This is a genomic window from Mesomycoplasma ovipneumoniae (genome assembly GCF_038095995.1).
Lineage (GTDB): Bacteria > Bacillota_I > Bacilli_A > Mycoplasmatales > Metamycoplasmataceae > Mesomycoplasma > Mesomycoplasma ovipneumoniae_F.
Window position 1 is genome coordinate 1,038,086 of sequence record NZ_CP146005.1, and the last position, 57,671, is coordinate 1,095,756.

At 28.3% G+C, this 57,671-nt stretch carries 38 protein-coding genes and 1 tRNA gene (2 of these 39 running past the window's edge); 11 read left to right on the plus strand and 28 right to left on the minus strand.

Annotated features, from left to right (window positions below):
• Together lepA and V3249_RS03910 are read left to right on the plus strand one after the other, a co-directional pair.
• Window positions 1-600, plus strand: the 3' end of a protein-coding gene (gene lepA, locus V3249_RS03905) for a translation elongation factor 4 (protein ID WP_337897000.1). It extends 1,197 nt beyond the left edge of the window; only the last 600 of its 1,797 coding nucleotides appear in the window; its start codon lies off the left edge, out of view; the stop codon is at window positions 598-600.
• Window positions 601-667: 67 nt separating this feature from the next.
• Window positions 668-1,624 carry an MSC_0882 family membrane protein gene (locus tag V3249_RS03910; RefSeq protein ID WP_303438506.1) on the plus strand — a complete coding sequence of 319 codons (957 nt, stop codon included), beginning with the start codon at window positions 668-670 and terminating at the stop codon, window positions 1,622-1,624.
• 150 nt (window positions 1,625-1,774) lie between these two features.
• On the opposite strand, the gene V3249_RS03915 is transcribed toward V3249_RS03910, so the two are convergent.
• From V3249_RS03915 to V3249_RS03930, 4 genes are all read right to left on the minus strand, one after another.
• Window positions 1,775-2,509, minus strand: coding sequence for a DDE-type integrase/transposase/recombinase (locus tag V3249_RS03915; RefSeq protein WP_341517517.1), 735 nt, complete (start codon window positions 2,507-2,509; stop codon window positions 1,775-1,777).
• 221 nt (window positions 2,510-2,730) lie between these two features.
• Window positions 2,731-2,871 (minus strand): hypothetical protein, encoded by a 141-nt coding sequence (locus tag V3249_RS03920; protein ID WP_252263094.1) that lies wholly within the window; start codon window positions 2,869-2,871, stop codon window positions 2,731-2,733.
• A 123-nt stretch (window positions 2,872-2,994) separates the two neighbouring features.
• Window positions 2,995-3,537 (minus strand): hypothetical protein, encoded by a 543-nt coding sequence (locus V3249_RS03925; RefSeq protein ID WP_341517518.1) that lies wholly within the window; start codon window positions 3,535-3,537, stop codon window positions 2,995-2,997.
• A gap of 906 nt (window positions 3,538-4,443) precedes the next feature.
• Window positions 4,444-4,534, minus strand: a tRNA-Ser gene (locus tag V3249_RS03930).
• A 63-nt stretch (window positions 4,535-4,597) separates the two neighbouring features.
• Between V3249_RS03930 and tsaD the strand changes: the two genes are divergently transcribed.
• A complete protein-coding gene (tsaD, locus tag V3249_RS03935; protein ID WP_337897045.1) occupies window positions 4,598-5,584 on the plus strand; it encodes a tRNA (adenosine(37)-N6)-threonylcarbamoyltransferase complex transferase subunit TsaD in 987 nt (328 codons plus the stop codon).
• Here tsaD and V3249_RS03940 read toward each other — a convergent pair.
• From V3249_RS03940 to V3249_RS03955, 4 genes are read right to left on the minus strand one after another with little or no spacing between them, the layout of a single operon-like run.
• A complete protein-coding gene (locus tag V3249_RS03940) occupies window positions 5,550-8,387 on the minus strand; it encodes a lysylphosphatidylglycerol synthase transmembrane domain-containing protein (RefSeq protein ID WP_337897046.1) in 2,838 nt (945 codons plus the stop codon). The two genes, tsaD and V3249_RS03940, sit on opposite strands and share 35 nt — an antisense overlap.
• A gap of 6 nt (window positions 8,388-8,393) precedes the next feature.
• Window positions 8,394-8,978: an SMC-Scp complex subunit ScpB gene (gene scpB / locus V3249_RS03945; protein ID WP_010320964.1), complete on the minus strand. Its 585-nt coding sequence runs from the start codon at window positions 8,976-8,978 to the stop codon at window positions 8,394-8,396.
• Window positions 8,968-9,705 (minus strand): segregation/condensation protein A, encoded by a 738-nt coding sequence (locus tag V3249_RS03950; RefSeq protein WP_337896307.1) that lies wholly within the window; start codon window positions 9,703-9,705, stop codon window positions 8,968-8,970. The genes scpB and V3249_RS03950 overlap by 11 nt, the downstream gene beginning before the upstream one ends.
• Entirely contained in the window at window positions 9,705-10,442 is a 738-nt protein-coding gene (locus V3249_RS03955) for a 1-acyl-sn-glycerol-3-phosphate acyltransferase (RefSeq protein ID WP_157356094.1), read from the minus strand. The genes V3249_RS03950 and V3249_RS03955 overlap by 1 nt, the downstream gene beginning before the upstream one ends.
• A gap of 472 nt (window positions 10,443-10,914) precedes the next feature.
• Between V3249_RS03955 and V3249_RS03960 the strand changes: the two genes are divergently transcribed.
• Complete coding sequence (locus V3249_RS03960) at window positions 10,915-11,619, plus strand: hypothetical protein (protein WP_332976755.1); 705 nt, start codon at window positions 10,915-10,917, stop codon at window positions 11,617-11,619.
• A 601-nt stretch (window positions 11,620-12,220) separates the two neighbouring features.
• Here V3249_RS03960 and V3249_RS03965 read toward each other — a convergent pair.
• The 6 genes from V3249_RS03965 to V3249_RS03990 all read right to left on the minus strand — a co-directional run bounded on the left by V3249_RS03965 (window position 12,221) and on the right by V3249_RS03990 (window position 22,416).
• Window positions 12,221-12,640, minus strand: a complete 420-nt coding sequence (locus tag V3249_RS03965) for a tRNA (adenosine(37)-N6)-threonylcarbamoyltransferase complex ATPase subunit type 1 TsaE (RefSeq protein ID WP_337896801.1) — start codon at window positions 12,638-12,640, stop codon at window positions 12,221-12,223.
• Between the two features lie 6 nt (window positions 12,641-12,646).
• The gene (locus V3249_RS03970; RefSeq protein WP_337896802.1) at window positions 12,647-16,882 is read right to left on the minus strand and encodes a DNA-directed RNA polymerase subunit beta'; all 4,236 of its coding nucleotides are present in this window, start codon (window positions 16,880-16,882) and stop codon (window positions 12,647-12,649) included.
• A 67-nt stretch (window positions 16,883-16,949) separates the two neighbouring features.
• Window positions 16,950-20,609 carry a DNA-directed RNA polymerase subunit beta gene (locus V3249_RS03975; protein ID WP_341517519.1) on the minus strand — a complete coding sequence of 1,220 codons (3,660 nt, stop codon included), beginning with the start codon at window positions 20,607-20,609 and terminating at the stop codon, window positions 16,950-16,952.
• Between the two features lie 195 nt (window positions 20,610-20,804).
• Window positions 20,805-21,170 (minus strand): 50S ribosomal protein L7/L12, encoded by a 366-nt coding sequence (gene rplL, locus V3249_RS03980; RefSeq protein WP_010320971.1) that lies wholly within the window; start codon window positions 21,168-21,170, stop codon window positions 20,805-20,807.
• Window positions 21,171-21,182: 12 nt separating this feature from the next.
• Window positions 21,183-21,680 (minus strand): 50S ribosomal protein L10, encoded by a 498-nt coding sequence (rplJ, locus tag V3249_RS03985; RefSeq protein ID WP_255030966.1) that lies wholly within the window; start codon window positions 21,678-21,680, stop codon window positions 21,183-21,185.
• 289 nt (window positions 21,681-21,969) lie between these two features.
• Complete coding sequence (locus V3249_RS03990) at window positions 21,970-22,416, minus strand: hypothetical protein (protein WP_318050980.1); 447 nt, start codon at window positions 22,414-22,416, stop codon at window positions 21,970-21,972.
• A gap of 287 nt (window positions 22,417-22,703) precedes the next feature.
• Here V3249_RS03990 and V3249_RS03995 point away from each other — a divergent pair, with 287 nt between their 5' ends.
• Entirely contained in the window at window positions 22,704-23,516 is an 813-nt protein-coding gene (locus V3249_RS03995; protein WP_337896805.1) for a hypothetical protein, read from the plus strand.
• A 333-nt stretch (window positions 23,517-23,849) separates the two neighbouring features.
• Here V3249_RS03995 and V3249_RS04000 read toward each other — a convergent pair whose 3' ends face one another.
• The 11 genes from V3249_RS04000 to V3249_RS04050 form a co-directional block, all read right to left on the minus strand.
• On the minus strand, window positions 23,850-25,295 hold the full coding sequence (locus V3249_RS04000) for a hypothetical protein (protein ID WP_341517520.1): 1,446 nt from the start codon (window positions 25,293-25,295) through the stop codon (window positions 23,850-23,852).
• A 1-nt stretch (window position 25,296) separates the two neighbouring features.
• Window positions 25,297-26,766: a hypothetical protein gene (locus V3249_RS04005; protein WP_337896807.1), complete on the minus strand. Its 1,470-nt coding sequence runs from the start codon at window positions 26,764-26,766 to the stop codon at window positions 25,297-25,299.
• Between the two features lie 539 nt (window positions 26,767-27,305).
• Window positions 27,306-28,193, minus strand: coding sequence for a hypothetical protein (locus tag V3249_RS04010; RefSeq protein ID WP_341517521.1), 888 nt, complete (start codon window positions 28,191-28,193; stop codon window positions 27,306-27,308).
• On the minus strand, window positions 28,180-30,066 hold the full coding sequence (locus tag V3249_RS04015) for an AAA family ATPase (protein WP_341517522.1): 1,887 nt from the start codon (window positions 30,064-30,066) through the stop codon (window positions 28,180-28,182). The genes V3249_RS04010 and V3249_RS04015 overlap by 14 nt, the downstream gene beginning before the upstream one ends.
• A gap of 191 nt (window positions 30,067-30,257) precedes the next feature.
• The gene (gene mip, locus V3249_RS04020; RefSeq protein ID WP_341517523.1) at window positions 30,258-32,729 is read right to left on the minus strand and encodes an Ig-specific serine endopeptidase MIP; all 2,472 of its coding nucleotides are present in this window, start codon (window positions 32,727-32,729) and stop codon (window positions 30,258-30,260) included.
• A gap of 23 nt (window positions 32,730-32,752) precedes the next feature.
• The gene (locus V3249_RS04025; RefSeq protein WP_341517524.1) at window positions 32,753-34,921 is read right to left on the minus strand and encodes a putative immunoglobulin-blocking virulence protein; all 2,169 of its coding nucleotides are present in this window, start codon (window positions 34,919-34,921) and stop codon (window positions 32,753-32,755) included.
• A gap of 788 nt (window positions 34,922-35,709) precedes the next feature.
• A complete protein-coding gene (locus V3249_RS04030) occupies window positions 35,710-37,191 on the minus strand; it encodes a hypothetical protein (protein ID WP_341517525.1) in 1,482 nt (493 codons plus the stop codon).
• Between the two features lie 636 nt (window positions 37,192-37,827).
• Window positions 37,828-39,252, minus strand: coding sequence for a hypothetical protein (locus V3249_RS04035; RefSeq protein ID WP_333503644.1), 1,425 nt, complete (start codon window positions 39,250-39,252; stop codon window positions 37,828-37,830).
• Window positions 39,242-41,338: a S8 family serine peptidase gene (locus tag V3249_RS04040; protein ID WP_341517526.1), complete on the minus strand. Its 2,097-nt coding sequence runs from the start codon at window positions 41,336-41,338 to the stop codon at window positions 39,242-39,244. Before V3249_RS04040 ends, V3249_RS04035 begins: the two co-directional genes overlap by 11 nt.
• Before the next feature lie 495 nt (window positions 41,339-41,833).
• On the minus strand, window positions 41,834-43,264 hold the full coding sequence (locus V3249_RS04045; RefSeq protein WP_337896747.1) for a hypothetical protein: 1,431 nt from the start codon (window positions 43,262-43,264) through the stop codon (window positions 41,834-41,836).
• On the minus strand, window positions 43,254-45,236 hold the full coding sequence (locus tag V3249_RS04050; RefSeq protein ID WP_341517527.1) for a S8 family serine peptidase: 1,983 nt from the start codon (window positions 45,234-45,236) through the stop codon (window positions 43,254-43,256). The genes V3249_RS04045 and V3249_RS04050 overlap by 11 nt, the downstream gene beginning before the upstream one ends.
• Window positions 45,237-45,713: 477 nt before the next feature.
• Here V3249_RS04050 and V3249_RS04055 point away from each other — a divergent pair, with 477 nt between their 5' ends.
• Together V3249_RS04055 and V3249_RS04060 are read left to right on the plus strand one after the other, a co-directional pair.
• On the plus strand, window positions 45,714-47,009 hold the full coding sequence (locus tag V3249_RS04055) for an ATP-binding protein (RefSeq protein ID WP_337896749.1): 1,296 nt from the start codon (window positions 45,714-45,716) through the stop codon (window positions 47,007-47,009).
• A 487-nt stretch (window positions 47,010-47,496) separates the two neighbouring features.
• Entirely contained in the window at window positions 47,497-51,918 is a 4,422-nt protein-coding gene (locus tag V3249_RS04060; RefSeq protein ID WP_341517528.1) for an MGA_1079 family surface serine endopeptidase, read from the plus strand.
• 303 nt (window positions 51,919-52,221) lie between these two features.
• On the opposite strand, the gene V3249_RS04065 is transcribed toward V3249_RS04060, so the two are convergent.
• Together V3249_RS04065 and V3249_RS04070 are read right to left on the minus strand one after the other, a co-directional pair.
• On the minus strand, window positions 52,222-52,446 hold the full coding sequence (locus V3249_RS04065; protein WP_341517529.1) for a hypothetical protein: 225 nt from the start codon (window positions 52,444-52,446) through the stop codon (window positions 52,222-52,224).
• 47 nt (window positions 52,447-52,493) lie between these two features.
• Window positions 52,494-53,747 carry an IS256 family transposase gene (locus V3249_RS04070; protein WP_341517461.1) on the minus strand — a complete coding sequence of 418 codons (1,254 nt, stop codon included), beginning with the start codon at window positions 53,745-53,747 and terminating at the stop codon, window positions 52,494-52,496.
• A gap of 345 nt (window positions 53,748-54,092) precedes the next feature.
• Between V3249_RS04070 and V3249_RS04075 the strand changes: the two genes are divergently transcribed.
• Both V3249_RS04075 and V3249_RS04080 read left to right on the plus strand, forming a co-directional pair.
• The gene (locus tag V3249_RS04075) at window positions 54,093-56,549 is read left to right on the plus strand and encodes a type I restriction endonuclease (protein ID WP_341517530.1); all 2,457 of its coding nucleotides are present in this window, start codon (window positions 54,093-54,095) and stop codon (window positions 56,547-56,549) included.
• A 51-nt stretch (window positions 56,550-56,600) separates the two neighbouring features.
• Window positions 56,601-57,011, plus strand: coding sequence for a hypothetical protein (locus V3249_RS04080; RefSeq protein WP_341517531.1), 411 nt, complete (start codon window positions 56,601-56,603; stop codon window positions 57,009-57,011).
• 77 nt (window positions 57,012-57,088) lie between these two features.
• Here the strand turns inward: V3249_RS04080 and V3249_RS04085 are convergent, their stop codons facing one another.
• On the minus strand, window positions 57,089-57,223 hold the full coding sequence (locus tag V3249_RS04085) for a hypothetical protein (RefSeq protein ID WP_286673274.1): 135 nt from the start codon (window positions 57,221-57,223) through the stop codon (window positions 57,089-57,091).
• A 205-nt stretch (window positions 57,224-57,428) separates the two neighbouring features.
• On the opposite strand from V3249_RS04085, the gene V3249_RS04090 reads away from it, so the two are divergent.
• Entirely contained in the window at window positions 57,429-57,623 is a 195-nt protein-coding gene (locus V3249_RS04090) for a hypothetical protein (RefSeq protein WP_341517532.1), read from the plus strand.
• Between the two features lie 23 nt (window positions 57,624-57,646).
• A protein-coding gene (locus tag V3249_RS04095; protein WP_341517533.1) for a class I SAM-dependent DNA methyltransferase crosses the window boundary here: on the plus strand, window positions 57,647-57,671 show its beginning. Its footprint extends 1,613 nt past the window's final position; 25 of the gene's 1,638 nt are visible here — the first part of the coding sequence; the start codon lies at window positions 57,647-57,649; its stop codon lies beyond the right edge, outside the window.

A 57,671-nucleotide genomic window follows, 5' to 3' on the forward strand; every position in this document is an offset into this window, starting at 1 on the left:
CCTTTTATTTTAGCGAAAATTTTTCTACCTGATGAATTTTTAGGGGCAATTATGGGACTTTGTCAAGATCGCCGTGGAATTTACGTTGATCTTGAATATATTGATGATTTTCGTCGCCGTTTAATTTATAAATTACCTTTAGTTGAAGTGATTTTTGACTTTTTTGATCGTTTAAAATCACTTTCAAAAGGATATGCTTCTTTTGAATATGAGCTAATTGGACTGCAACCTTCAAAATTAGTTAAGTTAGATATTTTACTTAATGGTCAAAAAATCGATGCCCTTTCAATGATAGTTCATAAAGATTTTTCTTATCCAAAAGCGCGCGATTTAACGCAAAAATTAAAAGAAATAATTCCAAGACACTCATTTGAGGTGCCAGTTCAGGCCGTTATTGGCTCAAAAGTTATTGCACGTGAGACAATTAAGGCTTATCGTAAAGATGTTACTGCTAAATTATATGGTGGTGATGTCACCAGAAGAAAAAAACTTTTAGAAAAACAAAAAGCTGGAAAAAAACGAATGAAATCATTCGGGGTTGTTGATGTTCCTCAAGAAGCATTTTTAGCAATTTTAAAAACTAACATTAACGAAAAATAGTGTATAATTCTACAAAAGGGGAAAAATTTAGGAAAAATATATTAGTTTTTTCTACTTTTGTGAAATTATGAAAAAAAGACAGAACTTTAATAACAGCAACTACCATAAACGACCTAGTTTTTCAAATTCAGCCTATCGTGAGCCTAGGTACTATAAAAACACACAAAATCGTCCTAATGTTCAAGAAGATTTTGATGATTCAGATGAATATTTTGCCCAAAAAAATCATTACCGACCAGAATATAGAAGTCCGCAAAATTATTCAAACCATTTAATCGAAGAAAATTATTATCAGGGAATGGAACAAAAAACTCTTCAACAAGAGGCAAATGCTTTTATTTCAAAAGAAGTGAGAAAAATTTTTGGACTTGAATTAATTTTTTTACCACTAAAGGCACTTTTTTGACTCTTGGCTTTTTTAGCAATACTAACTGTTTCACTGCTTTGAGTTTATGAGTATATTCCAAGTTGAAATTATGAGCAAAAATATTTACCACTTTTGATAATTCCCGGAATTATCGGTGCAATTATAATATTTTTATTTGTAAAAACCATGTTAGACTATCGGGCAATTAAAAAATCTGTTGAATATTTCCGTTCACAGCTTAGAAATAATTCTCACAGACTTGAAATGCCGCCGATGATTCCTTGATTAGTTAAAAAATTGAATCAAAAAGAGGTAAATGCAATTTGACTTGCTGCTTTTAGTTTGTTTGCAACAGTAATTTTAGGTTTAGTTTATTGAATTACTTTAAAATATTATCCAGAAAAAAATATTCAATTTTCAACCGAATTTATTATAAGTATGGTCTCAACTGGTGGATTTTTTATTTTAATGCTTGTTTATGACTTAACACTTCGTCGCCGTTTATCAAATATTGAAGCAATTTTTGGTCATGTTTACCGTAAAAATATTAATATTGAATCAATCCGTTTTCGTCGTCATATGCTTTGAGCAATTTTCACAATAGTTATTTTCCTAATTTTAAGAAAAATTGCTAAAAGAAAAAAAATAATTACTTAATTAATAAAGCAAAAAAGAAAAAAAACATCCATTTTTAGGATTAAATAAGTAGAAAAATCTCAGACAATTAGTTTTTTTTCTATGATTTTGATTGCTCCACTTTTGTTAATTTTTTCTAGCATGTTCATTTTAAAAATTTGGACAAATAATTTACCTCATATAATAACTTGGAGTTTTATATGATAAGCAACTTTGAGGCCTTTCATAGTTATACCAATCAATAAATGAACTTATTTTTTGATAAGCGGTAGGCACATTTTCAAAATTTTGACCCTCAATATTAATTAATTCGCGTTGAAAAACTGCATAAAAATATTCAATAGGGCGGTTTGCAAGAGCATTTCCTTTTGGTGACATTGATTGTTGGATACCATTTTGCTTCAAAAAATTAGCAAATTTGTAGTTTGCATATTCCACACCATGATCTGAATGGAAAAATTTTGGTTTAATATTATACTTTTTAATTGTTTGTTTCACTAAGTTTATAGTTTCTTCTGAAAATCTTGTTTTAGAAATCGAAAAATTGAGCAAGTAATTGGATTTTGTTTCAATAATTGAGTGTAGGTAAAATCATTCGTTGTTAATTTTGATAAATTTAATATCAGCAAACCATTTTTCACCAAAATTTTCTGAGCTAAATTCACCTTTGATATGATCTTCAGTCCAAATTCGTGTAAACTTTTTCTCTTTTGGCGCCGGTTTTCCTTGCCTTTTATAAGCAATTGATTTTAATCCTAAAAATTCGTAGTGTTTTTGAAACACGTACGTGCTTACATAATTTCCCTGATTTATGTAAATATTATATAGGATGTCTCGGCCTTTTACCTTTCGATTCAAATGGAAATTTTCACGAATTCACTCAAGTAATTTTTCATCATAAATCATTTTCTTTGGTGGTTTTTTTACCCTTATTTTCTCATAAATAGAAGTGCGATTAATGTTAAAAACACTACAAATTCTAGTGGAATTTTCGATTTTGTTTTTATCTTTTTCTTGCTCTTGTTTTCGTTTTTCCCGAGTTTCCCAGTTTCATAAGGTAATTTTAAAAAAGTATCTGGTTTTAGGGACTTTTTTAAGTTTTTTGGTAAAAGTTGGTTACAATTTTATTAGTGATTTATTAAGATATCAAAGTAAAAATCATATCTATTTCAAATGTTTGGATCGCTAGGGACACCATCGTGTTTTTTAAATATAATTTGCTGATCTAAAGTGTTAAATTCAACCCTTTGTCTTAATTTTTGCAACATCGATACTAAACCAACTTAGTTAATTTTTGTTTTTTCATAATTTATAATTATACCATAAAATTACTTAAAATGCTACCAAATGCTACTTATAAAATTAAGGTTTTACATTAAAAAAACACCGATTTACGGGTGTTTCTTCATATTTATATTCACTAAAAAGTGAATTTTTGTCTTAAAACTGGGAAACTCGGGAGAAGTGCGATTAATGTTAAAAACACTACAAATTCTAGTGGAATTTTCGATTTTGTTTTTATCTTTTTCTTGCTCTTGTTTTCGTTTTTTGAGTTCCTCAAGAACAATTGCGGGGTCAATTCCGTATCTTCTAAGAACATTCTCCATTATCTCTTGATAAACTTCACGATCATTTTCAGAAAGGTCGTTAATTGTATATTTCTTCTTTGGTTTGCGTGGAGATTTGATTTTTCCACGAGTACTAATTAAACTTTTCATATCATTATTATAAAACTTTTTTTGCCAATTTCTTATCAAATTATTAGCGTATATATGCAACATTCATTCTTTATCCGCTTTTTTACTTTTAGATTTGTTTTTGTAAATTTCTCTAAATTCTTCTGCAAAATCCAAAATTGCGTTTTTTAAGCCTCTAGATTCGGCAATTTTGATGTATTTAAATTTCTCTTCAATTGTGAATTTGTATTGTTTCATTTTGACACACCTTTTTTCGAATAAGTCTGAAATTGGTGTACTAATTTATTTTAAACCAAACATTTTTTTTTTTTTTGCAAAAGGTTAAATTTAAAATAATAAAAATTAAGATTTAAGGATTAAAAACCCGGATTTGCCGGTATTTTTGCATATTTATATTCACTAAAAAGTGAATTTTTGCCATCAAACCAGGAAGTTCAGGAAAATAGATAATCATTTTATTTCCAATAATTAAAAAAGGCAAATTTTCATTTGCCTTTTTTTATAGAGTTTTATTATAGAAATTTTTTAGAGATTAGAGATTAGAGATTAGAGATTAGAGATTAGAATTTTTTATAGATTTTTTTATTGAGAACGACGAGAGATTATAATGAATTTTGTTATTCACAAAAATAAAATATAACTTATAAATTATAACAACGAAAAGAGATTTTACATATGCATGAACATATACATAATGATTTTGTAATTCACAAAAATAAAAGGAAAAACTAAAAACGAATGTAAACACACATAATAAATTTTGGTTTTACACAAAAATAAAATTTAGCATATAAATAAAAATTTAGAAAGGAGGTTACAAAACATGATTTTAGAAAAAATAAACTTTAACGTATAAAAAAATTTACAAAGGAGTTTACTAAAAATGCTTTTACACAAAACCAAAAAAGAAGAAATTGAAAATATAAATAGAAAGGACGTTCCAAAAATGATTTTACAAAAAAATAAATAAAAATTAAGAAAGGAGTTTACTAAACACTGATGAAAACATAAAAAAATAATTTAATAAATAAATGTTAGACACGCAATTTATAAATAAAAAACAAAAATAAGGAGGCAATAAAGATAAACTATTTTTTAATGTATCATGCTTTAAAAGAAATAGAAAACGAAAACGAAGGGTTTTGGCGGGCCAGACAGGATTTGAACCTGCGCGGGATTTCACTCCCCTAACGCGTTAGCAGTGCGTCCTCTTCAGCCTCTTGAGTACTGGCCCATATTTTTATAATTATATCATAAAATATTATATAATAAAATAAAAAAAATAAAAGGCAGAAAAATGAAAATTTTAGGTATTGAAACCTCTCATGATGATGCATCTGTTGCTCTTTTATGTGATGAAAAAGTTGAAATAATTTTAACAATTAGCCAAATTGAATTCCACCAAAAGTTTGGTGGAACAATTCCAGAACTTGCTGCTCGCGAACATTCGCGAAATTTAGCAATAATTTTAGAGAAATTATTGCAAAAACGTGTTGATTTTTCCACGGTTGATGCTATTGCCTACACAAATAATCCAGGATTATTGGGTGCTTTGAAAATAGGATTTTTATTTGCAAGTGCATTAAGTCTTTATTTTAATAAGCCTTTAATTCCAGTTAACCACCTTTTAGGACATTTTTGGTCGGCAAATATTGAGGATGAAATTGTTTTTCCAGCACTTTCGCTCTTAATTTCCGGAGGTCATAGTCAATGAATTTTGGCTAAAAACGAGAGTGAACTTGAAATTATTGGCTCAACAGCGGATGATGCTCTGGGCGAAATTTATGATAAAATCGGTAGAAATTTAGGCTTAGTGTTGCCTGGTGGACCAAAAATTGACCAAATTTGACAGCAAAATCGGCAAAATATTGGTGAACTAATCAATTTCAGTTTGCCAAAAAGGCTTGCAAATCCTTTGGATTTTTCTTTTAGCGGACTAAAAACTCAAGTCATAAATTTTACTAACCAAATGAAGCAAAAAAATAAACTTGATTTAAAAAATGTCCAAAAAATCGCTGTTTCTTTTCAGGAAACAATAATAAAATATTTAAAAAGACAACTCGATTCTGTTTTAAATGACAATAAAAATATAAAAACCCTGACTTTAGTTGGCGGCGTTGCAGCAAATTCTGGAATTAGAGAATTATTTAAAGAATATGAAAAAAATTATAAAATTGTTATTCCAAAAAGAGAATTTTGCACCGATAATGGCGCTATGATTGCAAAAGCTGCACAAATTGAGCTAAAAATTAAATCGCAAAAACAAAAATTAGAATCCCGGTAGCGACAATTGCTCAAAAAGATAAAGCATAAAAAAAGATATGACTGTCTTGTTTTTTCAGTTTGTAATTCAAAATTAAGTTTTCTTGCATCGTATTTTGAATTTCTTTGTAACGGTCAACTCTTTTTTCGCCTACTCAAACAGTCAAAATTCCGATCGCTGATAATAAATAAGGTAAAAATCAAGTATAAATTCTATTAGTAAAGTTAAAAATATCTAAATTTAAAGAGTTTGCTTCATCAAAAAAGCTTTTAAAAATTAATTTTGTTATTAAATCGGCTGAACCAACCCCGCCTGGAGAAGGCGAGAGGTTGTTAGAAATTTGTAAAAGTGTAAATCCTGATATAAATTTGAGATAATCGTGAAAATTGATGTTACTTAGATCTAAACCTTGTTCTTTTAAAGTGATAATTAAAATTACAAAAGAGAAATTTATGAAAAAAACTGGTAATTTGTAAAGCAAAAGTATTTTTGCCAACAGTTTTTTATTAGACAAAACTTCCATAAAATGGTTTTTAAAATTATCAATTAGAAATTGAAAACGGTATTCTAATCTTTGTCTGTCCTCAATTTTTTTTAAAAAATTGAGATTTAAAAGTGAAACAAATAGTTTAATCAACAAATATTGCAATTTTTTTCAAACAGAAATAATTATAATTATTAATAAAACTAGAACGTTTAAGAAAATATTGACAACAAGTCAAGCAAAGAAAATGATTTTTTCCCAGGAATCTAAAATAAAAAGATCGCGATAGTAAATAAATCCAACCGGAATTAAAATCAAACTGACAAATAAATTAAAAACCTGATGAATTAGGGCATTATATGTCAAGGTTGCGCTGATATTTTTCAGTGGATATTTCTTTTTTTGCAAATATCAATAATAACTTATTTCGCCACCAAATGAAAAAGGTGTAGAAAATTGCATAAAAGTGGCGATAAAAGTGGCGATAAAAAGGTGTCTAAATCTCGTTTTTACCTTCTGATATTTAAAGATCCGCCGTAATTGCAAGGTTGAGGTTAAATTTCAAAATAAAAAATGAGCAATTGCGCCAAGAAGAACTAATCTGTTTACCCGAGATTTGAAAAAAAACTCGTAAAATTTAACAAAAATTTTTGTAGGCGAGCCGTCTGCAAAGCTAGAGTTGTAGAAATTATAAAATAAAATAATTAAAATTACGACAATAGTTGTTATAAAAATCCCAAATTTAAGAAAATCTTTCGTTTTATTGTTTTTTGATGATGCTAGATTTTTATTTGCAAGTTTAACTTTATCAATAAGAAGGTTTTCCAAAAAAACGGCTTCTTTTTCGGTGTGATTTTTTGATAAAAAATTTGTGTAAAGTGTTAATTCTTGTTTTGGTTTAAAGTAAATTAGTGTGTAAAAATCGTTATTTTGTAAATTAATTTTTAATTTTATCGAGTATTTTCCTGAATCTGAATTTGAAATGTTGTATCCCTGTGGTCGAAATTCCGCGTCACTTTCATTTACAAGCAAGTTTACAATTTTATCAAAAGTTGACGGAGTTGCTTTCATGCGGTACTTGTGTTGGAAAACAAAATTCAACTCATTTTTCATCTTTTGGATAATTTCAAATATATTTAAATTATTTTGGGTGTAAAATTCAAAAATTTTCACATACCAAAGAATAGAAAATTTATTGCTAATTCCGTATTTAATTGAATTTTCGGAAACTTTAGGAACAAAATGAACACTTTTCGATGTTATAACAACAACTTCATCGTCAGTTTTTTCTCGAATTTTAAGTAATTCAGTTTCTGAATTCTCATTATATTCACAAAATTTTGTGATTTTAGCGGTAAATTTCTGCTCAATAAACTCAGAAATGTAGTTATTAGCTTGATGACTTATCAAAAAATATTTGCCATTTTTTCAATTTCTTTCAAGATAATCAAGTACTAACAGCTGAAAATCATTATCTTTTATAATATTAAAGTTAAATTTCTTGCGAACTGCGGCTATAATTTTGTTTTTTTTGACTCAGAAGATTACATTTGTCATAAATTTAGCGCTTGTTGTGATCTTTTTTCAAATTATTGAATTATCGCTAACTTGTCTTGTAATTTTTTCAATCGGAAAACTCTTTTTTATTGGTAAAAATTTACTTTTTTCAGTGTCAAAATGATCTCTTAAAAAATTAGTTAAAAAAGTGGACTCTGAATCATAAAACTGGTAAAAATTTGCTAATTTGTAGAAATTTAGGCCAAAATAACTGTAAAATTTCGAAATATGGTCTGAATTAATATGAAATTTTGGCGTTAAATAAATTTGTGAACTTCTATAAAAAAACGGCTTTTGCTCTGTTTTGTTTATTTTTCTTTCTTCTTCAGCCGTTAAAAGTGTTAAGTTTTTTTTATAAAAGGTCAAAACTGTTAGATTTAAATTTTTATTTGACAGATTAACTTCAATATTTATAAAAAAATCAAAGTCATTATTCATAAAATAATGACGTGCTAAACTTTGGGAGTATCCAAATTTTTCCTCAAAAATTAAGATTTCTTTGTTAGGATCAGAGGCCAAAGCATTGTAAAAAATTGATGCAAAAGCTATTCCAAAATTGTTGGAACTGCTATTAATTAAAATTTTCTGATAGTTTTTTTCTTTAACAAGATCAGAAATAGTTGATGCTAAACTAAAAATATAGTTTTCATTTATTGAATTAGGTTGATTACCAACAAAGCCGATAATTTTAGAATTACTTAATTCAAGAGGAGAATCATAATTAAAAAAAATCAACTTTTGGTCTTCTAGGTTAACATCGCGATTAATTGCTAGATATTTCATAAAATTTTATTCAGTTTCTCGTTGAGAAGAAAAAAGATCAAAATTTTCGCTTTGGCCAGGATCTTCAATAATGTCTAATAAATCAAACTCTTTAAATTTAGGTAAATCCTTGGCCGATCTTAGTTTGAAATAGTCAAAAAACCTCGAAGTTACACCATAAAGCGTAGGATTTCCAGGGCTTGGAGCGGTTCCTAATTCCTCAATTATCCCTTTTGCTAACAGCGAACCTACAATATAGTCAGAATTAATTCCACCACGAATTTGGGCAATAACACTTCTTGTTACAGGTTGTTTATAGGCAATTATAGCGGCAACCTCAATTGCTGCATTACTTAGACGGTATTTTTTTTCATTTCCGACAAAGTCAATAATAAAAGGTTTTAAGTCTTTTGCGGTAACAAATTTGAAAATATCGGCAAATTCAACAACAATTATACCTCTTTTTTGACGGTTAAATTCGACTGAAAAATCTTTTAAAAGTTTGCGAGCTTCATTAATTTTTGATAATTTAAGCGCGCTCTGAAGTTGTTGAGAAGAAACTCCTTTTTCACCTTGAAGATACAAAATTGCTTCAATAATTCTAGTTTTCATCATAACCCCCACGGAAAATTGATATTTTTGAGAATTGTTTCTCCTGTTTTAAATGTAGAAGTTGTTTTTTTGCCATTTCGAGCATTGAAATCATGGTGATAACAAAATGTTTCATTGTCGGAAGTGAAAATAAGTATTCAAAATCTATTTCATTTTCCTTTTTTAACAGATTTTTCAATCATAAACTTTGCTCGTCAGCGGTCACCTGGACTTGTTGGGTTTTGATTTTAATAAGATTTTTAGCTTTTGTTCTGTCAAACATTAATTTTAGCACTTTATATAAATTATGGACTGACGAGTGTCCATCAAGCTGACTTGGGTCCGGGGGTCTGCGAAAATCACTGTAATCTGAGGTATTTTTTTCAAAATAATCGTTACGGTGCTCTTGCTGTTCTTTTAACATGTTTGCAATATTTTTGATTTGTTGATAGTCGTATAATAGAGCTAAAAATTCAAGTCGATCTTTTTCATCTTCAGGTTTTAATTTTTCTTCTTTACTTGGTAAAAGCAAAATTTTTGACTTTAAATGAACTAAAGTAGAAGCAATAACTAAATATTCACCGGCAATTTGGATATTTTTTTCTTTTAAAATTTGAATTATTTTGACATATTGAGTTGCTAAATCAACAAGGTCGATATCTAAAATATTAATGTTTTTTGATTTTACTAAATCTAAAAGTAATTCTAAAGGTCCTGAAAAATTAGCTAATTTTATATCGTAATCCATTATTTTTCACCTTTGTAAAAATCAATAATAGTTCTTTTTGTGGCTAAACTCAAGGATTTACTTGTTTGCGAAATAACAGCACCCGGTTTTATTGGTTTATTAATGAAAATTTCGATATTTTTAAATTTTTTAGTCTGGTTTTTGTCTGTATTTTTTTTAACTACTTTGATTGAAACAGGGACAATTGCAAGACCTGATTCTTTTATAGTTTCAAAAATTTCAATTGGAAAATTTAACTCTGTGTCGTGCAGGTTCTCTTTTGCAAAAATAACTCCATAAGCACGTTTTTCACGGATTGATTTTAAAAAATTTTGAAACTTTTTTAAATTTTCTTGCTCGTTTTCAGCTAAAAATTGTGAATCAAGAGAGCCAAAAATTCATTTATTTTTACGGGAATAACGCTTTTTTTCAAGAAAAAAACTAACAATTGGGTTAAAATCTTCTTCAGCTTTTGATGGGTTTTCAAGTGCTGAAAATAATGCAAAGTGGTCAGAAAACTGATTTTGATTAGAAATTAAGATCGATGCATTTTTGGGCAAATTTTCATAACCAAAAACTTTAATTTTTATACCAAATAGTTTTAAAATGAACTTTGAGTAACTTAAAACCAAATCACTTCTATATTGAGGAGAAAGTTCGACTTTTTTTTTATAATATTTTTTCCAAACAGAGCGTATTTTACGTATTTTGAATAGTCAGATTATTGAAAAAATAGCAATTCGCAATTTTATTATCATTTCATTTTTGCTTTTTCTTTTTAAATTTAGTTAATTAAAATTTATAGAAATTTAATTATAATTATATAATTATACCAAAAAATCTAAAATTTTAATTAAAAACAGTTAAAATCTATTTTAATGGAAATTAAAAAATAAAATGTTTTATTTTGATTGAAGAAAAAGTGATTTAGATGCAAATTCATATTTTTTTATAGTGTATATTGGGCTAGTTTTAGGTCTTCTAGGCATTCTTGTGCTGTATTTTTTCCGTAAAAATTTGGAAACATGGTACGTTCACAAGAACCAAATTCAATTTAAGGTTAGTTTATTTTATAGAGTAAAAAATTGGTTTGTTTTCATTGGTGTTTTGATTTGATTTTTTTCATATATTAGTCGAACAATTATACTAGAAATTAATGATTATATCTATAAATGAGAATATCTGCCACTACATTTGTGTCGACTTATTGTTTTAATTTGTGCGTCTTTAATGATTTTTAATAGGACAAATTGGGCAAAATACATAGTAATTCCCGGTTTTTTGGGGTCAATTTTAGCACTATCGTTTCCACAAATTGGCTTTGATGCAGGAATTGTTATGGATGACATTGAATTTCAAGGAATAAAACTTGACCAAAATGTTACTGAATCTGAACTAATAAACTTGGCAAAAACTAAGAATTTAGGTATAAATTGAGCGCCTGATAATTACTTTTTTTGAGAGTTTATTTTTAGTCATCTTTTAAGTTTGGTTTTACCGTTTTTTTTAACATTTATTAATGGTAAAAACTCAAAATTGGATATAAAAAGTTTCTGAAAATCGGTATTATTCACTTTTTTAATGGCATCTTTTACTTTTTTTCTAAGTTGAATAATTGAAAAAATAATTGAAAACCAAGGTGATAATCGACTCAAAATAGCCTGAAACGGAAACTGATTTTACATGGGGAAAGATGGACAACCAACCATTGGCGAACTAGGAAAATGACCCTGAAATTTCCCAGTTTTAACAATTATTTTCCTTTTTGCATTCTTTATTGTCTTTTTCACAAAAATGTTCCTTGAAAAATTAAATTTTTATCTTTTAATTGTTAATTCAAAAATTGAAATTAAGCACAAACCTAAAAGTTGAAAACAAGTTTTAAGCCAGAATAACCTTAGCCAAAAGTGAATTAAATTATTAACAAAAAGCTAAAATCTTAACTAAAAAAGCAAAATTATAAAATGTCTAAACTACCTTTTTTAGTTAAAACACTGGCAAAAATCAATTTATGGATAAAATAACAAAAATCATAAAAAAATACAACTACTATTTAAACTCAATGCAAATAGAAAACTCGTTTTTATTTGCAGCGAGCCTAAAAAAATATATGAAGTTTTGAAAGAACAATAACCAAAAGCCCTAAATTTAAAGATTTCTAAACGGGTAAATTTAAGGCATTCCATTATATTTAAAAACATAATGGATAATTCGCACTATCTAATTTTATTAGACAAAAAACATAACTAATTCCCCCTTAATTCTGATTCTAAATTTATTAATTATTCTTAAGTGATGCTAATTATAACAGAAATTTTTTTTAGACCAAGCATTTTTTTTTTTTTTTACAAAGGGTTAATTTTAAAACAATAAAAATTGAGATTTTAGACCAAAAAACCCGGATTTACCGGTATTTTTGCATATTTAGATTCACTAAAAAATGAATTTTTGCCATCAATCCGGGAAGTTTTGGAAAAGTGAGTTGAATTATTGTCAAAAAACTAAAAAAACCTATGAATTCATAGGCTTTTTTGTTTTAGTTTCAGCAAAATTGAATTTTTCTTGACTCAGGATCAATTATTTCAAAATTAATTAAAATTGAATTTTGAGAAAATTCCTCAAGTTTGTTTGCCCATTCAATTACAATAAAATTTTGGTCAAAATAGTCCTGAAATTCATCCAATTTTGATGAAAAATTATCAAGATCAATATGAACTAAATTCTCGTAGGCAAACATAAAATTAAATGACGGGGAAATAATTTTGTCTTTTATTCCGATTTTTTGTGCAAATTTTTTGGTAAAATCAGTTTTTCCTGAACCATAGTGCCCAACTAAATAAATAAATTGAATTTTTTTACTAATAATTAAATTAAAAATAATCTCCAAATCAGAGCAAGTTTTGGAGATTATTTGTTGGCAAAAACGGTAATTTTTAGCTATATCTTCAAAGTTCATAAACTTTTAGCGTGAAGTTTTCATGAAAAAACTGAATGGATCACGGATGTCAAATTTGGACTTAGGTTCATAATTTGAATTTGTTCCAGCAGGAATTTTGTGGCCGACAATTATGTTTTCTTTAAGTCCTTCTAATTTGTCAGCTTGTGATGAGATAACTGAATGAACAAGGATTTTGGATGTTTCTTGATAACTTGCCGCGGCCAAAAATGAGTTTGAAAGCAGTGGAATTTGTTTAGCACCTTTGACAATTATGTTTCCAAAAGCAGGATTTTTTCCTTCAGAAATTAGTTGGCCATTGACTTCTTGATAGTCGCTAATGTCAACAATTGATCCAATGAAGAAATTAGAATCGCCACTTTCAGTAATTTGAATTTTTGACAACATTTGGCGAATAATAATTTCAATATATTTGTCAGAAATTGTTATTCCTTGCATACGGTAGATTCTTTGAATTTCTTTTAGAAGGTAGTTCTGAAGTGTTCTAGCATCAGAAATTGCCAATAATTCTTTTAGAATAATTGGTCCTTCAACAAGTTTTTGACCTGGAATAACTTTGTCGCCAACTTGAACTCGAAGTTTCTGATTTTGCTCAACACGGACCATATGTTCGGCTTTTTCGCCTTGAGCATTTTTATAGTCAATTGTAATTAAAAGTCCTTTGCTTGTGGCATTTTTTTCGGACAGATCAGAAATTTTAGTGATTGTTCCATAATAAGGTGAAATTTTTGCTGGCCGACCTCAAGGATGTTCGTGAGAGTCAATTAGTTCAATTAGACGGGTAAATCCACCTGTAATATCTTCAACGTTGGCAACCCCTCCGGTGTGGAAAGTTCTCATCGTTAACTGAGTTCCTGGCTCACCGATTGACTGAGCAGCAATAATTCCGACAGCCTCACCAATTGAAACTAAACGGTTTGTTGCCAAATCTTTTCCGTAACATTTTTTGCAGACACTATTTTTGATATGACAGGACAAAATTGAACGAATTTCCACTTTTTTAACACCAGCATTTGCGATTTGTTTTGCAATTTGGAGATTAACAAGTTGTCCGCCGCTAGCAATTTTATTTCCTTTTGAATCATAGACATCTTTATTTAAAAAGCGACCTTCGATTCTTTCAATTAAAGGAACTATTATTGTGTTAGTTTTAGTGTCAATTATGTCTTTAACTACAAAGCCAAAATCTGAAAAACAGTCGTCCGCTGCAACAACAATGTTTTGGGCAACGTCAACCAGTCTTCGAGTTAGATATCCTGATTTTGCAGTGTTAAGGGCTGTATCGGTTAGACCTTTTCTAGCTCCGTGAGTTGAAGAGTAAAATTCAAATGAAGTTAGACCCTCAACAAACGATGACTTAACTGGAACTTCAACAATTGAACGAACAACACGTTCATTTTCAGCATCGACCTTCAAGGCCTTAACGTTGTTGGCCATCAAACCACGCATTCCGGCAAGTTGGACGAAGTTAGAAATATTACCTCTAGCTCCAGATTTCATCATCATTACCAGCGAGTTGTGGGCTTCATTTACGATTGATTCATTAAGGTCGTCTTGAATTTCGTTCTTAATTTGGGTTCATTTTGCAATCGCCAGGACATATCTTTCATCATCAGTGATTAGACCTTGATTGAAAAAGTTATTAAGTTGACTAATATATTTTTCACCTTCGGCGATAAATTCGTGTTTTTTAGGTGCGACTTTAATGTCACTAATTGCAATTGAGGTTCCTGAAATTGTTGAGTAGTGAAATCCAAGATCTTTAATTTTATCAAGAATTGAAGAAACCATGTTGTTGTATTTGAATCAAATTTTTTCGAGGAGGTCAACTTTTTCGTGATCTTCAAAAACACGGTAAATTTCGGCTCTTCCGGCTTGTTGTTGGCGTTTAAATAACTGGTCAAACTCAAAAATTGTAAATTCAGACAGTTTTGCAAGGTGAGAAATTGGTAATTTTTCCCCTTTGTAATCACGAAGTTTTTCGTAAATTAAAATACAGTCTTGATAATTTTCAAAGTCTAACTGGTCAATAACATTGGCAATATCTTCTTTTGCAAGAACTCCGTCATAGGTGTCAAAAATTTGTCTTACAATTTTAGCAATTGCTTTTTTGTTTAAAGGTTCATTAATTCCTAAATTTTGAATGTAATCACGGAAATTTGTACCGTAAGGCAAGACATATTTTTTAATTTGACGGGGATAATTTAGTTCTAATTCATCAACATTGTGGTCAAAAATAAATGGGAAATTTTCAGGGAAAATATTATTTAAAATAAATTTACCAACTGTTGAAATTATGTGTCCACGTGAATTTTTTCCAACCAAAGGTTTGACTGACTCAAAAGGTAAAACAACTCTTGCATGAAGTTCTACAGATCGAAATTCATAGGCTTTTAACATTTCATCATAAGATGAAAAGAATGATCCTTCACCTTTTGCACCAGCTTTTTCTTGGGATAAATAATAAAGTCCAAGCACCATGTCTTGAGAAGGGTTAACGATTGGCTCACCATCTTTTGGCCCTAAAATGTTTTTGTCAGCAAACATTAATTCTCTAGTTTCACGAACAGCTTCAGGTGAAATTGGAATGTGTACGGCCATTTGGTCACCGTCAAAGTCAGCATTAAACCCGGCAGTAACTAGTGGATGAAGTTGAATTGCCTTTGCTCGAACTAAAACTGGTTCAAAAGCTTGAATTGAAAGTCGGTGCAAGGTTGGAGCACGGTTAAGAATTATCGGTCTAGTTTTAATAACTTTTGCAACATGAGGTCAAATAATTGGATTTTCTTCTTCAATCATTTTACGGGCTGACTTAATTGAGCCGACTTTTTTTTCTTGAATTAAATTACGGATAATTCAAGGCTCAAAAAGAACAGCGGCCATTTTCCGCGGCAGTCCGGCTTGGTGCATTTTTAGTTTTGGACCAACGACAATAACTGAACGACCTGAATAGTCAACACGTTTTCCAAGTAAGTTTTGACGAAATCTTCCTTTTTTTCCGGTAAGTGAGTCAGAAATTGACTTCAAAGGACGGTTTTCTTTTGTTGTTACTTGGTTAGTTGTTTTTTTCTGATTGTCAATTAGAGCATCGATTGCTTCTTGAAGCATTCTCATCTCATTTTGGATAATAATTACAGGTGCTTCGGATTCTTTTCATCTTTTTAGACGGTTATTTCGAATTATAATTCGACGATAAAGTTCATTACAATCACTTGTTGAATGACGTGAACCATCAAGTTGAACCAGTGGTCTTAAATCGGCCGGAATTACCGGAAGATTTTTAATAATCATTGATTTAGGATCTTGGCCTGAATTAATAAAAGCGTTAATTACTTGCAATCTTTTATAGAGTTTGTCGCGTTTTTGGTTTTTTATGACAACTTTTTTATTTTGGTGAGATTGTTTTTGTAAAACTGCAAGTTCAGCTTCTACTTGTTTTTTTTCAGCATGTAAGTCTAATTTATCAAGCAAATACTCAATTGCTTCAGTTCCTGTTGCAATTCGGGCATCAGAAAATTCCTGAATTACTTCGTTAAGTTCGTAATAATCTATCCCGTATTCACGGCCTATTTTACTTGAGGCAAGGTCAGTTAATTCTGAAAGAGCTTCAGCAACTGCTTCATATTCATCAGTTTCAGGCTCATAAGTTTCAAGAATTTCGACAAGTGCATTTTTGTAAATTAAACCTGCCTCGGAAATGTCAATTATTTTATTTTTTTGCAGTGATTTTAGACCACCAGTTTCAAGAACAATGTGAGACTTATAATAAATAAGCTGTTCTAAGGCTGTTTTTGAAATGTTGGAAGTTAATTTATCACCCTCAAAAACTTTTAGACCTAAAAGTTTTGCAACAATCGAGTGATCGATTTTGAAAAATCAAAAGTGCAAAATCGGCGTATTAAGTGCAATATGACCCATTGCATAACGACGGGACAATTTTGACATTATTTGTGATTTTGAAATTTGACACTCTTTTGTGGCAATACAGAGTTGATTTTCGTTAGCTTTACGGTATTTTCGTCCACAAATTGAACATTTAAAATCAACAAGTGGACCAAAAATTAACTCATCAAAAAGTCCGCCTCTTTCAGGTTTGAAAGTTTTGTAATTTATTGTCTCAGGGCGGGTTACTTCACCGCGAGATCAGTCAAGGACATCTTGAGGGGTTGCGAGTGCAAGGGAAATTTTTTCGATTGAATTTTCGTAAATTTTTGCATACTGGCGAGAAACCTTTGTGTTCATTTTTTAAATTCTCCTTTAAAAATAGGCATAATTTACTTTTAGTTAAAAAAGTGAATTATTCCCTCAATTAGTCAAAATCGATGTTTTCTTCATCAAAGTCATACTGATCGTCGTTGTAGTCAATTTGACGACGTCCTTCACCGGGAAATTCATCATATTCGTCAATAATTTCAGATGGAATTTCGGCAAATTCAAGATTATTTGGTGCCTCAACTTCTGGCTCATCAAAGAGATGTTTTTTGTGAACTTCCAGTTTAATTAAAAGTCCACGAAGTTCGTAAGCCAAAACATTGAATGACTCAGGTGTTCCTGGCCGCGGAATTTGTCCACCGGAAATTATATTATTATAAAGTAAATTTCGACCTTGAATATTATCAGATTTATAAGTTAAAAGTTCTGATAAAACAGATGCAGCCCCAAAAGACTCGAGCGCTCAAGTTTCCATTTCCCCGAATCTTTGTCCACCGTTTTGTGATTTTCCACCTAAGGGCTGTTGGGTTGTTAAGGAATAAGGACCGATTGATCTTGCATGCATTTTATCGTCGACCATATGTTGCAATTTAAGCATGTACATGTAGCCAACTGAAACTGGATTTTCAAAAGGTTGACCTGTAATTCCGTCAATTAATTTAAATTTTCCTGACTGAGGAATGTTAGCTTCTTTAAATAAATCTTGAATGGTGTCAATTTTGATACCATCAAAAACAGGGGTAACAAATTTTGTATCAAGTTTTTTTGCCGCCATACCAAGGTGAAGTTCTAAAACTTGACCGATATTCATACGTGATGGCACACCTTGGGGATTTAAGACAATGTCAATAGGTGTTCCGTCTTCTAAAAATGGCATGTCTTCAACTGGGAGAACAACAGAAACAACACCTTTATTTCCGTGGCGTCCAGCCATTTTGTCGCCCACTTTGATTTTTCTTTTTTGGGCGATCAAAATTTTGACAAGCATTCCAACACCTTCTTCGAGATTATCACCTTGATCTCGAGAAAGAATTTGGACATCAATTACAGTTCCACCTTCACCGTTTTTTACCCGGAGTGAGGTATCTTTTTGTGCTAAGGCTTTTTTACCTCAAATTGCGGCCATTAATTTTTCTTCGGCTGTTGGGTTGTCTTCTCCTTTTGGCGAAGTTCTTCCGACTAAAATATCACCAGTATCAACTTCTGAACCAACAATTACAATCCCGTTTGCATCAAGATGAGCACGTGATCTGGCCGAAGCATTTGGCACTTCAGCGGTTAGAATGTCATTTCCTGCCTTAGATGAACGGAATTTTATTGTCTGTTCTTGAATGTGAATTGAGGTAAAAACGTCGTCTTTTACGAGCTTTTCACTAATGATGATCGCATCTTCGTAGTTGTAGCCATATCAAGTACTAAAAGCAACAAGCACATTTTTACCAAGGGCGAGTTCACCATTTTCGGTTGATGGACCATCACAAATTAGTTGACCTTTTTTAACAAAGTCGCCGACTTTTACAGTTGGTTTTTGTAAAATTAATGTTTCTTGGTTTGATTTTTCAAAAGCCCGTAAAAAATAAGTTTTTGTTGAATTTTCGGAATTAACAACGATTTTTTTTGCATCAACAAAAATAACTTTTCCATCTTCAACGGCACGAATATTTGTTGCTGAAAAACGGGCAATATCTGCTTCAATTCCTGTTGCAACTAGTGGTGCCTCTGGTTTAATTAACGGAACGGCTTGACGTTGCATGTTTGAACCCATAAGTGCACGGTTAGCGTCATTGTTTTCCAAGAAAGGAATTGCTGAAGCCGAAATTGATGTCATTTGCATTGAAGAAACGTCGATATAATCGACTTGATTTGCATCAAGAACCAAATATGTCTGATTTTTACGAACGGTTAATTTGTCGGCAATAATTTTGTTGTTTTCATCAATTTCGATTGAAGACTGAGCAAAACTAAGTCCAAATTCTTCGGCTGCAGTTAGTCAGTGAACTTTGCTAAAATCAACAACACGATTTGTGACTTTATAATAAGGAGTCATTATAAAACCATATTTATTTGTGCGTGAAAAAACTGAAAAGTTAAGAATTAGACCGATATTTTGCCCTTCAGGAGTCTCAACAGGACAAATACGACCATAATGAGTTGCATGAACGTCCCGAACCTCAAATTGAGCAGTATCACGATTTAAACCACCTGGACCAAGTGAAGTCACCCGTCTTTTATTAGCTGTTTCTCCTAATGGATTGATTTGATCCATAAATTGTGATAATTTTGAGGAGTTAAAGAAATTTTTAAACTGATTATAAATTGGCTTATTATTAATAATTGATTTTACAGTTAGCTGTGATAAATCAGATTTTGAAGAAATTCTCTCCTTACTGTTTTTTTCAATTTTAGTAAGGGCAATTAAAAACTGATTTTGTAAAAGTTCACCAACACTAACGATTCTTTTATTAATTAATGAATCAGGATCGTCATTTTTCCCTAAATTGTGCAGTAAATTAAAGTAATATGAAACAATCGCAATTATATCTGATAAAACCAAAGTAGTTTCGGTCAAACTTGGATCTGTTGCAATTACGCTTACAGGTTCAGTTTCTTGAATCATCGCTTTTTTGTTTGGTCAAACTTTTACAATTGCAACATAAATTCTTTCACCAAGACGTTCATTACGGCTAATTTGTAACTGACGAGCATAAATAGTTGAATCTACACCTTCAATTGTGGACAATTCAAACTCAGAGTTATTGAATTTTTCCTGAATTTCAATAGCAATTGAGCGACTTATGTAAAGTCCTTTTTGGTATAAAATTTCGCCTTCTTTATTTACTAAATCTTCAGCAAGATAAGTCTGGGAAATTCGGTCAATTAAATTCAACTTTGAATTTAACATGTAACGACCTGTTACTGACAGATTATAACGTCTTTCATTGAAAATAATTGACGGAATTAGGTTTTTTAGACCATCTTCAGTAACACGGTCATCTTTACGAATTATGCGATAAATTGACTCAAGATTTTCGTCAATTGAGTCAATTTTGTGACGGCGAATTGATTCTTGTAATTCTGGTGAATTTCCAAAATACTTACGAATTGTTTCGTTTGTAAAACCAAGACTTTTTAAAAACGCCATTAAAGGGATGTTTTTATGTTTGTCAACACGAAACTTAACTGTGTCAACTTGGTTTCCAGTAACTTTGTGGAAAATTTCCATTCATGAACCAAGTTGCGGGATAATTTCGACCTTATTAAAAAGGTCATCAGCTTGACGATTTCGAACATTTTCACGAAAACAAACACCTGGAGAGCGAATTAATTGTGAAACAATAACTTTTTCAAAGCCATTTATAATAAAAGTTCCGCCTTGGGTCATAAATGGAAATTCAGAAAGTAGAATTTCTTGTTCTTCCATTTCACCATCTTCAACTTGAATTTTAACTAAAGTAACATAAACTCTAGCAGCATAAGTTTTACCTTTAATTTTAGCTTCACGGATTGCTAAATATTCATTTTCAGGTTTTTCAACTCTAATTGAATCAGGACGAAATTTAATTTCCAATTTACCGTTTGAAGAAACAATTGGAAAAATTTTATCAAATGCTTGTGCAATTCCAGTGCTTAAAAACCAGTCAAAAGATTCACGCAAGGAATCTAAGAAATCTGGCGTTTCTAGTGTATTATTTGTCTTTCCGTAAAAACGGCGCTGGGTTCCTATGCCATAAGATTTTAGCTTAAATAATTGGTTCATGACTCACCCCTTTTTCCCCTTTTTTGTTTAGGTTATATATTATATTTAAAAAGCAAAAAAATCAAAGCGTTTTTATACAAAATTTCAAAAAAATTAATAAAATATTAAAAAAATATTTTATTTTAGTAAAGTAAAAATAACAAAAAAGGCGTTTAGAACACCATTTTTGCTTTTTAAAATTAATTTTTTGAAATATTAATCAATAGAAACTTCAGCTCCGGCTTCTACTAATTTAGCTTTGTATTCCTCAGCTTCTTCAGGTTTTATTGCTTCTTTTATGACAGAAGGTGCTGCATCAACAAGTTTTTTAGCATCCATCAAACTTAATCCAAGCATATCTTTAATAACTTTTATAACAGCAACTTTTTGTTGTCCGGCTGCTTTTAGAGTTAATTTAACTTCAGATTTTACTTCAGCGGCAGCTTCTGGAGCAGCTGCAACAGCAACAGCAGAAGGATCTACCCCAAATTCTTCTTTAAGAGCATCAACAAATTCCATTACTTCTTTAATTGTCATTTCTTTCAATGACTCGATAAATTGTTCTTTAGTAATTTTAGCCATTTTTTTCCTTTTTTATGCAGTTATTTTTTGTTCATCTATTAATAATTTAAGTCCAAAAGCCAATTGTTTCAGTGGACTTTGAAGAGAAGAAGCAAGCATTGTAATTGCTTCAGTGTAATTTGGAAGTGAAGCAATAGCGGTATTTTCTTGCGGTGTAACAACACTTTTTTCATAAATCCCACCTTTTAATATTAATAAAGGCTGATCTTTTGCGACTTTTGTAATAATTTTAGCGGGTGCAATTGGGTCTTCAAGACCAAAAGCAAATAAATTTGGACCCACTAATTCTGATTTTAGATTAGAAAAACCGAGTTCATCTGCTGCAATTTTGAAAAGTCGATTTTTATAAATTCTAGTAAAAACACCTGATTTCTTTAGTTCCTGACGCAAACTTTCTAGTTCAGCGACTGAAAGTCCACGATATTCAGCAATTGCTAAAGAAGAAGATTTCTCGAGCAAATCTCTAATTTCAGTAATTATTTCTGCCTTTTTTTGGCGAAAAGCGTTCAAATCTAGACTCCTTTCTGTTTTAGGAGCAATACTTTGAAAATACATTCAAACAACAAATTAAGTCATTCTGACAGTTATTATCTCTATGTATTGCCTTAAAAATTATATCAGAAAGAAAAAAATTTCCAAGCAAATTAGTAAAAAAAATTAATAATGCGATTTTTGACTTTAAAACAGCTCTATTTTAAACTAATACCAAACACTAAAGCCGCCATAAAAACGTTTTAATGTTTGGTATTGATTTCTTAACGAAGTGTAATTTCTAATTTTTTAAAACTTTTAATTTGACTTATGCTATTTTTGGAGTGGCATTGTCTAGTGATTCTTTTTTGTCGTTGTGGGCAAAAACTAAAAACATTATCATTGAAAATACATCGAATAATGGTATGAAAAAGCCAACAATTGCAGTAACTTTAATTACTGAAAGTTTTTGTAATTTTGCTGAATTTTGCTCTATATCTATAAAAATTTTGTTAGGGAAACTTATTTTTACAATATAAGTAATCGTTAAAACTCGGTTTACAAGAGTAACAAAAATTCAAACAATCATAGTTGCTAAAAATTCAGAACCAACAATAATTGATTCGCGATTTGAAAATACTTTTCTAAGGGCAGGAATGGCAAATAAGAAAAATAAAGTAACGCCTAATATAAATTTAATAAGACGTGTTGCTAGTGACAAAAAAACTAAATTTTTCAAATTGTCCACAGGTTTTCTTGTTTTACTAATTGTCATAATATAATAAATTATAGTCTATTCTTGTTTAAAACCTACAAATTTATTTTTAAATTTTAAGTTCCTGGTGTTCTGTAATTTAGACTTTAAAAACATTGTAAATTTTGAGTCGGAAATATTTGATGCTCCAAATAAAGCATAAAATAAAAATTTAAAAAGTGCAATTTTTTAAATTTTTTGATATAAAACTACATTTTTTTTGTAAATTTGACTTTATTTTATAAGTAATGTTATAATTAATTATGTAATTCACAAAATAAAAACAATTTCCTGAGGTGGTATAGCTTATGTCAAAAAATAGTAAAAGAAATTTTTGAACTTTTTTCTCCCTTGGAACCTGGTTTTGAATTCAAAGCTCAATTTTAGTTGCCGTCGGTGGGTACTTGATTTATATTTATGATGTTCAAAATCAACAACAGTTGGCAAAAATAAGTGAATATCAATTTTGAAATGATAAAAAGAATGTCTTAACATTTGAAGGTGACTATCCTCGTTTTTTTATAGATAACATCAATAAATTAACTGATGAAGAATTAAAAACAAAAATGGACTCTAAAAACTCATTGAGTTTCAATGATTTTAGAGATGAGTATGTATTTATTGATGAAAATGATCTTAATAAAAAAGAGTTTTTGTTTAAAAATAAAAGCCAGAAAAGTGAAAATAATAAGCAATTAGATAACAGTTATTTAATTAAAAATACGCAAGATCTTATTGACTTAATTATACCTAATAAGCAAAAATTATTCTCAACAAGTGATAAACCTGTTATTGGATTTCTTGATGAAAAAGAGATTAATGATTTAAGTAAAACAATTGATTTATCAAATAAAGATGCAATCATTTTAAATAATTATGTTAGTGAACTTTCTGGTTCTTGAGGCGACCGGAGAGCAAAAGGGCTAAATCTTGTTGATTTTAATTTTAATGAAAATACAAAAACAATAGAACTAAAATGGAAATTCCAAGACTACCGTAAAAGATCTGCGATTGTTCAAGCAATAGGCTACGATGATTGGTTTAAAAGTTATGTTCTTGTAATTGACAAAAATAAAATTGATAGTCTTGATAATATAAAATTTACATCTACCTTTTCTTAAAATTTTAGATAAGTTTTTTAAATCTTTATCTTTTTAACTTGGAAATGTTGAACAAAAAGTCTCTAATATTTGCAACTTTGCTTCATTAGATTTAACTTTTGGTGTTGCTTAGTTGAGATATTTTGCTGCTTTGTGCTTAAATCCTATAGCCCCAATTTATTCCAGGAATTTATAATTATAACTAGTAATTTGGCCAACAAAATATCTATTTATTTAATCAAAATATCTAAATTTTATTCTTGTTTTCCAGTTCATAGAATCTGTCTTAATAAAAAAACCGCCATAATATGATAAAATATTGGCGGTTTTTTAATGATTTTGTCAAAACTAAAATTAAGCTGCTGTTATTTGATTATGCAATGAGTTAAATTCCTCTAATGTTTTGATTTTTATGTACTCTATCTTTTTAATATCAGTATTTCCAATATCTATTTTTTCAAATTTTTGGAGATCATTTATTGTAAAATTATCTGGTTCAACTGCAAAATTAGGAAATAAATCTTTATAATTGAAGGTATAAATTTTAATTATATCTTTGTCTATCTTTCAATATAAAATCTGATCGTCAAAAATAATTTTTGGATTTTGTTTTTTCAGTATGAATTTATTAAATTCTTCAGAGTTGTTATCTTTGCTAATGAACAAATTTGAAGGGTGAAAAGCCTCGCCCCAATGCCAGTTTTTTAATTGCGTATGATCACTAATGAATTTTTTTGTTTGCTCTAATGTAGAAAAAATTTGGTCTTCTTCAGTGCCTTTGTTTGATGGATTTAACTCCTGCATAGCATATAAACGAGTGAGTTGAAAAGGGTTTTTCCTAAAAATTTCTTGCTTTTTTAAAAGAAATTTTTTAAACTCATTTGATTCTTTATGGCGAATAATTTTATTGTAAAGTACAAGATCTTCGATATTTTTAATATGAATATCTAAATTACGGTCAAAAACATGTTTGCTTGACTTATCGATAATTTTGTAAAAAATATCGAAATCTGTAGTTGTTGTATTTGGACGCAGAGAGACTCTAGGAACAATTACTCTTGGTTTCTTTACTCCTGGCATCCTTGGTTGCCTTACTCTTGGCGAACCGGTATATCTGTACTCTATTCCTGAGTGAAAAAAACGTTCGAATTTTGAGTCAAAAGAAATAATACTTGTTTTTCCATCATTTTGGTTATTTTGGAAAATATGATTAGGATTTAATGATGATATTTTTGATTTTGAATTAAACGATGAACCATCAGCAATATCTCGAGGACGTATATAAATAATAACTGATTTTTTCTCAAAAAAATCAGGTGTTGACAAAATTCTTTTACTTAGTTTTTCAATTTTTAACTTAGAAATAAAGGATAAGAAATCATTTTTATTATCTAAGACAACGAAATTGTCTGCAATTTTCTTGTCTTTTAGTTGGCCTTGATCCCAAATAACATTAAATTCCATTGTGTCTTTGTTTTTAGCGCTCTCAGAATAAAAGAAGCCTGACAATCTTCTTAAAGCGATATTTTCACGTAAATCATCAAATCAATAGTCTTCAAATAGGGAGTATTTTTGAATTAATAAATCTAATTTTTGAGGTTGTTTTTTCAAAATGTTATGTCAATATGGGTTGTTTAGTCATAAAAGTTTATTAAGATCAGTTATTTTTTTAGTGTCTGAGATACTAATAAAATTATTATTATTATTAAGAGCCAAAGCAACCGAAACCGCGGTAGCGGCACCTAGGTTAGTTAATATAAATCCTAATAGAAAAATTTTTTTATATTTTTTTAAATCCATGCTAGCCTTGTGTTTTTTTATATATATTATTAAATTCTTCGAGTGAATTTACTGTTTTTAACTCAACATTTTTAATATTTATATCGCCAAAATCAATTTTTTCAAACATTAGTAAATTTTTATAATTTAATTTTTCAATATTTTTCAAGGTTTTTGGAAAAATTGATTTGTAGTTTAAAGAATAGAGCGTAATTTTGCCTGAGTTTTTGTCAACTTCTGAATAAAAAACTTCATCAAGAAAAATTTCATCTACATTTTGAGACTTGAGAATGAATTTATTAAATTTTTCAGGTTCATGAATATTTTTGCTAGGAATAAATAAATTGGCGAGGTGAAATGCTTCTTCTCATTCAAGGTTTTTAGATAAATTTTTATTATAAATAAGTTGTTTTGCATCGTCAAAATCTGAAAAAATTTCTGTTTTGGGTTCATTTTTTGAATACTGTTCATTTTTGGACCCATATAATGTGGTTACCTTCGAATTATTGCTCGCTAAAATTTTCTCTTTTTTGTTCATTAAATCTAAAAAAGTCACAAATTCTGGTGATGTTTTGTCTAGTAAGTTGTACAAATATAAATCCTGAATTTTATTTAATTTTATAGTTGATAATTCGTTTGTTTTTTGGAAATTGTCTTTTGGATAAAATTTAAAATAAACAGCAAATTCATCCTCAAATTCTGGAATTCCTCTCCTATTTTTACTTACATCTTTATAATTAAAAAGTTTTTCTGGTATTGAAATAATAAAATTATGATTTTTATAAGCTAGAAATTTAATAGGGGACAAATTAGTGGGTAAATACTTTTCATTTATAAGTAATGGGTTAGCTAATTTTTTCCCGTTAATATATATAAAAAATAAATTTTTAGCAAAAAATTCATTATCGTTTTCGTATTTTAAAAACGGTTCTTTGAGATCGGTTTTTTTAAAAAATTCCTTATACTGATTAAGACCATCGATAATAAAAAAATTTTTAGTAAATATTTTTTTGTAATCAACAAAACTTCAATTTCCACTTAATTTTTGAAAGTTTTCACCTTCAGTAGTAGCTTTGTCATACTCTTTGGAGAAAAAGGCAGACAATTTATCAAATTCTTTGCCGTTGTAAGTTTTAAAATTGTCGCCTTCAAAATATAGATATTTTTTGATTATTTCTTGAATTTTTTCATTGTCGCTCAAAAAAATCGGCATTCAGAGACTATTTTTAAGTCAAATAGTCTCTTTTTTATCCAATCTTATTAAATCATTATAGGAAAAAATGTTGGATTTTAAAGCTTCACTGTCCTTTACGTTTATAGTGAACAAATTATTATTGGGAGAAATGTTAGATTTTAAATTTTCATTATCGTTTATGATTATAGTGAACAAATTATTATTTTTATTTTGAAGGGCAAAAATTATAGCTGGAAAAATCCACGGTAAAACAATTAAAGGTGCTAAAAATAAATATTTTTTGTTATTGAATGACATGTGAAACCGCCAAATCATCATCTATCGAATTTTCAAACAAAGAGGATTTATTTTTTTTAACAACTAACCGATAAATTCCTGTTTTTTCAGCTGTTTATCTTATTAATTCTACATTTGATTTTTCTGAATTTCCAGGGTTTAATTCAATGTTTTTTCAAAGCCCTCCTTCATATCTTTAAAAATTAAATTTTAATGACTAAATAATGTATTTTTTCTTAAGCTAAAAAGAAGGAAAAGAATAGGATGGTCGAGAATAAATTTTATATTTTCACTAAAAACTAAACTATGAATGGGAAGTAAATTATCTACAATATAAATTATAACAATTTTAAATGGCTTTGAGCAGAAAAACTAAAATTAAAATACAAAATTATAATTTTAATAGAAAAACTTAGATTTATGATAAATAAATATAAAAACACTTTTACAACAAAAATTTTTGCAAAAGTGTTTTATTTATATCTTGAGTTTGGCAGTTTGATACAAAAATTCACTTTTAGCGAATATAAAAATGCAAAAATACCGGTAAATCTAGTCTATTAATTTAAAATTAAATTCTTACTTTTTTTAGTTTTTGTACTTTTTGCAGTTTTTGCAGTTTTTGTACTTTTGCTAGTTTTTGCAGTTGCTCCACTTTTTGTAGTTTTTTTACTTTTTGTACTTTTTGTACTTTTTGCAGTTTTTGCACTTTTAAGAGTGCTTTTTTTGTTCAAACTTGCTTTTGTTAAATTAATTCTTTTTGGACTAGTTGTTTTTTCTTTATTTATATCTGGATTTAGAAATGTTTCAATATCTAAACCTAATAATTCCATAATTCGTAATTCATCCATTGCATCAAGTAAGGCATTATGTGTTTCAACATAACTTTGATCTTTGGTTAACATTCTGTATATATTTTCTGCATTTCATCCTCTTTTTAAATCACCGTTTTTAGTTAGTTCTACGTTTAATGGGATATGTTTGTTGAATTGCTTGAAATCGCCTTTTTTAGTTTTTTCTGCATTTAATGGGATATGTTTGTTGAATTGCTTGCTTTTAGCGAATATAGAAATATCGTTATGCTCGAATGATTTGTGCAATTCAGGCAAATGTCTAAAATCAAATGTTGTATATGAAAACCAATTTTTTACTTCATAAAATTTCAAGAAATGAATTAGTTGAGCAATCATTTCTTGGCGTGTTTGAACAACATTAATTTCTTCTCTAAATTCAAGGGGAAGAGGAGCTCAAATATTACGGGCATACATTGCACCTACTTTTAAATTGTTTTCTATTATTCAATATTCTTTATCAAATCATTGAAAATTAGCACTATCAGCAATTACAACTCCAACAGAAAAAACTTCATTTTCATAGTTTGTTTCTACATCAATTACAGCGATATTTTTATTCACTTTAGTAATTTTTTGTTTTTTAATTACTTCCATCTGATTCCTCAAATTCTCTTTGACTTTTAGGTTTATAAACTCCTTTTGAAATGGTTTGTGCAAGTTTTTCACTGAATTCTTCTCTATTTTTGATTCTAATTTCATGCATTTGATTATTTCGAATATTCCACAATATACCTTTTTCCTTTTTTAAGGCTAGCATATATGAAGCAGTTTGTAAAAAATGAGCAGTTGTTAAATCGCTAACAAATTTAAGTTCATAAACTATATCATTCTTGATAACATCAGCAATCCCCTGAGCTTTCAATGTAACATTATTATCACTAAAGTCCATTCAACATTCTTGTTGAATTGTTTCGTCTTTTTTAAGCACTTTTGATAATCTTTTATGCATTTGATCAACAGCATTATCATCAACAAAATCGGGCTGCGTTTGTTTAATGTATCTTTCTTGTTGTGTTTTCAAATAAACAAAAAAGAGTGTTAAATCTTTTATTGAATTTCTTTCTTTGATGTAATTTTTATACTCAAGTGTTAACTTTTTTTGCATGTTTGGCGAATCTCAATATCTAGTTGCGATAAAAAACTCAATTTCTTTATCTAAATCCCAACCGTCAAAATAAGATGCTTCAAGATAGATCCCTATACATGGTGTAAGATCAATTAAATCATCATGTGTTTGTACTTTTATTTCGTTTGTATCTTCGGTTTTAATTTTTTTTACTTCAAGCATTTTTAACATATCTTGAAGATCAATATCAAACTTGTGATCAAACATTTCAGACATTAAAAATAAATCATTATCTCTTTTTCTAAAATTTTTGTATTGCTTGATGATTTCTTCATTTAATAATGGGATTGACTCTTTTGGATTTAAAAAGATAATTTTTTCTTTGCCCCTACTTGCCGCTACACAAAATATGTTTTTTACAATTTCATAATTTGCAGTAATTTTATCTAAGCGGTTTTCTCAATAATTTATGGTAAAATTAAAAATAACACAAATAGGTTTTTCCAATCCTTTTGAGCTATCATATGTTGTAAAAATAGCTGAATTTTTTTTGGGAGACAAATTTGCGTCTTTTTCTCTTATAGAAGCATAAACGGTTTTTTTATTAAAAATATCACTATGATTTTCTTCAAGATAGTTTAATACTTCTGCCATTTCTTCACTAAATCCGGGTCCTAAACATAAGATATCAGCAGGTTTTTGTGTAGACAAAAATTCCTTAATTTCTTCCAGTTCCATATACTCAATCTGGCAATTTTCGTTGACTCCATTAATTGTTTTATCTCAGATTCGCCCTAACATATTAGCATGTTCTTTTGGCATTCTGAAGGAAAATGTTAAGCTAATTTGTTTATATGATTCTAAAAATTTATCAATAAAATCAGTAACATTTAATTTTGTGTTATCGTAAATTTTCTGACTCATATCCCCAACAGCAACAATTTGTATGTTAGGATTTTCTTGTTTTATTTTTTCCAATAACAAAGATATTTCTTCAGTAATATCTTGATATTCATCAATTAATAGAACATCATAAGCGCCAACAGAAATGTTATTTCTTAAAAATATTCTAATTGAATCTGCAGAAGAAGAATTAATACCATTTCTTCGCAAAAATCCGTATGCAAATCCGTGATAATTTTGTACCTTAACATTTTTGTTTTTAATCTTGTTTTTAGCTTCAATTTTTAATAGCTTATTGTAAGTTAAGTATAAAATTTTTTTATCAATAGGAAATTTGTCACAGAGAACTTGAATTACTGATGTTTTCCCACTTCCAATACAAGCATCAACTAGGATATTTTCACCTTTTAATGCTAAATTAACAACATTTTGTTGTTCTTCTGTAAGTTTTTTTGCAATATTTTCAGTTTTTAGTTTTTCTTTTGTTTTTCTAGCCATAATTCTCTTAGTTATTAAGTTTTTTTATAGATTAAAACAATAGAAAAAACCGTGTCTAGTTTTTTCTATTGTTTTGCAATTCAAGAAACCCTATAAATTTTAGGGCTGTTTGGAAAAATTAACCTAAGGAAATTATAGCATAAATTTTTGACAATTAAAGACGTCAATAAATGATTTTTATATTATTTTAACTATTTTCAGTCACCAAAAACATCAACTTTCTGTGAGTCTTCAAAGCCATTTGGAAAGAGATAAGTTTTAATTCCTTTATTTTTATAAAGTTCTTGCATTGCTTGAAAATATGATTTTCGCTGGTGTTTTGAGCCATAAATTAGGTCATATTTTGGTAAATTATAAGTTCCATAATAACCTTTATAGTCATTACCATATGATCTTAAATTTAAACTAACAGCAGTTGAAGCGCGCGGATCAGTTGCAAAAACTAATGAATATAGTTTATTATCTTTATATATTCCAGTTCCTGACATTCCTCCCCCACCGGTGAAATTATCAAGCAAAGTGCCTAAACCTCAAAATAAATAAGGAGTATGACTAAATACATTTTTTGATGAATCAAATTTAGTAATTTTAATAAAACCATTACTTACATAAGGCATTGCAATAAAAATATCAGTCAACCCAGGCTTATTCATAAATGAGCGATAAGATCTTGACCAAGAAAGATCGCCACCGTCTTTCCACTGTTGACTAGTTGGATCTTGATTAAAATAGAGACCATTGTCTTTATTTACATAAGGACTAACGCTATGTTTTCTTGATTCTCAAGCATTTTTATTTTTAAATTCATTTAAAGTTTGATGTGTTTCTGCTTCTGTAAGTGGAAAACCTAGACCATAAAACTGATTTGCTGGCAGTTTTTCATATTGTTCATCTTTTAAAAAGTCAGCATCAGAAGTAATTGCTGTTGATTTGTTGTTGGTTTTTTGGTCTTGGTGTTCATCATACCAGTCTTTTGTGATTATTTTTGCTTGCTCTTCGTTGTCAAAGGTGACTTCCATAATTGCAAAATCAAGCAATTCTTGCATATTTTTGTATTTTTCTTGATTTGTAAAGTCACCTAGTTTTTTGTCAAAAACATTTGAGCCAAAGACAATTGTTCTAACATTTAGTTCAGCATTTTCTGGAATTGCTTGGTTATTGTTAAGTTGATCATCAATTACAGCAAAATTTTTTGAACTTTCAAGTTTTTTTCCAGCATTATGAATATTTGTATCTTTTGTTCGCACGGTAAGATTTACTGTATCATAATAATCTTCATGCCGAGATTCGCCAGTTGTTGGCATTATATTATTTAGGCTGACAGAATTTTTAATTTTTGTAAAAACAAGACTTCATGTGTTATATTGACGGTTATGCGTGTTATAAGCATCATCATCACGGCCATAAATTTTACCTTCATGATAATCATTTGCAACTTGAAGTCGATTTAAAACGTGTGCATTTGTAATAAAATACCAAGTTAGAGGATATTTATTGCCCTCTTCTTTTTTATAGTCGATAATATTTAGAGTCCCTCTGTGCAAATTATTAAAGTGAACTATTTCATTAGGGGGTAAATAATCAGGCTCACCCTCTTTTCCGTTGTGGGTTCTTAAAAATTGACCATTTCTAAAAGCAACAGAAATTGCACTTTTTGTCAGTTTTTTATATTCTTGGTTTGGCAAAATCCGTGGCAAACCAACTCTTCCAGGTCCACCTCTTAAAACTTGTCCAGTCTGAGGATCAAGGTGAATTGCCGGGGAAGTATCACCTTTATGATGTTCGGGAATATCAATTCCTGTTATTTTTCCAGAATTGTCATATTTTGGCAAGACAAAAGTTCGCTGCGAAGCATTATCATATAAAGGTTGATTTGCTTGCTTGGCTTTTTGATCTAAAGATGATTTTAAATTTGAAGAGACTTTTTTAGTTTTTCCAAGCGGATAATCACTAAGTCCATCAGGGTCATCAAGACCGATGACTTTAGCCCCGCCACCACCGTATTTTTCAAGGTAATATTTTCATTCATTATCAGGAAAATCGTATTGATATTGGTCTTCAACAGTTCGTTTTCCATCTTTTACAATTGCTCAATTTTGACCTTTTGGGGCAACAGTTTTTAGTTGTTCATAATATTTATTAACTCGGTCTTCGGGGATTTCAGGCTGGCTTGGCCGGGGTAATTCCCTTGTTTTTTCAACTGGTTTTAGAATATCTAAAAAAGATCCGATTATTAATTTAGTTAAATTATCAGTTTGGTAGTTAGTTTTTTCGAGCTGAAAATCCAAGGTTTTTTTGGCACTATCTCAGTCAATTTGCTTTTTTTCTAAGTCTTCATTTTTAAATAATTGAGACAGTGAAGACTTAACTTCATCAAGAGTTTTTGCAAGATTTTGGTAAGAAGTCTGTGATGAGCTAGCTTCAAAAGTTGAATAAGCAGTATTTATTTTGTCTTCAAAACTTTTTTGGGTGTTTTGATCAAATTTTGGCTGTTGAGTTTCGGTGCTTGATTGACCGCTACCCCCTGATTTTGGATCTTTTTTTGGTTGCTCGACTTTAATTTCGTTGTTAGTTGTACATGAATAAAAAACAAAACTACTTAATCCAAGTCCAAAAAGTAAGAAAAGTGCTTTGTTTTTTACTAAAAAATTATTTTTTTTCATATTTCACCTCCAAAAAAATTAAATTAGACAAGCCCAGAAGAACTTGAGCTGTTTTGACTGCCAACAAGAACTTGAGCTGTTCCAATTGTTGAGCCAATTTGTCTTTTTGCTTCTTCAGTTTCTACAAAAATTTGGCTTATATTATTTCCTGATCCATTTGCAACGCTAATGAATTTGCGTAGTTGTTCAATTGAGTCGCCTGTTGGTGATCCAGAAATATAAACAGGGTAAGAATTAATTTGGCGTCCGTCAATTTTTACATCAACTCTTGGACTACTTCCAGGAACAGATTCTGAAAATCTTTCAGTAAATTGGGCACCATCTAGATCAGAAAATTTAAAGTTTAGACTATTTGCACCATTAGAATTTGATCCTTTAATTATTAATTTGGTGAACTTTAATTTTCTAAAGCCAGTATAATTTTCCTGAGCAAATGGGTCATCTTGCCAATTTTTAACTTTTTCGTTAAAAGTTTTATCAAAGTCAGCAAATTTTATATCTTTAAAAGTATTTACATCTGTTTCTGAAAAGTCAAGTGTGGTTGGCCATCCGCCTTTTCCACCAAAATTTCCTTGGAAAACTCGCTGATTAATTTTTGAGTCAAAAACTATCGAGAGACCCTCGTTAATTTTTTCAACAGTGTCACCTTTTTCTCATCTTAGGCCTGAAAAAACTATTGAACCGCCGATTTTCCCTTGAGATCGACCAAAAGTTGCTTGATTATTATAGTCAAAACTAATAAAATCAACATTTTTTAGACCATTAGGATTAATACTTCACTCATCACTTACTGAATTAATTTCTGTATAAATTGACAGTTCTTTTAATTTTTTATTTTCAAGACCACGTAAGGACTTAGTGGCATTTATATTATTTAAAAATACTGAAACTGTATTAATTTGACTAGGAATAGCTTCAAGAATACTTGAAGCGTTCTGTAAAGAGTTAGCTTCGCCAATATTTTTTATTCTTATGGCTTGAACTTTGCTGTCTTTTTGTGAAATTTTTGCCATAATTTCTTGAAATTTCTCAAAGGCATTATTATCATTAGCATCAAGTTGAATTAATTTTAAAGGCTGGCGATTTTTATCTTCATTATCTGAATTAGGCTTGTATTCATAAACCTTAATTGAATTAGTAAAATTGCTACCTATTACTGAAGAAAACTGAGAACTTACATCAGATTTTGTCCAACCGGGAAATTCGCCATTAGAAATATTCCACGGACTTAAAGAATACCAACTTGGAGTATTAAAAGTACGGCTTTGGTTATGTTTTTTTAGTCTATTTAAGGTTGGATTTTTACTTTCATCTTCATATTCTCAGACATTAATCGAATCAAGCGAAGGAACCAGGCCTTGTCTAAGTGATTTTAGCTCTTGCAAAGTGAGGGAAGTTTTTTCTGGAAGGTTTTTTAAATATTCTAAATACTGTTTTTCGCGATTTAAATTATATCTAGGAAGATCAATTTGTCTTTGATAGGCTTCTTTTCAGAGATCTCGTCCTGCATCAGTTTTAGGAATTTTACCGCGAATGTGATCTTTATCAAAATCTTCTTTATAGGAGCGTTCAATTTCATCGACTTCGGCTTGCAGGTTTGCAACTCGAGATTCAATAGTTTTTATTTCGGCAGCAAGACCTTTTCTATATCTTTCAAGGGCATACTGAATTCTTGACTGAGAAACGCCAGGAACCGGATTTTGGCGAGTTGTCGGAACTGGCGATGAATTTTGAACAATTACTGGTGATTTAGTTTGAGTATTTGGGGTTGAAATCTCTGCAGATTTCCTAGGAGGAGAGAGAGAGAGAGAGAGAGAGCGACGTGGCGTCGAAATTTTCTGAATCGGAGTTTCTTTTTTGGTTATAACTACCGGATCTTTTATTTTTGTTTCTTTAGGAATTTCTTGTTTAATTATTGGTTTGGGTGTTTCTTCTTTTGGCTTAACTAAATCCACTTTAGGGCCGTTATTTTCTTGAGGTTTAAAATCGGAATTGACAACCGGTGAGACATAAGTTAAATCATTTGGATTATTTTTAATTACAATTGAAGGAGACGAAGAACTATAGTGAATTTCATTAGTGGAGCTAATAAAATTATTAACTAAGGAACTAACAAAAGAACCTCCAATTAAAACCATAGCGGATGAGGCTAAAATTATTAATTTTCTTCTTCTTGGAACATAAATTTGCATATTTCCTCCTTATTACTTTTCATATAGGATATAATAATTATACAAATTTTTTATTTTAAAAAATAAAAAAGATACTACAAATTTTGAATTTGTTAGTTTATGTAGTTTTAATTGTCCTTTTATTATTAATTTAATTATTTTTGCCAAAAACAGTCAAATTAATAATTTTGTCTATATTTTTTTAAATTTAAGAAACACCTCGTAGTGAAATTTTAAAATGAAAAATTTTAAAAAGGGGGGCCTTAGTATAAATTAATATGCCAACTTGCTTTTTTAAAATGTGATTTTTTATAGAAAGTTCAAGTATATATTAAAAATTTTAAACCATTAATAATTTTTTTCAAGTAAAAAATGAATATTTTATACAAAAAGAAGTTCAAAAGGATTTAAATTTTGCCAACTTATGGTAGTTTGTTTCTGTTGTTTAGTCATTTTAAGTGTTTTTTAAAATATTTTTCTGAGTTTGCTAGCGGTCTAAATATTTGAAATAGGTATGATTTTTATTTTGATATCTTAATAAAATAGTAAAAAAATTGTAATTAACTTTTGCCAAAAAAATTAAAAAAGTCCCTAAAACCCGACACTTTTTAAGATTACATTATCAAACTGGGAAACTCGCATAATTTAGGAATTAATGTTATTTGTATATAAAGAGTCAAGTCGCCACACAACCTAAATTAATTTCTCCAAATCTTTTAAAATGAACATGATAGAAAAAATTAACTAAAGTGTACAATCAAAACTATAAATGAAAAACTATTTGTCTGATTTTTTCTACTAATTTAAACTTATACGTCGTTATTTACTGTTTGTTTGTCTTTTTCTTCATATTTATCTAAATAATTGTTTTTTAAATCATCAATTAGTTCAAGCCGGCTAACATTTTTATCAAAAACAATATTCTTATCCTTAGGAAAAGCCAAGATTTGGAAAGCCACTTTATCAAAACTAGATTCAGGGCTTCTAACAAAATTTAGTGTTAAATCCGTTTGAAAAATTGTTGTCAAAAAAATATTATTATTTTCCGTTTTTCTAAGAAGTAATTTTTCTCATTCCACTCTTCTTGGAACATCAGCAGGATCCGGTATAGGGTCGGGAGTCAACCTTCAAAATGATTCATAACCAATTCGCTCCCAAGTTTCGTAAATAAAAATATTATTATTTTTTAGAAATTCACCAAGTTTTTCGCTGTTTAGAAATTTTTGTTCAAAATCAGAAATTAGATCATTTTGGTCAATTTTTAATTTAGGATCTAATTTTGAAATTCGCTCAATAATTGTTGCCTTAAATTCGTCAATATTTTTAATAATTGCATGTTTTTTTGGTAAAAAACTGTTAGATCAAGGATTAATTTTATTTGTAATTAAATCAAGAATTTTTGGCTTTAAGGTTTTAATATTATTAATTTTTTGGCTAAAATCGATAATATCAAATATAAAAGATGATGAATAAGTACTAATCTTGTTTTTTGGCAAATTATACTTTTTTGCAAGTTTATTATAAATTTTTCTAGCTTCTCTTTCAATTAATATTTTCAATTTTTTCTGTTCTTCATAATCTATAATGTTATCGTCGGTGTAAATTCCTCCGTCAATTTCCCTAAAAGTGATTGTTTTATTTTTAGGGTAGACTATAACATTAAAAAAAGGCGAATCAGGAAAATTCATAGCGGGTTGAACTAATTCTCCTTCTATAACATAATCTGGTACAAGTCTTGTGGCTATAATGTTTGAAGAACCATTTTCTTCAAAATAATAGTGGCTAACACGAGTCTGCATTCAATTTCTGACATTTTCGTCTATTATAATATTGTTTTTTTCTAATACTTTTTCAAGAGGCTCTCCCTTTAGAAATTTGTCTTCAAATTCTGACTTGAGTTCAGAAGTATTAAATTTGGCAAAATTAGGATTATTTTTTATAATTTCTTCCGTTCTATTAATAATATTTTTTTCAAATTGCTCTAGGTTTTCAATTGTTATTATATCTTGTTCGCCAAGGAATAAATTTTTGTCCCGTTTTCCTTGGGGTTGATTATAAAACAGATTTAAGGCTGAAAAAGTACCATTTTTTGCATTAAATTCTTCATAATGTTTCGCTAGTAAATTTAAAAAATAGTTAGAATTATAATTTTTCGGATTGTTAATTTCCTCATCTATGTTAAAAATTTGTTTAGTAATAAAATGAATTAAATTTCCGCAGGAGGTTAAAAAAAATGCCGGAATTAAAAGGGTTGTTCCCAAAAATTTAGTAAGAATTAGTTTAGTTTTCATTGTCTACCAAATAAGAAAGTGCTAATTTGTCATCCACCGAATTTTCAAAAACGGAAGATCTATAATTTCAAACATTAATCTGATAATAACCAGATTCGTTTGACCTAAAATGGGTTTTATTACTAAAGTTTGCATAACATCAATATATTTGTTATTAATTCAATTTTGCCTTCTATCTAACTTATATCATCTAAGAAATTTCTAAATCATCTTTTTATTCATAATTAATTATATCAAAAATAGTTGTGATTCAATAAAAGTTGTTATAAAAACTAAATAAAAATTAATAGAAAAAATCAGCCAACTAGTTTTTTATCAATGATTTTGATTGTAGCACTTTTGTTAATTTTTCTACGGGGGTGTTCATAATTTTGCAATCTAAATATTTAAAATAGATATGGTTTTTACTTTGATATCTTAATAAAACAGTAAAAAAATTGTAATTAACTTTTGCTAAGAAAAATTAAAAAAGTCCCTAAAAACTGAGACTTTTTTAAAATTACCTTATCAAACTGGGAAACTCGGGGAAAAGAAACATGCAAAATTGACACAATAAATCAATTTTGCATGTATATAAAACAATTTAATAATGATTTGGCAAAAAAGTTTGATAAATCTATGGAAAATAAATCTGTACTAACCCGTTTTTTCCATTTTTCATTCTGGTAAATAATTTTTTATTACTGATTCGATTGTTTTAAGACGATTAATGTTTTTATTAAAAATAATATTTTTTTCTTTTGGAACTACCAAAATTTGAAAAGCAACTTTATTAAATTTTGACCACGGGAAAAAACCCGAAAAAGCATCAAAATCATAATCTGAATGGCTAATAGGTTGTAAAAAAATATTGTTATTTTCTTCATTTGTAATGATTATTTTTTCAAATTCTACTGTTGTTGATTTATTACCAGAATTTAAATAATAAGATTGCGGAGAACCATAGACAAATTTTTCTCATGTTTCATATATAAAAATATTTGAATTTTTAAAGATTTCTTCTAGCTTTTTTCCACTAAATACTTTCGTTTCAAAATCATTTGTAAATTCATTTTCATCTATTTTTAAACTTGGGTCCAATTTTGAAATACGATTAATTATTTTATCTTTAAATTCTTCTAAATTTTTAATTATTGCTTGTTTATTTTCAAAAAAATTATTGACTCAAGGGTCGAGTTTTTCAGCAACTTTATCGTACGGTTGCTTTAATTTAAAAAATTGAATTTTATTTTTCTTTTGGATAGACTTAATTTCATCAGAAATTTCATAAAATGTTTTATTTTTTAAATAATTCGGAAGAAAATACCTTTTTTCAAGCTCGCGGTAAATTTTTCTAGTTTTATTTACAGTTTTTTCGAAAGTTGCATTACGATCATGGTCAAAAATAATTTTTTTGTGTTTGGGATATAAAATAACCGTAAAATATGGATTAAACACTGGTTCAATCCCTAAATTCATAACCTGAAAAAAATGAACATTTTTCGCTTGAAAAGGAGTTATATTTATATAACCCTTCACTTTATCATGAAAATAATATTGTTCTGCATATAACTCGTCTTTTTCGCCAAAATGCTCAATAATTAAAATATTGTTCTTCTTAAGTGTTTCTTCTATTGTTGTGCCATTTAAAAATTTTTCTTCAAATTCTTTTTTTATTGAAGCAGCGCTAACAAAACGATCTATATTGGCGTCTTTTGTAATTTCTTTGGATTTGTCAACTATCTTTTCTTGAAATTCTTCAAGATTATAAATATAGAATGAGTCACTCTGACCAAGAAAATAATTTTGGGTTGTATTTTGGCTTTTATTTTTGTCTTTTTTTTCTTCTTGCAAAGAATAAAAAAAATTTAATGGGGAAAATGTCGCCCTTTTTACATTATTATCTTCATAATGTTCTTCCAATAAATTTAACAAATAGTATCTTTTATATTTATCATCATCACGATCTGGGCTTGGACTAGTAAAAATGAAATTAAAAAACTGGCCACATGAACTCAAAAAAAATGGTAAAGTTAAGGAACCTATAACTATAAATTTACTAAAAAAGTATTTAATTTTCATTGTCTACCAAATAAGAAACAGCTAATTTGTCATCCACCGAATTTTCAAAAACGGAAGATCTATAATTTCAAACATTAATCCGATAATAACCAGATTCATTTGACTTAAAATCTATTAATTCATCATTACCTAGGTCACTATTAGATGATGCAACAGTAACTCATTTGCCATATGAATTTAATTTTTGTAAGTAAAGATCATAATCAGAAACAATTTTATTATTTTGTCGGTTTTTAGTTGCTTTTAATGACAATCATTGTGTGTTAAGATGATCTGATGATCATTTATACATATCAGCTAGACCTAAACCAGTTGCGGCTTGAATAGGAACTGTAATATTAAATAGCCCAGATACAACCCCGGTAATTGGCGGTAAAAATCACCATCAACTAGGTATATTTTGCCCTATTTTGTAGTCTTCCTTATTTTTTAGAATACCAGCATTAAACATTCAAGACAAAGAGGATTTAATTCGCTGATTTGAATTAACTCAAAACTTATCGCTAGTAAAAATACTTTTGCCCACATTTTCTTTATTGCCGGAAATAAAAGCGATATTATCTACTGCTTTTTTCATTTTTTCAAAATCAGGGGTTCCAGCCCCATACTTTTCATAATAACCATTCTTTTTTTTGACCAAACCAGTATGATTTGGACTTATTGCAGAAACAGAAAGAATCGATTTTACTGCCGGAATTCTATAATCATTATAATCTAAATTTGGTTTTTCTCTTAAAAGTGTTGATATTAATCCGGTTACAATAGGGGCTGCATAACTAGTTCCACGCACATATCTTTTACCATTGTTGAATTGATTTTCATCATAAAAAACATTATAAATCTCCGCTGGTGCTACAACTAAGGGTTTAGAAAATTGCGAGTATTCATCACTAGTTTTAAAATTAGAATAAGGAGCTATTTTATTTTTTGCTATGTTAAAATTACTAGAATTATCTTCGAGCGCTCCAACCACTATTGAATTTAGTGATAAACTATTTTCATCAATTCATGGATTATAACCATCTGTATTTTTGTCAGTTTCATCAGCGCTGTTGCCTGCGGCAAAGACATTAATTACGCCGTATTTTCTTGCTAAAAAATCAAGTAAATACGTATTCTCGTTGTAGTCTACAAAATGCGCATTCCCATTTCCATAGCTGTGATTTATTACCTTCACGCCTTTAGTGACAACCATTCATTCGATTGCTTTTTGTCATTCAGCATCTGTTTTATATATTGATAAATACAAATCCGACTTTTTATCAACACCTGCTTTGCCGCCTAAAATTAACGAAACTAGCGTTGAATGAGATCGTTTTTTCGTTTGATCCGATCTATGCGAAACTAGATCGTTTATAGTTAATTGATTTTCATTAAAATATACATTAAAATTTGGGTCAAATTTGTCTCCTAATTCTATAGCGCCAACCTTTGAGGTGATTTTATTTTGAGTTCCATTGTCTTTTGCTGCTTGTTTTTGAAAATTTACTATTGAAATATTTCTGTCTAACGAGTTGTTAAAAAGTCAATCATTAATATAATTATTATTTAACTGATAAGTATTTAATTCATAACTATCATCTAGCATTTCAACATATCTTGTTTGTACATCTTTTTCTTCATTTTTATAAACAATAAATCGACTGATAGTAGAATTTTCTAAGGAATTTTTAACAAAAAATTCTCGATCATTTTCAGTATCAAAATAAAACCAAACAATTGGTAACATTTCGCTGTATTTTGCTTCTTTATATTTTAAGTTTAACTTTTTAATTTTTTCTAAAAAATCAATATTAAAAGAAGTTATTTTTTTAGAATCAGTATCTAAAAAGTCAGGATTTAATAATAATTTTAATTCAAAATTATTATCTAGATTTTCAACTTTTGACGATTTATTTAACTTTTTAATAAAAGGTTCTCTTACATCGATTTTATTACTAAAGTTTGTAGAATATCAATATTGCTTATTATTATTATTATTATTATTATTATTATTATTTCAATTTATAAGCAGCGAACTGTAAATTAATGGAATTGAAGTAAAACCAAAAAAATATAATGCAAATTTTTTAAATTTTTTAGCCATAAAAGCCAAACCTTATTATAAATTTTATTTTCTATCTAACTTATATCAACTAAGAAATTTGTAATTCATCTTTTTATTAATTAATTAATTATATCAAAAAATAGTTGTGATTCAATAAAAGTTGTTATAAAAACTAAATAAAAATTAGTAGGAAAAAATCAGGCAACTAGTTTTTTATCAGTGATTTTGAGTGCAGTAATTTTGTTAATTTTTCTATGGGAGTGTTCATAATTTTGTGATCTAAATATTTAAATAGGTATGATTTTTATTTTGATATCCTAATAAAACGGTAAAAAAATTGTAATTAACTTTTGCCAGAAAAATTAAAAAAGTCCCTAAAAACAGACACTTTTTCAAAATTATCTTGTCAAACTGGGAAACTTAAAAAAAGAAAAATGCAAAATTGACACAATGAGTCAATTTTGCATGTATATGAAACAATTTAATAAGAAATTGGCAAAAAAGTTTGATAAGTCTATGAAAAATAAATCTGTACTAACCCGTTTTTTCTATTTTTCATTGTGGTAAATAATTTTTTATTACTGATTCGAGTGTTTTAAGACGATTAATGTTTTTATTAAAAATAATATTTTTTTCTTTTGGAACTACCAAAATTTGAAAAGCAACTTTATTAAATTTTGATTTCGTGAAAAAACGCGAAAAAGCATTAAAACTATAATCTGAATGGCTAATAGGTTCTAAAAAAATATTGTTATTTTCTTCCTTTGTAATGATTATGTTCTCAAATTCTACTGTTGCTGATTTATTATCAGAATTTAAATAATAAGATTGCGGAGAACCATAGACAAATTTTTCTCATGTTTCATATATAAAAATATTTGAATTTTTAAAGATATTCTCAAGCTTTTCCCCTTTAAATACTTTTGTTTCAAAATCGTTTATAAATTCATTTTCATCTATCTTTAAATTTGAGTCCAATTTTGAAATACGATTAATTATTTTATCCTTAAATTCTTCTAAATTTTTAATTATCCCGTGCTTATTTTCAAAAAAATTATTGACTCAAGGGTCGAGTTTTTCAGCAACTTTATCATACGGTTGTTTTAATTTAAAAAATTGAATTTTATTTTTCTTTTGCATAGACTTAATTTCATCAAAAATATCATAAAATGCTTTATTTTTTAAATAATTCGGAAGTAAATACCTTTTTTCAAGATCATGATAAATTTTTCTAGTTTTATTTACATTTTTTTCGTAAGTTGTTTTAAAATCATAGTGAAAATAAATTTTTTTGTCTTTGGGGTATAAAACAACAGTAAAATATGGACTAAACACTGGTTCAATCCCCAAATTCGTATACTGAATAAAATGAATATCTTTTGCTCGAAAAGGAGTCATATTTATATAGCGATCCTCTTTATCATCGAAATAATAATGTCTAGACGATAATAGACTTTTTTCGCCAAAATGCTCCATAATTAAAATATTATTGTTCTTAAGCGTTTCTTCTATTGTTGTACCATTTAGAAATTTTTCTTCAAATTCTTTTTTTATTGAAGCAGTGCTAACAAAACGATCTATATTGGCCTCTTTTGTAATTTCTTTGGATTTGTCAACTATATTTTTTTGAAATTCTTCAAAAGTATAAATATCAATTGAATTTTTATTACCAAGAAAATAATTTCGACTTCTATTTTGGGCTACTTTGTTATCTTTATTTTCTTTTTGCAAGGAATAGAAAAAATTTAATGGCGAAAATGTCGCCCTTTTTACATTATTCTCTTCATAATGTTTATCTAATAGATTTAAAAAATAATCTCCACTATATTTATGATTATCTTCATCTAGGCTTGGTTTAGGTTTAGTAGAGGTAAAATTAAAAAATTGACCGCATGAACTCAAAAAAAATGGCAAAGTTAAGGAACTTATAACTATAAATTTACTAAAAAAATGTTTAATTTTCATTATGCACCAAATAAGAAGCAACTATTCTGTCATCCTCCGAATTTTCAAAAACGGAAGATTTATAATTTTTAACATAAATACGATAATAGGCAGATTCGTTTGACTTAAAATCTATTAATTCATCGTTGCTCAGGATGCTATTAGATCTTGCAACATCAACTCAATCGCCATTTGAATTTAATTTTTGTAAGTAAAGATCATAATCTGAAACAAAAGTACCACCTTGTCGTTTTTTTGTTGCCTCTAACGATAATCAATCGCTGCTAACATTTCTGGTAATTGCCGGTAAAAATCACCATCAGCCAGATATATTTTGCCCTGTTTCGTTATTTTTTAGCATTCCAGCGTTAAAGTTTCAAGACAAAGAGGCTTTAATTGTCTCATTTGAATTAACTCAGAACCTATTGCCAGTAAAAATAACTTCGCCCTCATTTTCTTTATTGCCAAACATAAAACTAGTATTATCTGCCGCTTCTTTCATTTTTTCAAAATCAGGGATTCCAGCCCCGTACTTTTCATAATAACCACTATCTTTTTTATCCAAATCATTATGATTTGGACTTATTGCAGAAACAGAAAGAATAGATTTTATTACTGGAACTCTAAAATCATTACGAACTCAAAGTGGTTTTCCTCTTAAAAGTGTTGATATTAATCCGGTTACAATAGGGGCTGCATAACTAGTTCCACTTACATATTTTTTGCTTTGGCCAGATTGATTTTTATCATCAAGAACATTATAAATCTGACCTGGAGCTACTACTAAGGGCTTAGCAAATTGCAAGTACTGATCACCAGTTTTAAAATTAGAATAAGGGGCTATTTCATTTTTTGCTATATTAGAATTACTAGAATTATCTTCGAGCGCACCAACCACTATTGAATTTATTGACAAGCTTCTATCATCAATTCATGGATTATCATCAGCTTTATTTTTGCCAAATTCATCCTCGTCAATTTTATCAGCACCATTACCAGCAGCAAACACATTAATTACGCCGTATTTTCTTGCTAAAAAATCAAGTAAATATGCATTTTCGTTGTAGTCTTTAAAGTCTACAAGTTTATTTCCATAACTGTGATTTATTACCCTTACATCTTTAGTAGCCATTCATTCAATTGCTTTTTGCCACTCAGCATCTGTTTTAAATATTGATAAATACAAATCCGACTTTTTATCAACACCTGCTTTGCCGCCTAAAATTAATGAGACTAGCGTTGAATGATATGGTTTTTCTGCTTGCTTGGGTCTGTTTGAAACTAGATCATTTATATTTAATTGATTTTCATTAAAATATATATTAAAATTTGAGTTAAATTTGTCTAAAAATTCTATAGCGCCAACCTTTGAGGTGGCTTTATCTTGATTTTCATTGTCTTTTGCTGCTTGTTTTTGGAAATTTACTATTGAAATATTTTTATTTAACGACTCGCTAAAAAGTGAATGATAATCATCATTATTATTTAACGGATTATTATCATTTAACGTTTCAACATGTCCTGTTTGTTTGTCCTTTTCTTCATTTTTATAAACAATAAATCGACTGATAGTAGAATTTTTTAAGGAATTTTTGACAAAAAATTCTCGATCATTTTCAGTATCAAAATAAAACCAGACAATTGGCAACATTTGGCTGTATTTTGTTTCTTTATATTTTAAGTTTAACTTCTTTATTTTTTCTAAAAAATCAATATTAAAAGAAGTTATTTTTTTAGGATCAGTATCTAAAAAGTCAGGATTTAATAATAATTTTAATTCAAAATTATTATCTAGATTTTCAACCTTTGAGAATTTATTTAATTTTTTAATAAAAGGCTCTCTTACATCGATTTTATTACTAAAGTTTGTAGAATATCAATATTGCTTATTATTATTTCAATTTATAACCAGCGAACCGTATATTAATGAAATTAAAGTAAAACCAGACAAATATAAGGCAAACTTTTTAAATTTTTTAATTTTTTCAACCATAAAAACCAAATCTTATCTTGTATCTAACTTATATCAACTAAGAGATTTCTAAGTCATCTTTTTATTCTTATTAATTATATCAAAAAATAGTTCTGATTCAATAAAAGTTGTTATAAAAACTAAATAAAAATTAGTAGAAAAAAATCAGCCAACTAGTTTTTTGTCAAGATTTTGAGTGCAGTACTTTTGTTAATTTTTCTACTTATTTAAGCTCCAAATTAGACAGGAACTTTATATTAATTATAGTATTAAAAAATATAACTATATAACAAAAAGTGATAGACAAGCATTTATAAATAGATAATGTTATAAGTATTTTCACAAATTTAAATTAAAAATATTAGATACATTGAAATAAAATGGTGGAAATCCACCTAAATTCTTCAAACTATTACTAAACATAAGTTTATTTATGTTAAAATTATTTTGAAATAAAATGGTGGAAATCCACTTAAATTTTTCAAGTGAGGTAGCAAAATGATAATAAAACGTGATTTTTATCTTAACCAAATAATTGATAAAAAAGAGAATGACAGAATCAAGATTATTACTGGCATAAGAAGATGTGGAAAATCATATTTATTATTCAATTTATATCGTGATTACCTACTTAGCAGTGGAATTAAAGAAAATCAAATTATAACAATTGCTCTTGACCAAATTGATAATATTGAATACCGAAATCCATTTAGATTAAATGAATATATTAAGAAAAAAACAAAAAATATAAACAAAATGTACTACATTTTCATTGACGAAATTCAATTATCTGAAAATGTATCAAATCCTTATATTGATAGTAATGAAAAAAATATAACCTTTGTAGATGTGCTTTTAAGTCTTATGAAACATAGTAACTTAGATATTTATATTACTGGTAGTAACTCTAAAATGCTTTCATCAGATTTATTAACTCAATTCAGAGACCGCGGAGACCAAGTGCATGTAAATCCTTTATCTTTTGCTGAAGTTTATGAATTATTTGATGACAAATCAGAAGCTTTTGAACATTATTTTGTATACGGTGGTATGCCACATATTTATAAATTGCAAAATGATGAACAGAAAAGTCATTATTTAAAGCAGTTATTCAAGCAAACGTATATTAAAGACATTCTTGAGCGCAACAAAATACATAATGAGCAACAAATACTTGAAATCCTGCTTGACTTTACATCTTCAAATATTGGTTCTTTAACCAATCCCTCTAAGCTTGCAAAACGTTTTTTGTCAGAAAAACAAATACACATATCATCAAATACAATTTTTAAGTATCTTAAATTTTTTGAAGAATCTTATATTATTCAATGCGCTTATCGCTACGATGTAAAGGGTTCTAAATATTTTTCAACCCCATTTAAATATTATTTTTCAGATATTGGTCTAAGAAATGCAAGATTAAATTTTCGCCAAATAGAAAACAATCATATAATGGAAAATATAATCTACAATGATTTACTTCGAAGAGGATACAATATTGACATTGGTGTTGTAGAACATGAATTTAAAAACGGCTCAACAAGAAAAAAAGTTCAGCTTGAAATAGATTTTGTTATAAATAAAGGCCACAAAAGATACTATATTCAATCAGCGTTTAATATTGACAATTTAGAAAAAAAAGAACAAGAAATAACCTCGCTTAAAAAAATAAATGATTCATTTAAAAAAATAGTTATAGTAAGAAACAAAATAATTCCAAAACACGATGAAAATGGTATTTTATACATTGGTTTAGAAGATTTTTTACTTAATGAATCAATAATAGACTTATAATTTTTAAAGAGACTATTAACTACCCTAATTTTAAAGGTGTCGAATTCGACACCTTTAAAAAGAAAAAAGGTAGCAATCCTTTACATTATCGCCACAAAGATGGATTGAAAATACAAATGGGGAGTGTTCATAATTTTGTGTTCTAAGTAAATCTGTTTTGATATTTTAGTAAATCAGTAAAAAATTGTAATTAACTTTTGCCAAAAAAATTAAAAAAGTGCTAAAAACTAAACCAGGACAGAGAAAGTTAACACTAAGGTGTTGGCTATTTTTGTTCTAGTTTAGTTATGGTTGCATTTTTTATTTCCAAATTATTATAAAGAAGATCTTATTTTAAATATTTAGAAAAACCTAAACTGTGTTGCAAAACCATGAACAATTTTAGTTTTATTACCAAAAAACCTAAAGTTTATTTTTCACCTTTTTACAAAAAAGTAAAATGTGTTATATAATAAAAAAAATATTGAATTCAATAAAAGAGTTAATTATGAAATCTAAAATTACTAAAGCTATCTTACTTTTATCTTCTTTTGTAACAGTTTTTGGTGTTGCAATTGCTTGTGGAACTACCCCTGAAATTAAAATACCAGCTAAACAAAACGAAAATGCAAAACCACTGCCTAAGAAACCAAATTTAGATAACCAAAATAATTTATCTTCAGACAAAAAAGAAGAGCAAAATAATCAAGTTGAAGATAAAAAAAGTGAAGAAAATAATCCGACCTTAAAAAACGATAATAAAGAAATTAAATCCAAACCAGAAAATCAAGTTAAAACTCCTGATCCTACCTCATCAGATAATACAACTCAGGAAACACCGACAACTCCTGAAAATATTCAACCAACTTTGTTTCAAGAACAGCAAAAAAGTATTAAAAAAATTAACACATTTACTACACTAGCTTCTAGTTTAAAATTGCATTTTGCACAACAAATTAATGAACAAACAAGTACTCAAGATCTTAAAAAAATAGAAGAAAAAGTTAGTGAACTTTCTAATTTATCAACAAAATTAAGTGATACTATTAAGTCAGCAGAAGCTATAAAATCAACACCAAAATACACTTCTACTACTAACAATGCTGATAAATTATTAGATATTACTCTTTTAAAAGCGCAGTCATTTTTTCATAATCAAGAACTAGCTTTTTCAAGTAATATTAGTGATTTGGAATTACAAATTAATGCAGTACAAAAAGAATTAATTGATGCACAAAAAGCTCTAAATGGAACAGCAACAGATGAACAAATTAGTCAAATTAACACTGATTTAGAACAAGTAAATCCTTCATTTGATGAAGCAAAAATTAAACTTTATAGACTTGAAGACAAATTAAATCCAGTAGCTTTTGATGTTGAAACTACAAAATTATTGACTAAAATTGGAAAAGAAGGTTATTCTTTTGAAATTAAAGATACAAAATTGGATAATTCCAACAATAATAAAATTGAAATTACTTATCAGGTAACTAATGCGCAAGGACATAGAACAAGAATTTCAAAATTACTTGATTTTAAAAAAGATAATACCTATACTTATGATATCGAAAGTAAGATATCAGCTTTAGATACAAAGTTTCAATATTTAGATGACTTATATGATTTTGATAAAATTGCTCTTCAACAAATTAACAAAGAACACGTTGGTCAACTTCAAGATATTATTAAGCAAAATTTTAGATCTAAAGGTAATAAAGTTGATCACATTTTTCAACATGATTTGGCTCAAATTAGCTATGAAAATGAACACTTTAGTGCAAAAGTTAACTTCTTAGCACTAGGAAAAATAGTAAAGCAAATTACACTCCAAACTAAAGATAAAATAACTCTTCGATCTACTAGTATGACCAAGCTTGAAAGAGATAAAGCGGACTTGCAACTTTTAATTTCTAGCTATCTTACAAATGTACAATGAAATAAAGATAATTTAAGTGGTAGTGAACAAATTTTGAAGGATTTACAACCTATCAAACAAGGTGTTGATCATCATGGAATTCCTTCAATATTGGCAGAAAAGGAGTTAAATAATATTTATAAATGACCAAAAATAGGTAAATATTCACTTTTTGTTAAAGAAGTACTTGATCATTCAAATATTTTTAATTCCAATCGTGGTGGAACAGTCAAACTAATTTTTGGAATCAAAAAGGACAATCAAGAACTTAATTTTCAAGATTGAGATTTAGATATGCAAGAAAGTGAATATAAAAAAACATATGCCAAAAATATGTGATATTTTCGACCACTTCGTGCTAGTGATATTGAATTACCTTCTAATTGAGTAAGTAGTAATTTTGATAATAGTCATAAAAAATTAATTGATGGAATTAACGCCTCTAATTTCGATTTAAGAAAAACTCCAGGTGCTAAAGTGAACGGAAAAGAAACACTTTTTAGTGTTTTAAACCCGCAACAATTAGTTAGCCAATTTCGAAAACAAGATGCTGGTAGTGCCCTACAATATTTATTAAAACTTAAAAATAATCATAATAACAACACTCAAAATGATTCATCAGAGTTTAAAAGAACATTAGATGAATCAAAAGATGCCACCGGAGGAGATGAATTTGATAAACAAAGTATTCAAGCTAAAATTGATAATTCAGCAAATGTTTTCGTAGTAAATACAAATACCATAATTCCTAGTGGAGTAACAACTAATCCAAATAATATTTCTGATATTATTAATAACTATTTTATTGTATATTATGATGTAAAATCAGAAAGAACAGGCGAGCTAAAATTCAAAATTGGCTTTATTAATAAAAGTGATCCTAGCAAAGTTTATTCAAAATCAGAAGAAATTACACTTGTGAATTTATCAAATGATTTTCAAAATAATATATATCCAGAATTGCTAATGAACAAAGTGAGTCTACAAGATTTTCAATATAATAATCAACAATTAACTTGAAATAAACAAACTTTGACACTAAATAACTATTCAATTGACACTAAGGATATTACAATTCATGAAAAAGTTGAGTATAACAACAATACTTATATTAATTTAAAATATACTTACCCTAACCAAAAAAAAGAAACAGAAAAAATAGTTGTTGGCAATAATTGATACAAAGTTGCTGGTTCAAATCCTGTTTTGCTTGATGATATCAAAAATTCAAGCTTCAAATGAAGACATTCAGGTCTTAATACTTTAATAGTAGAAAATTATCAAGTTATTCGAAATCGACAAATTGAATTTAATGCTAAAGATGCAATTTGATTACAAGATGGAAAAGGTGCATCCTGAGTTTTAAAAGAAAAGTACCTTGAAAAAATGTTAGAAAATGCTCGAGATGTAAAACTAGATTTAACAATTTATGGAAATGTTTTAATTCAAGATGATAATCGCTATAATAGATTCACTAAACCAGGAGATCCTACCATTGGTAATGAAGCTAACTATAAGTTTCCTTCATTTACTATAAACTATTCAGAACTCAAAAGAAAGTCAAACCACAATATTGAACTTGAACTACCACAAAGATATAATAATACTAACAGTTCCTCTACACCACTTCCCAAATTAACATTATTATTAAATGTTACAAAAAAAATAGATGGATTGCACTTTAAATTAAGTTTGAAAGGTGAAGAATATAGCATTATTGTTGGTAATCCTGTAAATTATGTAAATACCACTCAAGGTTACAATCCTTTTGCAAATAATGATAAATTTGACAAAAATAAAGCTTTTATCTTGTGAAATAGAGGTGCTGGTGTAAATGTTATTTATGAGAATTATGAACAATATGAAGAGCATACTAGACGAACTAATTTATTCGATTATAAACAAATTTCATACACTCAAGAAAATGCACCAATTCCTTTTTATACCGATCCTAATGTTCGAAAAAATGTTTATTTTCCAAACCAAAACGTTCCCTATGAAATTCATAATGGTTATTTACAAAACAATGATTATATAAATTATTCCACTATCAAATCAAATCCTCAATTTGAAAATAATTTCCAACGCGCACTTGCTTTTAGTTTTGGTTCTGCAACGATGATTGGAAAAGTAAATAATGATGAAAATGACTGAAAATTCTACTTTATAACTAATAATCATGTAGAAAATGTTTCAAATTTTGACCAGCTAAATAACTCAACAACTGGCTTACCAAAGACTTATCGAAGATATAGTTACATTGTAAAACCTTCACTTAATTTTGAAAATAATGTTAATGCTGGGTTTAGTTACTGAGGTGGTCTATTAAAAGGTCCAAATTCTTCATCAAAACCTAGCGACAAAAAAGAAGACCCAAATTCTGGATTTCTACTTTCTCAAATTTGATCTGGATCAGATCAACAAAGTCGAGATGGAAAGGAACATAAAGGTCACAATATTGATGCTACTATTTTTGTGGTCGATGTTAAGCCACTTTATGATGAAGCGCTTGTGCAAGGAAAATATGAGTATGCCAACTGATTAAAATCATGACTAGCGCTTGAAAATATAAAATTTAATTTCAATGGTATGGATTATAATATTAACCACCAGTCATTAATTTATGACTTTTCAATTGTTGGTTTCCCTTATGGAAAACAATCTGCATATGTTATTCACCGACCAGGATTAAGCAATTATAATGTAATGTTAAGACATCAAAATGGCTATGTGCCTACATATTTTGATGCCGGAAATTCAGGAACTGGAATTTTAAGTGCCGATAACAATTACATTTCATTAATTAACTCCGGAACACCTCACAACAGTTTGCAAGGTTGAAATTATGCAACTCGCGGTTTTAACTATTTTGGCATGAACTTCAATGGTGAACATCCATTGGATTTAAAAAATACTAAATCATTTGCTGCTCAAATTTTAAGATGGCATCTACTTGCACCCGCCAGTGCAAATTCACCATGATTTTTTAATCCATTTAAAACAAACACAGAATAAATCAAAATGTCAAAAAAGTGTATAAATTTATATACTTTTTTAAACTATTTAATATAAAAATGCAGTTCAATTTGCATAAATTAGTACACCAATTTCAGACGTATTCGAAAAAAGGTGTGTAAAAATGAAACAATACAAATTCACAATTGAAGACAAATTTAAATACATTAAAATTGTAAGTTAGTAGAAAAAATCAGGCAACTAGTTTTTTGTCAAAATTTTGAGTGCTATACTTTTGTTAATTTTTTTACGGGAGTGTTCATAATAAAAAATATTTTTTTAACTAAACGATAATTTATTTGTCTAGTCTTCAATAGTAACTTGACCATTTAAAAGAAATGGTAGTAGATAATCGCGAAGAGTTGCTAATTTTTCTGTTTCCCTTTTATTACTAGAAATATTATCGAAAATAGGTTTAACTATATTATTAAAATTAAATAACTCACTTTCCGTAGGTATATAAATATCTTTATTTATTAGCAAATATTTTTGTAAGTGTTTAAGCCCAGTTCCTTGGGGTGTGTTCATAATCTTGTGTTTTAAATTTTTATGGATTTTTCAAATAGAAATGTAATCTAATTTAATTTTACATTATTTAACCGATTAGGGAAAATAATTTCTAATTGTTTTTTAATCATGAATCAATTTCTTACCTTTTGTCATTTTGTAGATGCGTTTTGGAGAGTTAAATAAGTTATTTTTGAAAGGTAATTTACACTTTGAATTCCGCCTTTTGTTTTTGTATTTTTCCTAATTATTCTATTCATTGACTCAATTAAATTTGTCGTATAAATTGCTTGCCTCAATTCATATGGATATTTAAAAAATGTCGTTAGTTCAACGAAATTTGTATACCAAGACTTGATAATTGAAGGATATTTTTGGCCTCATTTTTCCGCAAATTTATCAAGATTTTGCATTGCAAATTCTTGATTAGCCGCTTGATAAATCTTTTTCATATCAAGGACAAACTCTTTTTTGTCTTTGTTAGAAACTTTTAAAAGCGAGTTTCTAATTTGGTGAACAACACATTTTTGAACATCTGTTTGCGGGAAAACCGCTTCAATTGCTTGACTAATTCCGCTTAGATTATCGCAAGAAATTATTAGAACATCTTCCAGCCCGCGAGTTTTTAGTTCGTTAAAAACATCAAGTCAATTACTTGCTGATTCGGTATTTTTAATCCAAAATCCCAGTGCTTTTTTATTTCCGTCCCAATCAATTGCAAGAATAAGATAAAGTGATTTTTTGACAAAAACACCGTTTTCTTTAACATTAAAAAACATCCCATCAATGTACAAAATTGGATAGGAATTCTCAATTTTTCGCGATTTTCACTTTTCAATTTCAGGCAATAATTTGTCAGTAACTGAAGAAATTCAGGCATTACTTATTTCTTTTTTATAGATACTTTTTATTGTGTTAACAATATTTTCATATGACATTCCTGATGCAAAAAGTGAAAACACTTGCTCTTCGATATCGCCTAAATTTGTTTCGTATTTACCGAGTAATTTGTTCTCAAAAGTGCCATTTCGATCTCTTGGTATTTTTAGACGAAAACTATTATGATTATAATTCACAGTTTTGTCCGAAAATCCGTTTCGCTTATTTGGCCTATGCACGCCTTTTTTGCTTCGGTTACTTTTTTCATAGCCTAAATGTTGGCTTAATTCCGCCCTTAAGAGCGCCTCAGTAAAAGTTTTAAACATATGCGAAATTTCGTTGTGAAAATCTTCTTTTTTTATTTTTTTATAATCAGCGTATTTGTCAACAAGTTTTTTAGCTTCTAACTCAAATGGGGATAATGTTTTTTGCTGTTTTTTCATATTTTGGTCCTTCATAATAAATTTTATCAAAATAAATTTACTTTAAAAACACAAAATATTTAACATTACCTTTTTTTAAAAACTTTTCATCTTCTGCTTTGATTTTTTCTATTAAATTATTAATTCTAGTTGTTTTTTCTTTAGATGTGCTAAACATAATTTTTTATTTTATATTAGAAATTTCTTTAAAAAAGAGAGAATTTTAGGAAAATTTAACTTCTTTTCCTTTATAATTTAAGTTTAATAAGAATAAGTTTTTATGCAAAGGGGGGATTGAGATGACTGAAAAACTAATAAAAAAATTTAAAAGACAAAATTATGAACACTCCCGGGATAATATAAATTATGGCTGAATTTAACGAAAAAACAAGAGTTCAAATACCTGCATTAGTGCATTTGTTAAGACTTGGATATAAATATCTTGGAAGAAATTCTGACAGTAAAAAATCATTTGAATATGATGCTACTACCAATATTGCTGTCGACATTTTTAGAGAAAAATTTTTTCAATTAAATCCGACTTTTAATGGTGATTTTAACGAGGTCTTACGTGAAATAAGACACGACCTAAACAATGATGATTTAGGAATGAGTTTTTATAACCGTTTAATTTCATATAATCAAAAATTAATAGATTTTAATAATATCAAAAACAACTCTTTTCATTTCACTGGAGAATTTTCTTACCGTAACGATGGCGATGAACTAAGACCTGATATAACGTTATTTATTAATGGTTTACCCTTAGTTTTTATCGAGGTTAAAACACCTAATAATCCTGGAGGTGTCGTTGCTGAAGCCCAAAGGATGAATAAAAAAAGATTACCAAATGCCAAATTTAGAAGATATATAAACATTAGCCAATTAATGATTTTTTCAAATAATATGGAATACGATAATCTTGACGGTATTGCGCCAGTTGAGGGTGCCTTTTACAGCACCGGGGCAAAGGATAAAGCGTTCTTCAATTGTTTTAGAGAAGATTCAGATAAGTTTATCAATGATTATCCTTATGGAACTATAGATAAAAATATAGAAAAACAAATCATTGGTGATTTTAATGCTCATACATTACTTGGGGCTTCGGAATACAAAACAAATTCAGATTTTAATACCCCCACAAATAGAATTATCACATCTTTATGTTCTCCAGAAAGATTGCTTTTTATCATTAAATACGGTATTGCCTATTTAAACTATAATAAAGAAGTAGATGGCAATATCGAGCAATCTAGTCTAAAACACATAATGCGATATCAACAATTGCTAGCTACATTAGCGGTTGGCGATACGCTTAATAAAGGTAAAAAATCAGGAATTATTTGACACACTCAAGGGAGCGGAAAAACTGCATTGTCATATTATTTAATAAAATATTTGACTGACTATTTTTCTTCGAAAAACAAAGTTGCTAAATTTTACTTTATTGTCGACAGATTGGATTTACTAGAACAAGCTAAACAAGAATTTGAATATCGTGGTTTGTCAGTTAAAATACATCCCAATAAAGAAGAATTAATGGCACAATTCCAAACAAGTCATGCTACCGAAGGCAATGATGGAAAAATGGAAATAACTGTAGTTAATATCCAACGATTTGATGAAAAAGATAAGATCAATATTCCTGATTACTCAGTAAATTTACAAAGAATTTTTATAATAGATGAAGCGCACAGAAGTTATAAAAAGGGCGGCAGTTTTTTAGCAAATTTATTTAATGCTGATACTGACTCAATAAAAATTGCGCTAACTGGCACACCGCTTTTAAAAAAAGATAAAGAATCATGGTCTATATTTGGCAATTATATTCATACATATTATTATGATAAATCTATAAAAGATGGCTATACACTAAAAATTATCAGAGAAGACGTTGAAACTTCATGTAAATTTAAACTAGAAAAAATATATGACAATCTACAACTACAAGAATTAGCACAAAAAAAAGATGTAAAAAAGTCTTATATTATTGAACATGATTCATATGTTGAGGAACTTACAAAATTCATAATCAGAGATTTTAAACAATTTCAAATTTCTCGCGGGAGCAATTCATTAGGAGGCATGGTTATTTGTGAAACAAGCGACCAAGCGAGAAAAATATATAAATTTTTCAACAAGATTCAAAGCAATGCAGACGATAATGAGTTTGGAAAAACCAATTTAAAAGCTGCTCTAATTTTACATGACATTGATGATAAGGTCACCAGAATGGAGCATATCAATGACTTTAAAAAAGGGAAAAATATTGATATTTTAATTGTTTTTAACATGCTTTTAACTGGCTTTGATGCACCTAGACTAAAAAAATTATATTTTGGTCGAAAATTAACTGACCACACATTACTACAAGCTATAACTCGCGTTAATAGACCATACGAACAAAATACACACGGTTATATTATTGATTTTGCTGATATTAAGAAAAATTTCGATGATACAAACAAGGCATACCTTCAGGAATTACAAAAAATAAGTGAACCAAGTGAATTAGAATCTAATGTGTTAAATAGCATTATTGAAGATAAAGACAAATTAATTGAAAATGTAAAAAATGCATCGAACAAATTATTTAAATACACAATTAACAACTTGGAAATTTTTGATTCAGAAATATCTGAAATTAATGATAAAAAACATTTAATTGACTTAAGAAATGTATTATTTAGCGCAAGAGATGCATTTAATTTGGTTAGAACTTGAGGCGATGAAGTTTTGAAGGAAAAATTTAATGAAATCAAAATTGAAAATCTACCAATTTTGATTACTCTACTTACAAAGAGAATAGATATAGTAAACTAAAAACTTGCATTAAAAAATAATGAATCATTTCAATCATCTATAAACGAAATTATGAATAATATTGAATTCACATTTAAAAAAACATCAGTTAATGACGAATTAAAAATTGTTTCTACAGATAAATTAAATGAAAAATGGGTTCAACTATCAAGAGAATTGCAAGCAAATATCGATAAAAAAGATCCAGAGTACTCATCTTTAATCTCAATAATAAGAGAGAAATTTGCTGAAAAAGGTTTCAATATTAATAATATGGATGAATTCTATGAATATTCCACATTTTTGGATGAAACATTATCTAATATAAAAAAAATTAACAAGGATAATAACAAGTTACTAGCCAAGTATGACAATGACCAAAAATTTGTTCGTATACATAAGCGGATTTTGGAGTGAAACAAAAAACATGCTGATGAAAAATACGAATTAATTCTTCCTGAGTTTCCCAGTTTGATAAGGTAATTTCAAAAAAGCATCCGGTTTTAGGCAATTTTTTAAGTTTTTTGGTAAAAGTTAATTACAATTTTATTAGTAATTTATTAAGATATCAAAATATTGATTGTTTCCAAATAACTTGTTTCAAATTTCATGTTTGAAATTTCCTTAAAATATTTAGGTTTTTTACCAAACAATTTGTTTACTTCAATAAAACCATCTTTATTTTGTTTTTTCATAATTTATAATTATACCATAAAATTACTTAAAATGCAATTAAATGACATTAATATAAATTAAGGTTTTACGTTCAAAAAACACTGATTTACGGGTGTTTTTTCATATTTATATTCACTAAAAAGTGAATTTTTGCCTTAAAACTGGGAAACTCGGGAAAAACATGCTGATGAAAAATACGAATTAATTCTTTCAGACAAAGAAATAATGAATGTGTTAAAAATAATAAAAGACAACGTAGATAATGAAATTTATAAAAAGCATTCTATTTTAAATAATCAAGGTTACTTTAAAAGAACAATTAGTAGCATAATATATAACATTTTTAAAGAAGAAAATGAAGATATTGAATTCATTATTAATAATATTAAAGATGAATACACTAGTCAAATCAAACAATAATTTGCAAAATAAGGAAATAATACATGAACTTAAAAGAAAAGACAATTA